Below are 57,671 nucleotides of genomic sequence, written 5' to 3'. Positions count from 1 at the left end.
AGGACTTCCGCGTCGACGTCATCGTCGGCAAGGGCCCCGGCGCCACCGCCATCCCGCTCGAACTGCCGCCCTTCACCCTCGTCGGCGCGACCACCCGGGCCGGGCTCCTGCCGCCCCCGCTGCGCGACCGCTTCGGCTTCACCGCCCACATGGAGTTCTACGACCCGTCCGAGCTCCAGCGCGTCATCCACCGCTCCGCCGGACTCCTCGACGTCGAGATCGACCCGGCCGGCGCCGCCGAGATCGCCGGACGCTCCCGCGGCACGCCCCGCATCGCCAACCGCCTGCTGCGCCGGGTCCGCGACTACGCCCAGGTCAAGGCGGACGGAGTGATCACCCGGGAGATCTCCGAGGCCGCCCTCAGCGTGTACGAGGTCGACAGCCGCGGCCTCGACCGGCTCGACCGCGCCGTCCTGGAGGCCCTCCTCAAGCTCTTCGGCGGCGGACCGGTCGGCCTGTCCACCCTCGCGGTCGCGGTCGGGGAGGAGCGCGAGACCGTCGAGGAGGTCGCCGAACCCTTCCTCGTGCGCGAGGGCCTGCTGGCCCGCACGCCCCGTGGTCGCGTCGCCACTCCCGCCGCCTGGACCCACCTCGGTCTGGTTCCGCCGCAGGCAGCGGGCCCGGGCGGCGCGGGGAGCGGCGCGGGAACGGGACAACAGGGGCTCTTCGGGGCGTGACGGTGCGGACACTCGCCCGGACCGGAACCGGGGTGCGATGCTGGACGTTGTTCCAGCGATGCGGACTCGCCTAGACTCCGCCGATGCCGCCCTTTCCGGTCGGCGCGCCCACCCCCGAAGATCAGGCCGCGGGTTCTCCGCGACCGTGCGAAGGAAACCCGTCCCGTGAGCATCGTGACCCTCCTCCCCTTCATCGTCCTCATCGGGGCCATGTTCCTGATGACCCGCTCTGCCAAGAAGAAGCAGCAGCAGGCGGCGCAGATGCGTGACGAGATGCAGCCCGGCACCGGCGTACGCACGATCGGGGGGATGTACGCCACCGTCAAGGAGATCTCCGACGAGACCGTTCTCCTCGAGGTCGCCCCGGGCGTGCACGCCGTCTACGCCAAGAACGCGATCGGCGCGGTCCTCCAGGACTCCGAGTACAACCGGATCGTCCACGGCGACGACGACAGCGACGAGGCCTCGGACTCCGGGGCTGTGGTCCCGGACGACGCCTCCTCGCTGACCGGCGCCACCGACGTCACGGCCGAGGACGCGCCCAAGGCCGACCTGACGAAGAAGTCGGACGCGGCCGAGGCCGCGACCGAGGGGGAGAAGGACGGCAAGACCGACGGCGAGACCGACGCGAAGTAATCGCGACCGGGGGACCGCGCGCACGCCCACCGGCGTGCGCGTCCCCCGAACGGTTCCACGTCTGCGGGGGATGGTCCCCACACATACTTCGTGGCCGTCGCGCGCACACCCGTCGCGCGGCGGTTGGACAGGGAGATACGACAGGTGGCAGCACCGAAGAAGGGCCGAAGGCCGGCGGGGGGACAGAGCCGGCCGGGCCGCGCCCTGGCACTCATCCTGATCGCCATGGTCGCGCTCACCGGCGGCATGTTCTGGTCGGGGCACACCACCCCGCGCCTCGGCATCGACCTCGCCGGCGGCACGTCGATCACGCTCAAGGCCAAGGCCGATCCCGGCCAGGAGTCGGCGGTCAACGAGACCAACATGAACACGGCGGTCGGCATCATCGAGCGCCGCGTCAACGGTCTGGGTGTCTCCGAGGCCGAGGTCCAGACGCAGGGCCGCGAGAACATCATCGTGAACATCCCCCGCGGGACGAACGAGAAGCAGGCCCGGGAGCAGGTCGGCACCACGGCCCAGCTCTACTTCCGGCCCGTCCTCGCGGTGACGAACGGCGCGCCCCAGGCGGCGCCGAGCGCCACCCCCTCGGGCTCGGCCTCGCCGAAGCCGTCGGCCACCCCCTCCGCCCCGACCGCGGGCGAGAAGTCGTCGGCCACCCCGTCGGCCACCGCCTCCACCCAGGGCCGCGCGCTCACCGAGGCCCTCAAGGCCCCGAGCCCGACGCCCACCGGCAGCGCCTCGCCCTCGTCCTCCACGACGCCGAAGGCCACCGGAACCCCGCAGGCGACCCCCACGCCCGACCCCGCCACCGCGGCGCTCGAGCAGAAGTTCACCGCCCTGAACTGCCTCGACCCCAAGCAGCGCACCACCGCCGGTCAGGGCGTCAAGCCGGACCAGCCCACCGTGGCCTGCGGCGAGGACTCCCCGGGCCAGTGGTCCAAGTACATCCTCGGCCCGGCCGAGGTGGACGGCCGTGACGTCGACGACGCCAAGGGCGTCTTCGACCAGCAGCGCGGCATGTGGATCGTCACCATGGACTTCACGGACGGGGGATCGAAGAAGTTCCAGTCGATCACCGGCAAGCTGTCGCAGCAGACCGAGCCCCAGAACCGGTTCGCGATCGTCCTCGACGGCGAGGTCGTGTCGGCTCCCTCGGTGCGCCAGACGCTGAGCGCCAGCGCCGAGATCTCCGGCAGCTTCAACCAGCAGTCCGCCCAGGACCTCGGCAACATCCTGTCCTACGGCGCCCTGCCGCTCACCTTCCAGACCCAGAGCGTCGACACCGTCACCGCCGCGCTCGGCGGCGACCAGTTGGAGGCCGGTCTGATCGCCGGCGCCATCGGCCTCGCCCTCGTGATCATCTACCTGGTCGTCTACTACCGCGGCCTGTCGCTGATCGCCATCCTCAGCCTCGGCGTCTCCGCGCTCCTCACCTACGTGATCATGGCCCTGCTCGGCCCGGCCATCGGCTTCGCGCTGAACCTGCCGGCCGTCTGCGGCGCCATCGTCGCCATCGGCATCACCGCGGACTCGTTCATCGTCTACTTCGAGCGCATCCGCGACGAGCTCCGCGAGGGCCGCACGCTCCGCCCGGCCGTCGAGCGCGCCTGGCCGCGCGCCCGCCGCACCATCCTGGTCTCCGACTTCGTGTCGTTCCTGGCCGCGGCCGTGCTCTTCATCGTCACCGTCGGCAAGGTCCAGGGCTTCGCGTTCACGCTCGGCCTGACCACCCTGCTCGACATCGTCGTGGTATTCCTCTTCACCAAGCCGGTCATGACGCTGCTCGCGCGGACCACGTTCTTCGGCAACGGCCACCCGTGGTCCGGCCTGGACCCGAAGCGCCTCGGCGCCAAGCCGCCGCTGCGCCGCACCCGCCGCACCACCGCCCCCGCCGGCCCTGTCGACCCGAAGGAGGCGTGAGATGTCGAAGCTCGGAGATCTCGGCGCCCGACTCCACCGCGGTGAGGTCGGCTACGACTTCATCGGCAACCGCAAGATCTGGTACGGCCTGTCCGTCCTGATCACCATCACCGCCATCGTCGCCTTGGCCGTCCGCGGCCTCAACATGGGCATCGAGTTCCAGGGCGGCGCCGTCTTCACCACCCCGAAGTCGGACGTCTCCGTCAGCCAGGCCCAGGAGTACGCGGAGGAGGCCTCCGGCCACGACGCGATCGTCCAGCAGCTCGGCAACGGCTCGCTGCGCATCCAGGTCGGCGGCCTCGACACCGCGCAGTCCGACCAGGTCCGCGCGGAGCTCGCCAAGGACCTGAACGTCGCCGAGGACAAGATCGCGGCCGAGCTGGTCGGCCCCAGTTGGGGCGAGCAGATCGCCAACAAGGCCTGGACCGGCCTCGGGGTCTTCATGATCCTCGTGGTGATCTACCTGGCCATCGCCTTCGAGTGGAGAATGGCGGTCGCGGCGCTCATCGCCCTCATCCACGACCTCACCATCACCGTGGGCATCTACTCCCTGGTCGGCTTCGAGGTCACCGTCGGCACGGTCATCGGCCTCCTGACGATCCTCGGCTACTCGCTGTACGACACGGTGGTCGTCTTCGACTCGCTCAAGGAGCAGACGAAGGACATCACGAAGCAGACCCGCTTCACCTACAGCGAGATGGCCAACCGCTCGATCAACGGCACCCTGGTCCGGTCGATCAACACCACCGTCGTGGCGCTCCTTCCGGTCGCCGGCCTGCTCTTCATCGGCGGCGGCGTCCTCGGCGCCGGCATGCTCAACGACATCTCGCTGTCGCTGTTCGTCGGCCTCGCGGCCGGTGCGTACTCGTCGATCTTCATCGCCACCCCGCTCGTCGCCGACCTCAAGGAGCGCGAGCCGTCGATCAAGGCCCTCAGGAAGCGCATCCTGGCCAAGCGCGCCAACGCCGCGGCCAAGGGCGAGTCCCCGGACGGACCGGACGCGTTCGACGGCGGCGCCGAGGCCGCCGTCGTCGGCCCGCGGGCCGGCCGCCGGGGCCGCGCCCAGGAGCACCGAGGATGACCGCCGGGGCCCGGGACGTCACCGACCTCCTGCTCAGCCGCATCCGCGACGTACCGGACTACCCGAAGCCGGGCGTGCTGTTCAAGGACATCACGCCGCTGCTCGCGGACCCGGAGGCGTTCGGGGCCCTCACCGACACCCTCGCCGGGCTGTGCTCCGCGCACGGCGCGACGAAGGTCGTCGGCCTGGAGGCCCGCGGCTTCATCCTGGCCGCCCCGGTGGCCGTCCGCGCGGGCCTGGGCTTCATCCCGGTCCGCAAGGCCGGCAAGCTCCCCGGGGCCACGCTCCGCCAGGCGTACGAGCTGGAGTACGGCACCGCCGAGATCGAGGTGCACGCCGAGGACCTGGTGGCGGGCGACCGCGTCATGGTCATCGACGACGTCCTCGCCACCGGCGGCACCGCCGAGGCCTCCATCGAACTCGTCCGCCGCGCGGGCGCCGAGGTCGCGGGCGTCGCCGTCCTCATGGAACTGGGCTTCCTACCGGGCCGCGCCCGCCTGGAACCGGCCCTGAAGGGCGCTCCGCTCACGGCGCTGATCACCGTCTGACGTCGGGCTCCGACCCGTAAGGGGGCGCCCCGGGGAATCCCCGGGGCGCCCCCGTCGTTTTCCGGAGTGCCCCGGTCCGGTCGTTCGGGGGCGAGGAGCGTCCGTGGCCGGATCCGTTCACTCCCCGGGCGCGTGAGCAGTGCGGGTCCGGGGTCGATACCATGGCCGTTCCGGGCCTGACCGGGGGACCCGGAACCTTCCCCGGAGTCCGTCCGGGGGGACCCCCAGAGGAGCGCTCTTGCCAGACGAGGCCCAGCCACTCTCCGCCGCGCAGCCCGACCCGAAGGCCGAGAAGGCCGCGCCGGGGACCGGCACGCCCCAGAACGAGTCCGCGGAGACCGCGCCCGCCGCACCGGCCCCGGCGCCCGCCCCCGCCTCGTCCGCACGCCCCGCACCGGCCGCGCCCGCCCGCTCGGGCGGCTCGTCCAACCGCGTCCGCGCCCGCCTCGCCCGCCTCGGCGTGCAGCGCTCCTCCCCGTACAACCCGGTCCTCGAACCGCTCCTGCGGATCGTCCGATCCAACGACCCCAAGATCGAAACGGCCACTTTGCGCCAGATCGAGCGGGCCTACCAGGTCGCCGAGCGCTGGCACCGCGGTCAGAAGCGCAAGAGCGGCGACCCGTACATCACCCACCCGCTCGCCGTCACCACCATCCTCGCCGAGCTCGGCATGGACCCGGCGACCCTGATGGCCGGGCTCCTGCACGACACCGTCGAGGACACCGAGTACGGCCTCGACACCCTGCGCCGGGACTTCGGCGACCAGGTCGCGCTCCTCGTCGACGGCGTCACCAAGCTCGACAAGGTCAAGTTCGGCGAGGCCGCCCAGGCCGAGACCGTCCGCAAGATGGTCGTCGCCATGGCCAAGGACCCGCGCGTCCTGGTCATCAAGCTCGCCGACCGCCTGCACAACATGCGCACCATGCGCTACCTCAAGCGGGAGAAGCAGGAGAAGAAGGCCCGCGAGACCCTGGAGATCTACGCCCCGCTGGCCCACCGGCTGGGCATGAACACCATCAAGTGGGAGCTGGAGGACCTCGCCTTCGCGATCCTCTACCCCAAGATGTACGACGAGATCGTCCGGCTCGTCGCCGAGCGCGCCCCCAAGCGGGACGAGTACCTGGCCGTCGTCACCGACGAGGTCCAGGCCGACCTGCGCGCCGCCCGCATCAAGGCCACCGTCACCGGCCGCCCCAAGCACTACTACAGCGTCTACCAGAAGATGATCGTCCGCGGCCGTGACTTCGCGGAGATCTACGACCTGGTCGGCATCCGCGTCCTCGTGGACACCGTCCGCGACTGCTACGCGGCCCTCGGCACCGTCCACGCGCGATGGAACCCGGTCCCCGGCCGGTTCAAGGACTACATCGCGATGCCGAAGTTCAACATGTACCAGTCGCTGCACACGACGGTCATCGGACCCAACGGCAAGCCCGTCGAGCTCCAGATCCGCACCTTCGACATGCACCGGCGCGCCGAGTACGGCATCGCCGCGCACTGGAAGTACAAGCAGGAGGCCGTCGCCGGCGCCTCCAAGGTGCGCACCGACGTGCCGAAGAAGACCGGCAAGGACGACCACCTCAACGACATGGCGTGGCTGCGCCAGCTCCTCGACTGGCAGAAGGAGACCGAGGACCCCGGCGAGTTCCTGGAGTCCCTGCGCTTCGACCTCTCCCGCAACGAGGTCTTCGTCTTCACGCCCAAGGGCGACGTCATCGCCCTGCCCGCCGGTGCCACCCCCGTCGACTTCTCCTACGCGGTCCACACCGAGGTCGGCCACCGCACGATAGGGGCCCGGGTCAACGGGCGGCTCGTCCCGCTCGAATCGACCCTCGACAACGGCGACCTGGTCGAGGTCTTCACCTCCAAGGCCGCCGGCGCCGGCCCCTCCCGCGACTGGCTCGGCTTCGTCAAGTCCCCGCGCGCCCGCAACAAGATCCGCGCCTGGTTCTCCAAGGAGCGCCGGGACGAGGCCATCGAGCAGGGCAAGGACGCCATCGCGCGGGCCATGCGCAAGCAGAACCTGCCGATCCAGCGGATCCTCACCGGCGACTCCCTCGTCACCCTCGCCCACGAGATGCGCTACAGCGACATCTCCTCGCTGTACGCGGCGATCGGCGAGGGCCACGTCACCGCCCAGTCCATCGTGCAGAAGCTGGTCCAGGCGCTCGGCGGCGAGGAGGCCGCCACCGACGACATCGACGAGTCCGCGCCGCCGACCCGCGGCCGCTCCAAGCGGCGCTCCAACGCCGACCCCGGCGTCGTCGTCAAGGGCGTCGAGGACGTCTGGGTGAAGCTGGCCCGCTGCTGCACCCCCGTCCCCGGCGACCCGATCATCGGCTTCGTCACCCGGGGCAGCGGGGTGTCGGTCCACCGCAGCGACTGCGTCAACGTGGAGTCGCTGTCCCGGGAGCCGGAACGGATCCTGGAGGTCGAGTGGGCCCCGACCCAGTCCTCGGTCTTCCTCGTCGCCATCCAGGTCGAGGCCCTGGACCGCTCCCGGCTGCTCTCCGACGTCACCCGGGTCCTCTCGGACCAGCACGTCAACATCCTGTCGGCCGCCGTCCAGACCTCCCGCGACCGGGTGGCCACCTCCCGCTTCACCTTCGAGATGGGCGACCCGAAGCACCTGGGCCACGTCCTGAAGGCCGTGCGGGGCGTGGAGGGCGTCTACGACGTGTACCGCGTTACCTCGGCCCGCCGACCGTAACGACCGGCCGCAACGACCGGCCGCAACGAGGGCGTACGAGGAGGGCGGCCCCGGTACCTGCGTACCGGGGCCGCCCTCCTCGTGTCCGTACGACGGGATCAGCCGCCGAACTCCTCCAGACCCTTCAGGGCCTGGTCGAGCAGGGCCTGGCGGCCCTCCAGCTCGCGCGAGAGCTTGTCGGCCTTGGCGTCGTTGCCGGCGGCGCGGGCCGCGTCGATCTGCTTGCGCAGCTTCTCGACCGCGTCCTGGAGCTGGCCGGTCAGACCCGCGGCACGCGCGCGCGCCTCCGGGTTCGTCCGGCGCCACTCGGCCTCCTCGGCCTCCTGGATCGCCCGCTCCACCGCGTGCATCCGGCCCTCGACCTTGGGACGGGCGTCCCGCGGGACGTGGCCGACGGCCTCCCAGCGCTCGTTGAGGGAGCGGAAGGCCGCGCGGGCCGCCTTCAGGTCCGACACCGGGACGAGCTTCTCGGCCTCGGCCGCCAGCTCCTCCTTCACCTTGAGGTTCTCGCCCTGCTCCGCGTCCCGCTCGGCGAAGACCTCGCCGCGCGCCGCGAAGAAGACGTCCTGGGCGCCGCGGAAGCGGTTCCACAGGTCGTCCTCGTGCTCGCGCTGGGCGCGGCCGGCCGCCTTCCAGTCCGCCATCAGCTCGCGGTAGCGGGCCGCCGTGGCCCCCCAGTCGGTGGAGTTCGAAAGGGACTCCGCCTCCGCGACCAGGCGCTCCTTCACCTTGCGGGCGTCCTCGCGCTGCGCGTCCAGGGACGCGAAGTGGGCCTTGCGGCGCTTGGAGAACGCCGAGCGGGCGTGCGAGAAGCGGTGCCACAGCTCGTCGTCGGACTTGCGGTCGAGCCGGGGAAGGCCCTTCCAGGTGTCCACGAGCGCCCGCAGCCGCTCGCCCGCCGAACGCCACTGCTCGCTCTGGGCCAGCTCCTCGGCCTCCGTGACGAGCTTCTCCTTGGCGGCGCGCGCCTCGTCGGCCTGCTTCGCCTTCTGGGCCCGGCGCTCCTCGCGGCGCGATTCCACCGTCTCGACGAGCTTGTCCAGCCGGGCGGAGAGCGCCGCCAGGTCGCCGACGACGTGGTGCTCGTCGACCTGGTGCCGGATGTGCTCGATCGCCGCGGTGGCGTCCTTCGCCGAGAGGTCGGTGGTCCTCACCCGCTTCTCGAGGAGGCCGATCTCGACCACCAGGCCCTCGTACTTGCGCTCGAAGTAGGCCAGGGCCTCCTCCGGGGTGCCGGCCTGCCACGATCCGACGACCTGCTCACCCTCGGCCGTCCGCACGTACACGGTGCCCGTCTCGTCGACGCGGCCCCACGGGTCGCTGCTCACAGCGCCTCCTCACCATGATGCCGTCGCGGGGTCGTACCCCCCGGGCATCGTCCACAGTTTCCCGGCGGGCCTCGCCCGCCTTCCGCAGCGCGGCCGACGGCCCACGCTGCACACCGCCAATCTAGGCGAACGGCGGCCCGGCTGTCCGCACTCAGCACGACCGAGATTCGACGGCCGGCCCGCCGGTGCGGACGCGCGGGCTCACTTCTTCGTGACGGCGGCCTTCTCGATGGTCACGGCCTTCTTCGGGGCGCCGTCCGTGGCGCCGCCCGCGACACCGGCCGCGCCGACCTCCTGGACCGTCTCGAGGCCGGCCGCGTCGATCTTCCCGAAGGGGGTGTAGGTCGGCGGCAGCTTGGTGTCCTTGTAGACGAGGAAGAACTGCGAACCGCCGGTGCCCGGCTGCCCGGTGTTGGCCATGGCCACGGTGCCGGCCGGGAAGGTCACCTTGCCGTCCGCGCCGGCCTTGCCGAGGGCACCCAGGTTCTCGTCCGGGATGGTGTAGCCGGGACCGCCCGAGCCGGTGCCCTGGGGGTCGCCGCACTGGAGCACGAAGATGCCCTGCGTGGTGAGCCGGTGGCACTTCGTCCCGTCGAAGTACTTCTTGTCCGCGAGGTGCTTGAAGGAGTTCACCGTGTGCGGGGTCTTCGCCGCGTCCATGGTGATCGTGATGTCGCCCAGGTTCGTCTCGAGCGCCATCGCGTACGTGGCCTTCCGGTCCACGGTGAGCTTCGGCTCCGGGTTCTCGGACTCCTTCCCGGAGGGCGAGGGGGCCGGGGTGGTGGGCGCGTCGCCCGCCGCGTTGTCCGAGCCCTTCTTCGCGCCGTCGTCCGACAGCGCCACCGAGGCGTACACGGCGCCGCCCGAGGCCAGCACCACCGCGAGGACGGACGCGAGGACGGTGTTGCGGCGCCTGTCCTTGCGGCGCTTCTCCTCCCGCCGCTGCTGCTGCCGTACGTACTTCTCCCTGGCAAGCTGCCGCCGCCGCTGATCGCTGCTGACCACCGGTCCGCTCCTTGTCGCTCGTCTGTTCCTGTCCTGGCCGGATGTGCCCGTACCGTATACGGGTTGGCTGTGGAACCGGCACCGCCGGTAGGCTCTGATCTGCTGAATCCCGTCATTCCCGTGATTTCCGCGCCCCGAGCCGGACGACATCCAAGGACGAACGTGCTGATTGCCGGCTTTCCCGCCGGGGCCTGGGGGACCAACTGCTACCTGGTCGCCCCCGCCGCGGGCGAGGAGTGCGTGATCATCGACCCCGGCCACCAGGCCGCGCAGGGTGTCGAGGAGACGTTGAAGAAGCACCGTCTCAAGCCCGTCGCCGTCGTCCTCACCCACGGACACATCGACCACGTCGCCTCCGTCGTGCCGGTGTGCGGCGCCCATGACGTCCCCGCGTGGATCCACCCGTCCGACCGCTACATGATGAGCGACCCGGAGAAGGCCCTCGGCCGCTCCATCGGGATGCCCCTCATGGGCGAGCTGACCGTGGGAGAACCCGACGACGTGCGCGAGCTCGCCGACGGCTCCGCGCTGCGGCTCGCCGGTCTGGAGTTCTCCGTCGCCCACGCGCCCGGCCATACCAAGGGGTCGGTGACCTTCCGGATGCCCGAGACCGCGGAGGTCCCCTCCGTGTTCTTCTCCGGGGATCTGCTGTTCGCCGGCTCCGTCGGACGCACCGACCTCCCCGGCGGTGACATGGACGAGATGCTCGGATCGCTGGCCCGCGTGTGCCTGCCCCTCGACAACTCGACCGTGGTGCTGTCGGGGCACGGTCCCCAGACGACCATCGGCCAGGAGCGCGCCACCAACCCCTACCTCAGGCAGGTGGCCTCCGGCCTCGGGAGCCCCGACGCTCCCCGACGAGGAATGTGACGACTCACGTGAGCACCTTCAAGGCCCCCAAGGGCACGTACGACCTCATCCCGCCGGTCTCGGCGACCTACCTCGCGGTCCGCGAGGCCATCGCGGCCCCCCTGCGCCGCTCCGGCTACGGCTACGTCGAGACCCCCGGCTTCGAGGACGTGAACCTCTTCGCCCGCGGCGTCGGCGAGTCCACCGACATCGTGACCAAGGAGATGTACGCCTTCGAGACCAAGGGCGGCGACCGCCTCGCCCTGCGTCCCGAGGGCACCGCCTCCGTGCTCCGCGCCGCCCTGGAGGCCAACCTCCACAAGCAGGGCAACCTGCCGGTCAAGCTCTGGTACTCCGGCTCGTACTACCGCTACGAGCGCCCGCAGAAGGGCCGCTACCGCCACTTCTCGCAGGTCGGCGCCGAGGCCATCGGCTCCGAGGACCCGGCGCTCGACGCCGAGCTGATCATCCTGGCCGACGAGGCCTACCGCTCCCTCGGCCTGCGGAACTTCCGCATCCTGCTGAACTCGCTCGGCGACAAGGAGTGCCGCCCCGTCTACCGGGAGGCCCTCCAGGACTTCCTGCGCGGGCTCGACCTCGACGAGGACACCCTGCGCCGCGCCGAGATCAACCCGCTGCGCGTCCTCGACGACAAGCGCGAGGCCGTGCAGAAGCAGCTCGTCGGCGCCCCGCTCCTGCGCGACCACCTGTGCGACGCGTGCAAGGCGTACCACGAGGAGGTGCGCGCCCTGATCACCGCGGCGGGCGTGGTCTTCGAGGACGACCCCAAGCTGGTGCGCGGCCTCGACTACTACACCCGCACCACCTTCGAGTTCGTCCACGACGGCCTCGGCTCGCAGTCGGCGGTCGGCGGCGGCGGCCGCTACGACGGCCTCTCCGAGATGATCGGCGGCCCCGCGCTGCCGTCCGTCGGCTGGGCGCTCGGCGTGGACCGCACGGTCCTGGCCCTGGAGGCCGAGGGCGTCGCGCTCGACCTGCCCTCCGCCACCAGCGTCTTCGCCGTCGCCCTCGGCGAGGAGGCCCGCCGGATCCTCTTCGGCAAGGTCACCGAGCTGCGCAGGGCCGGCGTCGCCGCGGACTTCTCCTTCGGCGGCAAGGGCCTCAAGGGCTCCATGAAGGACGCCAACCGCTCGGGCGCCCGCCTCGCCGTCGTCGCCGGCGAGCGCGACCTCGCCGAAGGCGTCGTCCAGCTCAAGGACATGGAGACCGGTGAGCAGCGGGCGGTCGCCCTGGACGGCCTCCTGGACGCGGTACGGGCCGAGCTGGCCTGACGCCCGGTCGTACGGAAGGAGGGGGCCCGGCGCCCGCGCGCCGGGCCCCCTCCTTATCTCCGGCGAACGGTGGGCACGGGCCTCCGTACGGCAGAATGTCCGTGACCGGCAGCCCGCGAGCGATGGATCGGAAACATGACGAGAGCAGCGGTGGACGACCCGGCACCCGGCACGATCGGAGCGAGCCGCGCCTTCTCCTGGCTCCTGGTGATCACCGGCGCGGCCGGACTGCTCGCCGCCTGGGTCATCACGATCGACAAGTTCAAGCTCCTGGAGGACCCCGGCTTCACCCCCGGGTGCAGCCTCAACCCGGTCGTCTCCTGCGGCAACATCATGAAGAGCGAGCAGGCCTCGGTCTTCGGCTTCCCCAACCCGATGCTCGGCCTCGTCGCGTACGGCATGGTGATCGCGATCGGCATCGGACTGCTCGCCGGGGCCCGCTACCGCCGCTGGTACTGGCTCGGACTCAACGCCGGCACCCTCTTCGGCGTCGGCTTCTGCGCCTGGCTCACCTACCAGTCGCTGTACGAGATCAACGCCCTCTGCCTGTGGTGCTGCCTGGCCTGGGTCGGGACCATCGTCATGTTCTGGTACGTGACCTCGCACAACGTGCGCCACGGCGTGCTCCCCGCCCCCGCGTGGCTGAGGACCTTCTTCGGCGAGTTCACCTGGGTCCTGCCCGCCCTGCACATCGGGATCATCGGGATGCTGATCCTGACCCGCTGGTGGGACTTCTGGACGAGCTGACCCCGGCGGCGCCGGACGGGCCGGCCCCGGCCGGCGTTGTCGGCGGCGTGACCTAGGCTTCATGAACGTGGAGCCCGACCTCTTTACCGCAGCCGCCGAAGACCGCCAGGAGAAGGACCCGTCCAGCAGCCCGCTGGCCGTCCGGATGCGCCCCCGCATCCTCGACGAGGTGGTGGGGCAGCAGCACCTGCTCAAGCCCGGGTCGCCGCTGCGCCGGCTCGTGGGGGACGGCGACGGCGGGCCCGCCGGTGCCTCCTCCGTGATCCTCTGGGGCCCGCCGGGCATCGGGAAGACCACCCTGGCGTACGTCGTCTCGAAGGCCACGAACAAGCGGTTCGTGGAGCTGTCCGCGATCACCGCGGGCGTCAAGGAGGTCCGGGCCGTCATCGACGGGGCCCGGCGCGCGGTCGGCGGCTACGGCAAGGAGACCGTCCTCTTCCTCGACGAGATCCACCGCTTCTCCAAGGCCCAGCAGGACTCCCTCCTGCCGGCCGTCGAGAACCGCTGGGTGACGCTGATCGCCGCCACCACCGAGAACCCGTACTTCTCGGTGATCTCCCCGCTCCTCTCCCGCTCGCTGCTCCTCACCCTGGAGCTCCTGACCGACGAGGACCTCAAGGGCCTGCTCGCCCGGGCGCTCACGGACGAGCGGGGGCTCGGCGGGGCCGTGACCCTGCCGGAGGACGCCGAGGCCCACCTCCTGCGGGTCGCGGGCGGCGACGCCCGCCGCGCCCTGACCGCCCTGGAGGCCGCCGCCGGCGCGGCGATCGCCAAGGGGGAGGCGGAGATCACCCTCCAGACGGTCGAGGAGACCGTCGACCGGGCCGCCGTGAAGTACGACCGGGACGGCGACCAGCACTACGACGTGGCCAGTGCCCTCATCAAGGCGATCCGCGGCTCGGACGTGGACGCGGCCCTGCACTACCTGGCGCGGATGATCGAGGCGGGGGAGGACCCGCGCTTCATCGCGCGGCGCCTGATGATCTCCGCGAGCGAGGACATCGGCCTCGCCGACCCGAACGCCCTGCCGATCGCCGTGGCCGCCGCCCAGGCCGTCGCCATGATCGGCTTCCCCGAGGCGGCGCTGACCCTGAGCCACGCCACCATCGCCCTCGCCCTGGCCCCGAAGTCGAACGCGGCGACGACCGCGATCGGCGCCGCCCTCGCGGACGTGCGGGGCGGCCTCGCGGGCCCGGTCCCGGCGCACCTGCGCGACGGCCACTACAAGGGCGCGGCCAAGCTCGGCCACGCGCAGGGCTACGTCTACCCGCACGACGTGCCGGGCGGCATCGCGGCCCAGCAGTACGCCCCGGACACGATCCACGGCCGCCGGTACTACGAGCCCACCCGCCACGGCGGGGAGGCGAGGTACGCGGACGTGGTCGAGTGGGCGCGGGGGCGCCTGAAGGGCGACGAGCGGCAGTAGGCGCGCTCAGGCGCGGGCGGCCTCGAAGAGCCGGTGCATCTCGCGGCGCAGCTCCGAGACCTCCCGCACCGGCTCGGGGAAGTCGAAGCGGGCGTCGAAGCAGTCCCCGGGGCCCGCGCTGAAGCGGACCCGCAGGCCGAAGCGGTCGAGGGCGAGCGGGGCCACGTCCCGGGTGGGGACGAGGGCGGCCGAGCGCTCGCCGAGCAGCGAGGTCAGCTCCCGCAGCCGGTCGCCGTGGGCCGCCGCCAGGTGCTGGAGCAGCTCCGTCTCGTGGGCGTGCAGCGGGTCGGGCGCGGCGGCGGCGAACTCCTCCGCGTCGATCCCGGCGGTGCCCCACAGGTCGTCCACGCGCGCCTCCCCGACCTCCAGGCGCAGCATCATGAGGCCCTTCTCGGCGACGCCGGGCAGGCAGGTGAGCCAGCCGGAGACCCAGGCGCGGCCCCGGATGCGGTGGGGGACGGAGACGGGGGCCACGTCCGTGAGCTCCAGGACGACCGGCAGCTCGTCGTCCTGGGCGTGCGTGGCGGCCCGTACGGGCGGGGCGTCGGCGGCGTAGAGCAGGAAGATCTCACCGTCGGGCCCCACGGCCCGCGCCTCGGGCGCGAGCTGCTCGGGCCGGTGCCCCTCGGCCCCCGGAATCAGCAGGACGCCGGAGCATGTACTCTGTACGAGAGTTCGTGTGCGCTCGGCTGCTGACGGCATCCGTGCGATTTCAAGTCCGCTGGGACGCGGCTGACCATGAGCTGATCGGACCTCCGTCGTATCGATGCCATCCAGGGCTTCATTCATGGATGGGGCATCGTTCTTTGTGTTGCCGTCCGTGATGCGTGTGGTGTTCCCCGGGCGAGACATGCGATCTCCTTGAGTAAGGTGAGCCTAACCTAACCTACAACGGAGGTCTGGAGAACGTGCCTAACCAGTCGCGTCCCAAGGTCAAGAAGTCCCGTGCGCTCGGTATCGCGCTGACGCCGAAGGCCGTCAAGTACTTCGAGGCCCGCCCGTACCCGCCGGGCGAGCACGGCCGTGGTCGCAAGCAGAACTCGGACTACAAGGTCCGTCTGCTCGAGAAGCAGCGTCTGCGCGCGCAGTACGACATCAGCGAGCGCCAGATGGCCCGCGCCTACGACCGCGCCAAGAAGGCCGAGGGCAAGACGGGCGAGGCGCTGGTCGTCGAGCTCGAGCGTCGCCTCGACGCCCTGGTCCTGCGTTCGGGCATCGCCCGCACCATCTACCAGGCCCGCCAGATGGTCGTCCACGGCCACATCCAGGTCAACGGCCAGAAGGTCGACAAGCCGTCCTTCCGCGTCCGTCCGGACGACGTCGTCATGGTCCGCGAGCGCAGCCGCACCAAGCCGCTGTTCGAGGTCGCCCGTGAGGGTGGCTTCGCCGCCGACGGCGAGACCCCCCGCTACCTCCAGGTCAACCTGAAGGCGCTGGCGTTCCGCCTCGACCGCGACCCGAACCGCAAGGAGATCCCGGTCATCTGCGACGAGCAGCTCGTCGTCGAGTACTACGCCCGCTGACGCAGGCGCAGTACCACCCGCGCGGTGTTCAGCCCGCCGCCTCCCCGCCCTTTCCGGTGGGGGAGCCGGCGGGCTTCCGCGTTCCCGGGACCTCCGCCGACCGGTCCGTACGGAACGGGCGCGGCGCCGCGGGACCGCCCGCGGCCGGATCCCGGCGCCCGGCGAGCGCACGCTCCACCACCGCGTCCGGCGAGAGCCCCCGGCCCTCCCGGAACGCCTCCTCGTACGCCCGCGCGCCCAGTGCCTCGCGCGCCCGCCCCTCGCACAGCTCCCTCGGGCCGCCGAACGACTCCGAGCCGAAGAGCCGGACGCCCACCGTGTCCCACATCGGCACCGCCGCCCCCTGGAGCACCGCCGCCTCCACCGGATCCCCCTCGCTCGCCGTCACGAGCGCGAGCAGCTCGACCGCCAGGACCAGCCCCACCAGGTCGTGGAAGGCGTGGTTGATCGAGACGCACGAGGTCAGCAGCTCCCGCGCCTCCCCGTACGCGCCCCGGGTCCACGCCGCGTACGCCAGGACGTAGAGCGCGTACGCCCGCGTCCACAGCTCCCCGCGCTCCTCGCAGACCTCCCGGACCTCCCGGCAGAGGGCGACCGCCCCCTCCAGATCGCCCCGGAAGGCCCGCGCCATCGCCACCTCGACCTGGCCCATCAGCACGTTGCTGTTCAGCTCGCCCAGCTCCCGGTAGGAGTCGAGCGCCCGCCCGATCAGCTCCTCCGCCCGCGCCGTGTCGTCCGTGAGCAGCGCCAGACAGCCCATCCGGTGCGTCGCGTACGCCTCCGCCAGCGCGTTCCCCGAGGACCTGGCCCGCTCCCCGCACTCGTGGAGCGCCGCCACCGCCGCCGTGCCGTCCCCCTGGAGGACCGCCACGTACCCGAGCACCCACAGCGCCTTCAACCGCGCCTCCTGGTGTCCGGATGCGAGCGCGAGCGCCCGGTCCAGCCAGTACCGGCCCTCCGAGAGGCGCCCGCAGCCCGCCCAGGCGAACCAGAGCGTGCCCGCCAGGTGCTGGGCGAGGTGCGCGTCCTCCGGCAGCTCCAGGCACAGCTCCAGGGCGGCCCGCAGATTGGGCAGCGCCCCGTCCGTGCGCGCCGCCACCTCCGCCTGGCGCGGACTGAACCACTCCAGCTCGCACCAGGTGGCCAGGCCCATGTACCAGTCGCGGTGCCGGCGCCGCATCCGCTCCGTGTCGCCGAGCGCCGCCAGCCACTCCGCCCCGTACGCGGCGACCGTGCCCAGCATCCGGTAGGCGGGGCCCGCCGGCGTGTCCTCCCGCGAGACGAGCGACTGCGCGAGCAGTCCGCCCAGCAGGTCCAGGATCCGCTCCGACGGCAGCTCGCGGCCCCCGCACACGTACTCCACCGCCTCCAGGTCGAAGGGCCCGGCGAACACCGAGAGCCGCGCCCACAGCAGCCGCTCCCTCGGCGTGCACAGCTCGTGGCTCCAGCCGATCGCCGTCCGCAGCGCCCGGTGGCGGGGGAGCGCCCCGCGCTCGCCGTCCGCGAGCAGCCGGAAGCGGTCGTCGAGCCGGTGCAGCATCTGCTCGGGGGAGAGCAGGGGCAGCCGCCCGGCGGCCAGTTCGAGGGCGAGCGGAATCCCGTCGAGCCGCCGGCACAACTCCCGTACGACTTCGGGCACTTCGGTCGCCTTGGTTGCCTCGGTCGCCGGGGGTGCCGCGGGCGCTTCAGGGACCGCGAGTGCCTCGGCGACCGCGGGTGCTCCGGGAGCCGCGGGTGCTTCGGGGAGCGCGGGGCCGGAGCCCGTGACCGCGCCCGCGCCGCCCGCGTACGTCGGCGCGCCCTCCGGGAGTGCCGCGCCCGCCTCCGCCGCCCGTTCCGCGAGGAGCGCCACCGCGTCCGCCTCGCCCATCGGCGCCAGCGGGAACACCGTCTCGCCCGCCACCCGCAGGGGCCTGCGCCCGGCCGCGAGGACGGTGAGCCCGGGCGCGTGCGCGAGCAGCTCCCGCACCAGCGGGGCACAGCTCTCCACCAGGTGCTCGAAGCCGTCGAGCACCAGCAGGACGTGCCGCTCCGCGAGGTGCTCCACCAGGGCCTCGCGCGGCGGCCTCGGCGTGTGGTCCGTGAGGCCGAGCGCCTCGGCCAGGGCGTGCGCCACCAGGTCCGGATCGCGCAGCGGCGCCAGATCGGCCAGCCGCACCCCGTCGCCGTAGCGTTTCTGCGCCCCCGCGGCCGTTCGCAGCGCGAGCCGCGTCTTGCCGACCCCGCCCACACCCACGACCGTGACCAGGCGGGACGTCCCGAGGAGCGCCGCCAGTGCGGCCTGCTCGGCGGCCCGTCCGACGAACCGGTTCAGCTCCGCCGGGAGATTGCTCCGTCGCATGGGACACGGAGCGTACTCACCCGCGCGCACCGCGTACAACCGGATCTTGTGACAGGGGCCTCGCGCACGGTAATGCGGTACGGCGCGACGGCCCGGGCGCGATAGGGTCGGGGGACGACTTTTCACAAGGCCCAACGACAGCAGAGAGCGGTGCAGCGTGACCGGTGGAGAGGTTGCCGGGATCCTGGTGGCCGTCTTCTGGGCGATCCTCGTCTCCTTCCTCGCCGTGGCGCTGGCGAGACTGGCGCAGACGCTCAGGGCGACCACCAAGCTCGTGGCGGACGTGACGGAGCAGGCCGTTCCCCTGCTCGCCGAGGCCTCCGCGACCGTGCGCTCGGCGCAGACCCAGCTCGACCGGGTCGACGCCATCGCCTCGGACGTCCAGGAGGTCACCTCCAACGCCTCCGCGCTCTCCACCACCGTCGCCTCCACCTTCGGCGGCCCGCTCGTCAAGGTGGCCGCCTTCGGCTACGGCGTGCGCCGGGCGCTCGGCCGGAGCCGGGACGGGGAGGAGGCGCCGCGCGCCTCCGGGCGCCGCACTGTGATCGTCGGCCGTACCGTGCCGTCCGCGCGACGGCGGAAGCAGAAGGGCTGAGCCGCGATGTTCCGCCGCACGTTCTGGTTCACGGCCGGCGCAGCCGCCGGCGTGTGGGCCACCAGCAAGGTCAACCGGAAGCTGAAGCAGTTGACCCCCGAGAGCCTCGCGGCCCAGGCCGCGAACAAGGCCGTCGAAGCCGGCCACCGGCTCAAGGACTTCGCCCTCGACGTGAGGGCGGGCATGGTCCAGCGGGAGGCCGAACTGGGGGAGGCGCTCGGACTCGACGCCCCCGCCGACCCGGCCGCCGCACAGGGCCGGGAGCTTCCGGAGCCCCGCCGCAGGACCGAGCTCGGTCCCGCCACACCTTCCTACGTCACCCCGCCTACGCGTTCGTACAACCGGAATGAGGACCACTGATGGAGTCGGCTGAAATCCGCCGCCGCTGGCTGAGCTTCTTCGAGGAGCGCGGGCACACCGTCGTCCCTTCGGCGTCGCTCATCGCGGACGACCCGACTCTGCTCCTCGTCCCCGCCGGCATGGTGCCCTTCAAGCCCTACTTCCTGGGCGAGGTCAAGCCGCCCTTCTCGCGCGCCTCCAGCGTGCAGAAGTGCGTGCGCACCCCCGACATCGAAGAGGTCGGCAAGACCACCCGCCACGGCACGTTCTTCCAGATGTGCGGCAACTTCTCCTTCGGCGACTACTTCAAGGAAGGCGCCATCAAGCTCGCCTGGGAGCTGCTGACCACCCCGGTGGAGCACGGCGGCTACGGGCTTGAGCCGGAGAAGCTCTGGATCACCGTCTACGAGCAGGACGACGAGGCCGAGCGCATCTGGCGCGACGTCGTCGGCGTCCCCGCCGAGCGCATCCAGCGCCTCGGCATGGGCCCCAACTTCTGGTCCATGGGCGTGCCCGGCCCCTGCGGCCCCTGTTCCGAGATCAACTACGACCGCGGCCCCGAGTTCGGCGTCGAGGGCGGCCCGGCCGTCAACGACGAGCGGTACGTGGAGATCTGGAACCTCGTCTTCATGCAGTACGAGCGCGGCGAGGGCTCCGGCAAGGACGACTTCCCGATCCTCGGCGACCTGCCCGCCAAGAACATCGACACGGGCCTCGGCCTGGAGCGCCTGGCGATGATCCTCCAGGGCGTCCAGAACATGTACGAGACGGACACCCTCAAGGTCGTCATCGACAAGGCCACCGAGCTGACCGGCGTCCAGTACGGCAGCAGCCACGAGAGCGACGTCTCGCTCCGCGTGGTCGCCGACCACATGCGCACCTCCGTCATGCTCATCGGCGACGGCGTCACCCCCGGCAACGAGGGCCGCGGCTACGTGCTGCGCCGCATCATGCGCCGCGCCGTCCGCAACATGCGCCTGCTCGGCGCCACCGGCCCGGTCGTCCAGGACCTCGTCGACACCGTGATCGAGACGATGGGCGAGCAGTACCCCGAGCTGGTCACCGACCGCAAGCGCATCGAGACCGTCGCCCTCGCCGAAGAGGCCGCCTTCCTGAAGGCCCTCAAGGGCGGCACCAACATCCTCGACACCGCCGTCACCGAGACCAAGGCCTCCGGCGGCACGGTCCTCTCCGGCGACAAGGCGTTCCTGCTCCACGACACCTGGGGCTTCCCGATCGACCTCACCCTGGAGATGGCCGCCGAGCAGGGCCTCTCCGTGGACGAGAACGGCTTCCGCCGCCTGATGAAGGAACAGCGGGACCGGGCCAAGGCCGACGCCAAGGCCAAGAAGACCGGCCACGCCGACATGACCGCGTACCGGGAGATCGCCGACACCAGCGGCGCCACCCGGTTCACCGGGTACACCAACACCGAGGGCGAGACCACGGTCGTCGGCCTCCTCGTCAACGGCGTCCCCTCGCCGGCCGCCACCGAGGGCGACGAGGTCGAGGTCGTCCTCGACCGCACCCCGTTCTACGCCGAGGGCGGCGGCCAGATCGCCGACCAGGGCCGCATCAAGCTGCACAGCGGCGCCGTCATCGACATCCGCGACGTGCAGCAGCCGGTGCCCGGCGTCTCGGTGCACAAGGGCTCCGTGCAGGTCGGCGAGGTGACCGTGGGCGCCACCGCCTACGCCGCCATCGACGTGCGCCGCCGCCGGGCCATCGCCCGCGCCCACTCGGCCACCCACCTCACCCACCAGGCCCTGCGCGACGCCCTCGGCCCGACGGCCGCCCAGGCCGGTTCCGAGAACCAGCCCGGCCGCTTCCGCTTCGACTTCGGCTCGCCGAACGCCGTTCCCGGCGCCGTCCTCACCGACGTCGAGCAGAAGATCAACGAGGTCCTCTCGCGCGAGCTGGAGGTGCACGCCGAGGTCATGCCGATCGACGAGGCCAAGCGCCAGGGCGCCATCGCCGAGTTCGGCGAGAAGTACGGCGAGCAGGTCCGCGTCGTCACCATCGGCGACTTCTCCAAGGAGCTGTGCGGCGGCACCCACGTCCACAACACCGCCCAGCTCGGCCTGGTGAAGCTGCTCGGCGAGTCCTCCATCGGCTCCGGCGTGCGCCGCATCGAGGCCCTCGTCGGCGTCGACGCGTACAACTTCCTCGCCAAGGAGCACACGGTCGTCGCCCAGCTCCAGGAGCTGGTCAAGGGCCGCCCCGAGGAGCTGCCGGAGAAGATCTCCGCCATGCTCGGCAAGCTGAAGGACGCCGAGAAGGAGATCGAGAAGTTCCGCGCGGAGAAGGTCCTCCAGGCCGCCGCCGGCCTCGTCGACTCCGCCCGCGACGTCCGCGGCGTCGCCCTGGTCACCGGCCAGGTCCCGGACGGCACCACCGCCGACGACCTGCGCAAGCTGGTCCTCGACGTGCGCGGCCGCATCTCCGGCGGCCGCCCGGCCGTCGTCGCCCTGTTCACCACGGTCAACGGCAAGCCGCTGACGGTCATCGCCACCAACGAGGCCGCCCGCGAGCGCGGCCTCAAGGCCGGCGAGCTGGTCCGCACCGCCGCCAAGACCCTCGGCGGCGGTGGCGGCGGCAAGCCGGACGTCGCCCAGGGCGGCGGCCAGAACCCGGAGGCCGTAGGCGAGGCCATCGCCGCCGTCGAGCGCCTCGTGGTGGAGACGGCGTGACGATGCGCCGCGGCCGCCGCGTCGCGGTGGACGTCGGGGACGCCCGGATCGGGGTCGCCTCGTGCGACCCCGACGGGGTCCTCGCCACGCCGGTGGAGACCGTGCCGGGACGCGACGTCCCGGCCGCCCACCGGCGCCTCCGCCAGATCGTCGAGGAGTACGAGCCGATCGAGGTCGTCGTGGGCCTGCCCCGCTCGCTCAGCGGGCGGGAGGGCCCGGCCGCGACCAAGGTCCGCGCCTTCGCCCGGGAGATGGCCAAGGGCATCGCCCCCGTGCCGGTCCGGCTGGTCGACGAGCGGATGACGACGGTCACCGCCACCCAGGGCCTGCGGGCCTCCGGGGTGAAGTCGAAGAAGGGCCGGTCGGTCATCGACCAGGCCGCCGCCGTGATCATCCTCCAGAACGCCCTTGAGTCCGAACGGGTATCGGGCAATCCTCCCGGTGAGGGCGTCGAAGTGGTCATCTGATCGCGATACGGTAACGTTCCGCGCGATGCGGCGGTGTTCGAACAGCCGCCGCACTACGTAGAGGCGGATCGTCCGGAAGCCTCGCGGCTGTTTGGGGATCGATGACTGAGTATGGCCGGGGCCCTGGCTCCGAACCGTGGCACCCCGAGGACCCGCTCTACGGGGACCAGGGGTGGGAGGGCCGGCAGCAGTATCCGCATCCGCAGCAGGCGAGCCAGTACGAGCAGGGCGGCCACCAGGCCCCGTACGGGCAGGGCGGCCAGGGATACGGGGGCGACCCGTACCAGCAGCACCAGCCGCAGGCCTACGCCGATCCGCAGTACCAGCAGCAGCACTACCAGCCGCAGTACCAGCAGCAACAGCCGTACGACCAGCACCAGCAGTACCGGCAGCAGTACGGGACGGAGCAGCAGGGCGGTTACGACACGCCCGGGCACCTCGGACAGCAGTACGACGGAAGCTGGGAGTCCGGCCAGGCGGCGATGGCGTACAACACGCCCCCGGCCGACCCGTACGGCGGCCAGAACCCGGATCTGTACGGCACGCCCGAGGCCTACCCGCCGCCCCGGCCCCCCGGCCACCGGCAGGACCCGCCGGAGCCGGTGACCGACTGGGCGCCGGAGGAGGAACCGCGCCGGGGGCCCGAGCCGGAGCCCGGTCCGGGACCGGAGGAGGAGAACCACCCCTTCTTCACCGGCGGGGACGACCGCGGCGCCGGGCGCGGCCGAAGAGACGGCCGCGACGACGGCCGTGACGACGACTATGACAACGAGTACGGCGAGGAGCCGGCGCGCGGCCGGGGCTCCCGCGGCGACGACCGCGACCGCCGCGGCAAGGACAAGAAGCGCAAGGGCAAGAACGGCGTGGCCTGCCTGGTCGTCGCCGTCGTCCTGATCGGCGGCGTCGGCGGCGTCGGCTACTTCGGCTACCAGTTCTGGCAGGGCCGCTTCGCCGAGGTGCCGGACTACGCGGGAAGCGGCAGCGGCGAGGTCCAGGTCGAGATCCCGAAGGGGTCGTACGGCTCCGACATCGGCAACATCCTCAAGAAGGCCGGCGTCGTCAAGAGCGTCGACGCCTTCACCTCGGCGCAGCTCAAGAACCCCAAGGGCAATTCGATCCAGGCCGGCGTCTACACGCTGAAGAAGGAGATGTCGGCGGAGAGCGCCGTCACCCTGATGCTCGACCCGGCGAGCCAGGCCAACCTCGTCATCCCCGAGGGCAAGCGGAACGTCTGGGTGTACGAGACGCTCGACCAGCGCCTGGACCTCAAGCCCGGCACCACCAAGGAGGTCGCGCTCGCGAAGGCGGACTCCCTGGGCCTGCCCGACTGGGCCAAGCAGCACCCCGACATCAAGGACCCGCTGGAAGGATTCCTCTTCCCGGCGAGCTATCCGGTCGCGAAGGGCAGCAAGCCCGAGGACGCCCTGCGCAAGATGGTGGCCCGCGCGAACCAGGAGTACGGGAAGCTGGGCCTGGACGGGAAGGCGAAGGCGGTCGGCCTGAAGGGGCCCTGGGAACTGCTGACGGTGGCGAGCCTCGTGCAGGTCGAGGGCAAGTACAAGCACGACTTCGACAAGGTCGCGCGGGTGGTCTACAACCGGCTCAAGCCCGGCAACATGGAGACCGTGGGCCGCCTGGAGTTCGACTCGACGGTGAACTACCTCAAGGGACAGAGCACCCTCGACGTCGGCACGGTCGAGGACATGCGCAAGATCGACGACCCGTACAACACGTACAAGGTGACCGGACTCGTCCCCGGGCCCATCAGCAACCCCGGCATGGAGGCGCTCCAGTCCGCGATCAGCCCCGCGGCCGGCCCGTGGTACTACTTCGTCTCGATCAACGAGGACAAGACCGTCTTCTCCGTGACGAACGAGGAGCACAACCGGAACGTCGCGGAGTACGAGAAGCAACGGAAGCAGGGACAGTGAGCAAGCAGCGCCGCGCGGCGGTCCTGGGATCGCCCGTCGCCCACTCCCTCTCCCCGGTCCTGCACCGCGCCGCGTACGCCGAACTCGGCCTCCACGACTGGTCGTACGAGCGCTTCGAGGTCGACGAGGCGGCCCTTCCGGGGTTCGTGGACGGGCTGGACGGCAGTTGGGCCGGGCTCTCGCTGACCATGCCGCTCAAACGGGTGGTCATCCCGCTGCTCGACGAGGTCGGCGACACGGCCGCGTCCGTGGAGGCCGTCAACACCGTCGTCCTCCACGAGGACGGGCGGCGGGTCGGCGACAACACCGACGTCCCCGGCATGATCGCCGCCCTGCGCGAGCGGGGCGTCGAGAAGGTGGAGGCCGCCGCCGTCCTCGGCGCCGGCGCCACCGCCTCCTCCGCCCTCGCCGCCCTCGCCCGCATCTGCGCCGGTCCCGTCACCGCGTACGTACGGAGCGAGGCGCGGGCCGGGGAGATGCGCGGCTGGGGCGAGCGGCTCGGCGTGGACGTGCGCACCGCCGACTGGGAGCGCGCGGCGGAGGCCTTCGAGACCCCCCTGGTGATCGCGACCACCCCCGCAGGCACGACGAACGCGCTGGCCACCGCCGTCCCGGACGCCGTCGGCACCCTCTTCGACGTCCTCTACGACCCCTGGCCGACCCCGCTGGCCGCCGCCTGGTCCGACCGCGGCGGCAAGGTCGTCGGCGGCCTCGACCTCCTCGTCCACCAGGCCGTCCTCCAGGTCGAGCTGATGACGGGCCGCACGCCCGCCCCGCTCGCGGCCATGAGGGCGGCGGGGGAGCGGGCGCTGGCCGCCCGGTAGGCTCCCGTCGGCGCCGGAGACCGACCGGCGCCCCAGGGGGACACGGGGGGACATGAACGGGGACACGCTGCTGGCGTCCAAGTGGGACGCGGCCTTCGACCTGGCACGCTTTCTGTACGTGGGGTTCTTCAGCGACCTGCCCGCGTGGGCGCGGTACGCCGTCCTCGGGCTCGGCGGCTCGGCGACCGTGTACGGCCTCCTCTCCTGGCTGCGGAACCGGTCCGCGGGTCCGGACGCCGGAGAAACCGTCCCGGAGTCCGAGACTCCCGTCCGATAGCTGGACGGGGGTCCGAGGGGGCGCTCCGGACGTGGGAGGATCGGGGGTGGCGGGCCAGGGCCGCGCACCCGGGCGCGCCGTCGCAGTGCCAGGCGCGAGCATGAGGAGCATCGTTGAGCAGGTTGCGTTGGCTGACGGCCGGCGAATCCCACGGACCCGCGCTGGTCGCGACCCTTGAGGGTCTGCCCGCCGGTGTCCCGGTCACCACGGAGCTGGTGGCGGACCACCTCGCGCGGCGGCGCCTCGGCTACGGACGCGGCGCCCGCATGAAGTTCGAGCAGGACGAGATCACCTTCCTCGGCGGCGTCCGGCACGGACTCTCCCTCGGCTCCCCGATCGCCGTCATGGTCGGCAACACCGAGTGGCCCAAGTGGGAGAAGGTCATGTCGGCCGACCCGGTCGACCCCTCGGAGCTCAAGGAGACGGGCCGCAACGCGCCCCTGACCCGGCCCCGCCCCGGCCACGCCGACCTCGCCGGCATGCAGAAGTACGGCTTCGACGAGGCCCGGCCGATCCTGGAGCGCGCCAGCGCCCGCGAGACCGCCGCCCGCGTCGCCCTCGGCGCCGTCGCCCGCTCCTTCCTCAAGGAGGCCGCCGGCATCGAGATCGTCTCCCACGTGGTCGAACTCGCCGCCGCCAAGGCCCCGTACGGCGTCTACCCGACCCCCGCCGACGTCGAGAAGCTCGACGCCGACCCGGTCCGCTGCCTCGACGCCGACGCGTCGAAGGCGATGGTCGCCGAGATCGACCAGGCCCACAAGGACGGCGACACCCTCGGCGGCGTCGTCGAGGTCCTCGCCCACGGCGTGCCCGTCGGCCTCGGCTCGCACGTCCACTGGGACCGGCGCCTCGACGCCCGGCTCGCCGCCGCCCTCATGGGCATCCAGGCCATCAAGGGCGTCGAGGTCGGCGACGGCTTCGAGCTCGCCCGCGTGCCCGGCTCCAAGGCCCACGACGAGATCGTCAGGACCGACGAGGGCATCAGGCGCTCCTCCGGCCGCTCCGGCGGCACCGAGGGCGGCCTCACCACCGGCGAGCTGCTGCGCGTCCGCGCCGCGATGAAGCCGATCGCGACCGTCCCGCGCGCCCTCGCCACCGTCGACGTCGCCACCGGCGAGGTGGCCGCCGCCCACCACCAGCGCTCCGACGTCTGCGCCGTCCCCGCCGCCGGCATCGTCGCCGAGGCCATGGTCGCGCTCGTCCTCGCGGACGCCGTCCTGGAGAAGTTCGGCGGCGACAGCGTCCCCGAGACCCGGCGCAACGTGCGCTCGTACCTCGACAACCTGCACATCCGGTGACCGCCGGACCCCTGGTCGTCCTCGTCGGACCGATGGGCTCCGGCAAGTCCACGGTGGGCGCGCTCCTGGCCGAACGCCTCGGCGCGCCCTACCGGGACACCGACGCCGACATCGTCGCCGCCGAGGGACGCGAGATCTCCGACATCTTCGTCGAGGACGGCGAGGAGCACTTCCGCGCCCTGGAGCGGGCCGCCGTCGCCCGGGCCGTCGCCGAGCACGAGGGCGTCCTCGCCCTCGGCGGCGGCGCGGTCCTCGACGTCGGCACCCGCGGACTGCTCGCCGGACTGCCCGTCGCGTACCTCTCCATGGACGTCGAGGAGGCGGTCCGCCGCGTCGGCCTCAACACCGCGCGACCGCTGCTCGCCGTCAACCCGCGCCGCCAGTGGCGCGAGCTGATGGAGGCGCGCCGCCACCTCTACAACGAAGTCGCCCGGGCCGTCGTCGCCACCGACGACCGCACCCCCGAAGAGGTCGCGGACGCGGTCCTCTCGGCACTGGAAATCGAGAAGGACGCATGACGACGGACCAGGACGTGACCCGCATCCACGTGGCCGGCAGCGCGGGCACGGATCCGTACGAGGTGCTCGTCGGCCGGCAGCTCCTCGGCGAGCTCCCCGCCCTGATCGGCGACCGGGCCAAGCGGGTGGCCGTGATCCACCCCGAGGCGCTCGCCGACACCGGCGAGGCGCTGCGCGCCGACCTCGCGGACCAGGGCTACGAGGCGGTCGCCATCCAGGTGCCGAACGCCGAGGAGGCCAAGACCGCCGAGGTCGCCGCCTACTGCTGGAAGGCCCTGGGGCAGACCGGCTTCACCCGCACCGACGTCGTCGTCGGCGTCGGCGGCGGCGCCACCACCGACCTGGCCGGCTTCGTCGCCGCGACCTGGCTGCGGGGCGTGCGCTGGATCGCCGTGCCGACCACCGTCCTCGCGATGGTCGACGCGGCCGTCGGCGGCAAGACGGGCATCAACACCGCCGAGGGCAAGAACCTCGTCGGCGCCTTCCACCCGCCCGCCGGGGTCCTCTGCGACCTCGCGGCCCTCGACTCGCTCCCGGTCCACGACTACGTCAGCGGCCTCGCGGAGATCATCAAGGCCGGCTTCATCGTCGACCCGGTGATCCTCGACCTCATCGAGGAGGACCCGCAGGCCGCCCGCACCCCGGCCGGACCGCACACCGCCGAGCTGCTCGTCCGCTCGATCAGGGTCAAGGCCGAGGTCGTCTCCGGCGACCTCAAGGAGTCCGGCCGCCGCGAGATCCTCAACTACGGCCACACCCTCGCCCACGCCATCGAGAAGAACGAGCGCTACAAGTGGCGCCACGGCGCCGCCGTCTCCGTCGGCATGGTCTTCGCCGCCGAACTCGGCCGCCTCGCCGGGCGCCTCGACGACGCCACCGCCGACCGGCACCGCGCGATCCTGGAGTCCGTCGGCCTGCCGCTCAGCTACCGCGGAGACCAGTGGCCCAAGCTCCTGGAGACCATGAAGGTCGACAAGAAGTCCCGCGGCGACCTGCTGCGGTTCATCGTGCTCGACGGACTCGCCAAGCCCACCGTCCTGGAGGGCCCCGACCCGGCCGTCCTGATCGCGGCGTACGGCGAGGTGTCGGCGTGAGCGGGCCGCGTCCGGTACTGGTGCTCAACGGCCCCAACCTGGGCCGCCTCGGCTCCCGCGAGCCCGACATCTACGGCGCCACCTCCTACAAGGGGCTCGTCGAGTCCTGCCGCGCCCTGGGCGCGGAGCTCGGCTTCGACGTCGAGGTGCGGGAGACCAACGACGAGGGCGAGATGATCCGCTGGCTCCACGAGGCGGCCGACGGCTCGGTCCCGGTGGTCATCAACCCCGGGGCGTTCACGCACTACTCGTACGGGATGAGGGACGCCGCCGCCCAGCGGACCGCGCCGCTCGTCGAGGTGCACATCTCGAACCCGTACGCCCGCGAGGAGTTCCGGCACACCTCGGTGATCGCGGCCGTGGCCACCGGAACGGTCGCCGGGTTCGGCATCGGCTCCTACCGGCTGGCGCTGCGGGCGCTCGCCGAGGAACTGTCCGACTGACGGGGCACCGGGAAGCGTCCCCGGCCGTTCCCCCTGTGGGGGCCGGGGGCGGTAACGTTCCGCCGTCCGGGTACACGACCGGTCCCGGACGACAACAGGCGTACGAGACGGAGTGGCACCGGATGCAGCACGCAGTGGGGGGTCCGCTGCCACCGCACGAGCGGCCGGGCGGGACGCCCGGCCCCGTTCCCGGGGCGGGAGACGGCGGCCGGCCGCCCGGACCGGCGGACACCTCCTACCCGGCACCGGGGGCGGGACCGGGCGCCGGTGCCCGCCTCGGCGTCCATCCGGCCGTCCCGCACGGGACGGCCGCGCCCCGGCACCCGGGCCCGCCACCGCCCCCTCCGCACCCGCAGGCCCCGTCGTCTTCCGCGGGGCAGGGAGCACAGGGCTGGGGTGTGAGCGCCCCCGGCGGCCCACCCGGCCACCAGGGCTCGGGGCACGCCCCGGCGCCCCAGCCCCTCGCGGCCCCCCAGTACCCCGTCGCCCCGCCGCCCCACCGCGCCGAGCCCACCGGGCACGTCCCGCTGCCGCCCGTGGGCGCGCCCCTCGCGCCGCCCGTGGAGCACGGGGCCGGGACCGGCGGCGCGACCCTGGCCGTGCTGCTCATCGGCCCCGCCGGGGCCGGCAAGACGACCGTCGCCCGGCACTGGGCGCAGCGCCGCCGCGTGCCCACCGCGCACATCAGCCTCGACGACGTCCGCGAATGGGTCTGCTCCGGCTTCGCCGACCCGCAGTCCGGATGGAACGAGCACTCCGAGGCGCAGTACCGGCTCGCCCGCCGCACCTGCGGCTTCGCCGCGCGCAACTTCCTCGCCAACGGCATCTCCTGCGTCGTCGACGACGCCGTCTTCCCGGACCGGCCCGTCGTCGGCCTCGGCGGCTGGAAGCGCCACGTCGGCCCCGGTCTGCTGCCCGTCGTCCTCCTGCCCGGCCTGGAGGTCGTCCTGGAGCGCAACGCCCAGCGCAGCGGCAACCGGCGCCTCTCGGACGAGGAGGTCGCCGCCATCCACGGCCGGATGGCCGGCTGGTACGGCTCGGGCCTGCCGATCATCGACAACTCCACGTACGACGTCGAGACCACCGCCCGCGTCCTGGACGACGTCCTCGCCCGCGCGATCGCGAGCCCGCCCAGTTGGTGAGCCCGCGCCCGTCGCGGGCTCCGGGGCGCCCGGTCGGCCGTTCCGAACAGGCCGTCGCGGTCCGCTCCTCGTAGGCTCGGAGCATGTCAGAGGTGTATGCGGACCGCCGTGTACGGCTGCGCGACCGGTGCGCGGCCGCGGGCAGCCCGGCGGCCCTGGTCTCCCGCCCCGCCAACGTCCGCTATCTCGCGGGCGGCTCCCCGCCGGGCGCCGTCCTGCTCGTCGGTCCCGAACCGGAGGCGGACGTCCTGCTCCGCCCCGTCGCGCCCGGGGACGAACCGGCCGACGGGCGGCTCGACGAACTGCTCCGGCAGCAGGTCCTGCCCACCGGGGGAGGGGATCCGGCCGTCGCCGCCGTCGGCCTCGCCCGCCGCACGGGCGCCGACGCGCTCGCCGTCGAGGAGCACCACCTGACGGTGGCCCGGCACCGGGCCATGGGGGCCGTCGCCTCCGGACCCCGCCTCACCGACCTCGACTGCGCCGTGGAGCAGCTCAGGATCGTCAAGGACGAGGACGAGATCGCCTGCCTCCGGATCGCCGCCGAGATCGCCGACCAGGCCCTCGGCGAGCTCCTCGAATCCATCCTGGTGGGGCGGACCGAACGCCACCTCGCCCTGGAGCTGGAGCGCCGGCTCGTCGACCACGGCGCCGACGGGGCCGCCTTCCCCACCTCGGTGGCGACCGGGCCGCACTCCGGCCGCCGGGGCCACCGGCCCACCGACCGCCGGGTCGAGGAGGGCGATTTCCTCTCCGTCTGCCTCGGCGCCGACTACCGCGGCTACCGCTGCGAGATCGGCCGCACGTTCGTCATCGGCACCACCCCCGCCGCGTGGCAGATCGAGCTGTACGAGCTCGTCTTCGCCGCTCAGCGGGCCGGACGGGAGTCCCTCGTGCCCGGCGCCGAGTACCGGGACGTGGACCGGGCGGCCCGCCGGATCCTGAAGGCGGCGGGGCACGCGGAGGCCGCCGTCCCCCTCACCGGGCACGGCGTGGGGCTCGAAATCGACGAGGACCCGCAGTTGTCACCCTCGGCCATGGGTAAACTGGACGCTTGTGTGCCGGTCACCGTCGAACCGGGGGTCCACCTCCCGGGCCGGGGCGGGGTCCGGATCGATGACACGCTCGTCGTGCGCCAGGAGGCGGACGGCGGACCCGAGCTACTCACCATCACGACCAAGGAGCTGCTCGCGCTGTAGGGCGCGCACGCCTCCCCGGTCCCACGTCAGTCCAGAGTCCAGGAGATTCCGCAACCGTGGCTTCCACGAACGACCTCAAGAACGGCATGGTGCTCAAGCTCGAAGGCGGCCAGCTCTGGTCCGTCGTCGAGTTCCAGCACGTCAAGCCCGGCAAGGGCCCGGCCTTCGTGCGCACCAAGCTCAAGAACGTGCTGTCCGGCAAGGTCGTCGACAAGACCTTCAACGCGGGCGTCAAGGTCGAGACGGCCACCATCGACCGTCGTGACATGCAGTTCTCCTACATGGACGGCGACTACTTCGTCTTCATGGACATGGAGACGTACGACCAGTTGATGGTCGAGCGCAAGGCCGTCGGCGACGCCGCGAACTTCCTGGTCGAGGGCTTCACCGCCTCCGTCGCCCAGCACGAGGGCTCGGTGCTCTACGTCGAGCTCCCCGCCGCCGTCGTCCTGTCGATCCAGCACACCGACCCGGGCGTCCAGGGCGACCGCTCCACCGGCGGCACCAAGCCCGCCACGCTGGAGACCGGCCACGAGATCCAGGTCCCGCTCTTCGTCACCACCGGTGAGAAGGTCAAGGTCGACACGCGCACCAGCGACTACCTCGGCCGGGTGAACGACTAACCGTGGCCGCTCGGAGCAAGGCCCGCAAGCGCGCCTTCCAGATCCTCTTCGAGGCCGACCAGCGCGACGCCTCCGTGCAGGAGGTCCTCGCGGACCAGGTCCGGTACGCGCGCTCGGACGACCGGCAGCCGCCGGTCAACGAGTTCACCATGCAACTGGTGGAGGGGTACGCGTCCCACGTGGCGCGGATCGACGAGCTCATCGCGACCTACGCGGTGGACTGGGACCTCGACCGGATGCCCGTCGCCGACCGGAACATCGTGCGCCTCGGCGCGTACGAGCTGATCTGGGAGGACGGCACGCCGGACGCGGTCGTCATCGACGAGGCGGTGCAGCTCGCCAAGGAGTTCTCCACCGACGAGTCGCCGGCCTTCGTCAACGGCCTCCTGGCGCGCTTCAAGGACCTGAAGCCGCGCCTGCGCAGGGACGCGGACGTCTGAGTCCCACCCGTACCCGGTGGTCGAAGGGGCCCGCGGCACCGTTCGGTGCCGCGGGCCCCTTCGGTCGGTCCCGGGCTCTCCGGGGCTATTCGAGGACCCGGAAGCCTCCGCGGGCCCGGGAGCGTCCCGTACGGGCCCGGAAAGCACGAGATCCGTGGACGTCGGCGACGTCCACGGATCCGGCGGTACGTTTCTGCTCAACCCTCCGAAGGGGTCAGCCCTCCTCGTGGGCGACCGCGCGGCGCGCGTCCGCGTCCAGCACGCCCCAACTGATGAGCTGCTCGGTGAGGACCGAGGGGGACTGGTCGTAGATGACGGCGAGGGTGCGCAGGTCGTCCTGGCGGATCGACAGCACCTTGCCGTTGTAGTCGCCGCGCTGCGACTGGATCGTCGCGGCGTAGCGCTGGAGCGGGCCGGCCTTCTCCTGGGGGACGTGGGCCAGGCGCTCCAGGTCCAGGACCAGCTTCGGCGGCGGCTCGGCGGCCCCGCCCGGCGTCGTGCCCGGCAGGAGCTCCTGCACCGGCACGCCGTAGAAGTCCGCCAGCTCGGCAAGCCGCTGCACGGTCACGGCGCGGTCGCCCCGCTCGTACGAGCCGACCACCACGGCCTTCCAGCGGCCCTGGGACTTCTCCTCCACCCCGTGGAGCGAGAGACCCTGCTGGGTACGGATGGCGCGGAGTTTGGCCCCGAGCTGCTTTGCGTATTCGCTGGACATAACGCTCCCGGACGCTGTGACGACATGCGGCTGCGCCGCGCGGCTGGTAACTCACTGTGAGGTTACGCAGCGTTACACCTACCCGTCAAGCCGAAAGGTCCGTACCGCCCCCCTCCGGGGGACGGCGCCCGGAGGGGCGCCGGGGGTGTGCGGAGGGCGCCGCGCCACCCCTGGTAGGGTGGGGGCGCAAGTACGACGTCCTTTAAGAGCCGTCCCGTGAGGCGGAGAAGGAGGTCCGTTTTCCATGGACACCCGGCTGGACACCCAGCAGCAGTACGGCGACGACGCGCGGCCCGTTCTCGAAGGCCCCGACATCGCGCGGGTCCTCACCCGCATCGCCCACGAGATCGTCGAGCGCGCCAAGGGCGCGGACGACGTGGTCCTCCTCGGCATTCCCACCCGCGGCGTCTTCCTCGCCCGCCGGCTCGCCGAGAAGCTCGCCTCCATCACCGGCACCAAGGTCCCGGTCGGTTCCCTCGACATCACCATGTACCGGGACGACCTGCGGATGAAGCCGGCCCGCGCCATCGGCCGCACCGAGATCCCCGCCGACGGCATCGACGGGCGCCTCGTCGTCCTCGTCGACGACGTCCTCTTCTCCGGCCGCACCATCCGCGCCGCCCTCGACGCCCTCGGCGACATCGGCCGCCCCCGCGCCGTCCAGCTCGCCGTCCTCGTCGACCGCGGCCACCGCGAGCTGCCCATCCGCGCCGACTACGTCGGCAAGAACCTCCCCACGTCGCTGCGGGAGACGGTCAAGGTCCTGCTCGCCGAGGAAGACGGTCGCGACACCGTCCTGCTCGGCTCCAAGCCCGCCTCCTAGCCGGACCGGCTTCCCGCCGGGGCCGGGGCACCCCCCTGCCCCCGCACGCCCGCACGCCTCCCCACCACGGAGAGAAACCCCGATGATGCGTCACCTCATCTCGGCCGCCGACCTCACCCGCGACGACGCCGTACTGATCCTCGACACCGCCGAGGAGATGGCCCGGGTGGCCGACCGGCCCATCAAGAAGCTGCCGACCCTGCGCGGCCGCACCATCTGCAACCTCTTCTTCGAGGACTCCACCCGGACCCGGATCTCCTTCGAGGCCGCCGAGAAGCGCCTCTCCGCCGACGTCATCAACTTCGCGGCCAAGGGCTCCAGCGTCTCCAAGGGCGAGTCCCTCAAGGACACCGCCCAGACCCTGGAGGCCATGGGCGTCGACGCGGTCGTCATCCGGCACGGCGCCTCCGGCGCCCCGTACCGCCTCGCCACCTCCGGCTGGATCGACGCCCCCGTCGTCAACGCCGGCGACGGCACACACCAGCACCCCACCCAGGCCCTCCTGGACGCCTTCACCATGCGCCGCCGCCTCGTCGGCCGCGACACCGGACTCGGCCAGGACCTCGCCGGCAAGCGGATCACCCTCGTCGGCGACGTCCTGCACAGCCGGGTCGCCCGCTCCAACGTCGACCTGCTGCACACCCTCGGCGCCGAGGTCACCCTGGTGGCCCCGCCCACCCTGGTCCCCGTCGGCGTCGAGACCTGGCCCTGCGAGGTCTCCTACGACCTCGACGCCGTGCTGCCGAAGTCCGACGCGGTGATGATGCTGCGCGTGCAGCGCGAGCGGATGAACGCCGCCTTCTTCCCCACCGAGCGCGAGTACTCGCGCCGCTACGGCCTCGACGGCGAGCGGATGGCGAGGATGCCCGAGCACGCCATCGTGATGCACCCCGGTCCCATGGTCCGCGGCATGGAGATCACCGCCGAGGTCGCCGACTCCGACCGCTGCACGGTCGTCGAGCAGGTCGCCAACGGCGTCTCCGTCCGCATGGCCGTGCTCTACCTGCTCCTGGGCGGCTCCGAGCCCGCCGTCACCACCACCCCCGCCGCGCGCACCGAGGAGACCAAGTAACCATGAGCAAGATCCTGATCCGCGGGGCGAAGGTACTGGGCGGCGAGCCGCAGGACGTCCTGATCGACGGCGAGACCGTCGCGGAGGTCGGCACCGGCCTCTCCGCCGAGGGCGCGACCGTGATCGAGGCCGGCGGGCAGGTCCTCCTGCCGGGTCTGGTCGACCTCCACACCCACCTGCGCGAGCCCGGCCGCGAGGACTCCGAGACCGTCCTCACCGGCACCCGCGCCGCCGCCGTCGGCGGCTACACCTCCGTCTTCGCCATGGCCAACACCCACCCGGTCGCCGACACCGCCGGCGTCGTCGAGCAGGTCTACCGGCTCGGCCAGGAGCACGGCTACTGCGACGTGCAGCCCATCGGCGCCGTCACCGTCGGCCTGGAGGGCAAGAAGCTCGCCGAGCTCGGCGCCATGCACGACTCCGCCGCCGGCGTCACCGTCTTCTCCGACGACGGCAAGTGCGTCGACGACGCCGTGATCATGCGCCGCGCCCTGGAGTACGTGAAGGCCTTCGGCGGCGTCGTCGCCCAGCACGCCCAGGAGCCCCGCCTCACCGAGGGCGCCCAGATGAACGAGGGCGTCGTCTCCGCCGAGCTCGGCCTCGGCGGCTGGCCCGCCGTCGCCGAGGAGTCGATCATCGCCCGCGACGTCCTCCTCGCCGAGCACGTCGGCTCCCGCGTCCACATCTGCCACCTCTCCACCGCCGGCTCCGTCGAGATCGTCCGCTGGGCCAAGTCCCGCGGCATCGACGTCACCGCCGAGGTCACCCCGCACCACCTCCTCCTCACGGACGAGCTGGTCCGCTCGTACAACCCGGTCTACAAGGTCAACCCGCCGCTGCGCACCGAGAAGGACGTCCTCGCGCTCCGCGAGGCGCTGGCCGACGGCACGATCGACATCGTCGCCACCGACCACGCCCCGCACCCGCACGAGGACAAGGACTGCGAGTGGGCCGCGGCCGCCATGGGCATGGTCGGCCTGGAGACCGCCCTCTCCGTCGTCCAGCAGACGATGGTCGAGACCGGACTGCTCGACTGGGCCGGCGTCGCCGACCGCATGTCCTTCGCCCCCGCCCGCATCGGCCGGGCCAAGGGCCACGGACGCCCCGTCTCGGCTGGTGAGCCCGCGAACCTGACCCTGGTCGATCCGGCTTACCGTGGAGTCGTGGACCCCGCGGACTTCGCCTCCCGCAGCCGCAACACCCCGTACGAGGGCCGCGAGCTGCCGGGACGCGTCACCCACACCTTCCTGCGGGGCCGGGCAACGGTCGTGGACGGGAAGCTGGCGTGACACCACTCATCGCAATCGCCGCAGAGGCAGCCGAACAGAAGTCGGCGGAGGTGACCGACTGGGCCGGAAGGATCGGCTGGGTCGCCGGACTGCTGCTCTTCGTCGCCTTCGTGTACTGGCTCATGCGCCAGGGATGGAAGTGGCGCGGCAGCCTCCAGTCCGGCCTCCCCGCACTGCCCACCGCGCCGGAGACGGCCGGTGCGGCGAAACTGACCCTCAGCGGGCGTTACCACGGGTCCACGACCGCCGGGCAGTGGCTCGACCGGATCGTCGCCCACGGCCTCGGCACCCGCAGCCGCGTCGAGCTCACGCTCACCGACGCCGGGATCGCGGTCGTGCGCCCCGGGGCGAACGACTTCTTCGTCCCGGCCGACGCCCTGCGCGAGGCACGCCTCGACAAGGGCATCGCCGGCAAGGTCCTCGCCGAGGGCGGGCTCCTGATCGTCACCTGGGAGCACGGCGGCACCCTCCTCGACTCCGGCTTCAGGTCCGACCGGGCGGCGGAACACACCGCCTGGGTCGAGACCGTCAACTCCATGATCAGCGCAACGGAAGGCATCGCACGATGACGACCTCCACCCAGGGAGGCGCCTCGCAGAGGCAGAAGGCGGCCCCCGCCGTACTCGTCCTGGAGGACGGCCGCATCTTCCGCGGCCGCGCCTACGGGGCCGTGGGGGAGACCTTCGGCGAGGCCGTGTTCTCCACCGGCATGACCGGCTACCAGGAGACCCTGACCGACCCGTCGTACCACCGCCAGGTCGTGGTCATGACGGCCCCGCACGTCGGCAACACCGGCGTCAACGACGAGGACCCCGAGTCCGGTCGCATCTGGGTCTCCGGCTACGTCGTCCGCGACCCCGCCCGCGTCTCCTCCAACTGGCGCGCGCGCCGCTCGCTCGACGAGGAGCTGGCGCGCCAGGGCGTCGTCGGGATCTCCGGCGTCGACACCCGCGCCCTCACCCGCCACCTGCGCGAGCGCGGCGCCATGCGCGTCGGCATCTTCTCCGGCGACGCCTGGACGGGCGTCCGCGACGAGGCCCTGCTCGCCAAGGTCAGGACGCAGCCCGAGATGAAGGGCGCGAACCTCTCCGCCGAGGTCGCCACCAAGGAGACGTACGTCGTCCCCGCGGTCGGCGAGAAGAAGTTCACGGTCGCCGCCGTCGACCTCGGCATCAAGGGCATGACCCCGCACCGGATGGCCGAGCGCGGCATCGAGGTCCACGTCCTGCCCGCCACCGCCACCGCCGAGGACGTCTACGCGGTCCGGCCCGACGGGGTGTTCTTCTCCAACGGCCCCGGCGACCCGGCCACCGCCGACGGTCCCGTCGCCCTCATGCAGTCCGTCCTGGAGCGCAAGACGCCGCTCTTCGGCATCTGCTTCGGCAACCAGATCCTGGGCCGCGCCCTCGGCTTCGGCACGTACAAGCTGAAGTACGGCCACCGGGGCATCAACCAGCCGGTCCAGGACCGCACCACCGGCAAGGTCGAGGTCACCGCGCACAACCACGGCTTCGCCGTGGACGCGCCCCTCGACAAGGTCTCCGACACCCCCTTCGGGCGCGCCGAGGTCTCCCACGTCTGTCTCAACGACAACGTCGTGGAGGGTCTCCAGTTGCTCGACCGGCCGGCCTTCTCGGTGCAGTACCACCCCGAGGCGGCAGCGGGCCCGCACGACGCCGCGTACCTCTTCGACCGCTTCGTATCCCTGATGGAGGCCGAGCGTGCCTAAGCGCACCGATATCCAGTCCGTCCTGGTCATCGGCTCCGGCCCGATCGTGATCGGGCAGGCCGCGGAGTTCGACTACTCCGGCACCCAGGCGTGCCGCATCCTCAAGGCCGAGGGCCTGCGGGTGATCCTGGTCAACTCCAACCCGGCCACGATCATGACCGACCCGGAGATCGCCGACGCCACGTACGTCGAGCCGATCACTCCGGAGTTCGTCGAGAAGATCATCGCCAAGGAGCGCCCCGACGCCCTCCTGCCCACCCTCGGCGGCCAGACCGCGCTGAACACCGCGATCTCCATGCACGAGCAGGGTGTGCTGGAGAAGTACGGCGTGGAGCTGATCGGCGCGAACGTCGAGGCGATCCACAAGGGTGAGGACCGCGACCTGTTCAAGGGCGTCGTCGAGGCCGTCAAGGCCAAGATCGGGCACGGCGAGTCGGCCCGTTCGGTGATCTGCCACTCGATGGACGACGTGATCAGGGGCGTCGACACCCTCGGCGGCTACCCGGTCGTGGTCCGCCCCTCCTTCACGATGGGCGGCGCCGGCTCGGGCTTCGCGCACGACGAGGAGGAGCTGCGCCGGATCGCCGGGCAGGGCCTGACGCTCTCGCCGACCACCGAGGTGCTCCTGGAGGAGTCCATCCTCGGGTGGAAGGAGTACGAGCTGGAGCTGATGCGCGACAAGAACGACAACGTCGTGGTCGTCTGCTCCATCGAGAACTTCGACCCGATGGGCGTGCACACCGGCGACTCGATCACGGTGGCGCCGTCGATGACGCTGACCGACCGCGAGTACCAGCGGCTGCGCGACATCGGCATCGCGATCATCCGCGAGGTCGGGGTGGACACCGGCGGCTGCAACATCCAGTTCGCGGTCAATCCGGACGACGGCCGGATCATCGTGATCGAGATGAATCCGCGTGTCTCCCGGTCGAGTGCGCTGGCGTCGAAGGCGACGGGTTTCCCGATCGCCAAGATCGCGGCGCGTCTGGCGGTGGGTTACACGCTGGACGAGATCCCGAACGACATCACGGAGAAGACTCCGGCCTCCTTCGAGCCCACCCTCGACTACGTCGTCGTCAAGGCCCCCCGCTTCGCGTTCGAGAAGTTCCCGGCCGCCGACTCCACGCTGACCACGACGATGAAGTCGGTGGGTGAGGCGATGGCGATCGGCCGCAACTTCACCGAGGCGCTCCAGAAGGCGCTGCGGTCGCTGGAGAAGAAGGGTTCGCAGTTCACCTTCACCGGCGAGCCGGGTGACAAGGACGAGCTGCTGCGCGAGTCCGTCCGTCCCACCGACGGCCGGATCAACACGGTCATGCAGGCGATCCGTGCCGGTGCCACCCCGGAGGAGGTCTTCGACGCGACGAAGATCGACCCGTGGTTCGTCGACCAGCTCTTCCTGATCAAGGAGATCGCCGACGAGCTGGCCGCCGCCGAGAAGCTCGACCCGGAGATCCTGGCCGAGGCCAAGCGCCACGGCTTCTCCGACGCCCAGATCGCCGAGATCCGCGGCCTGCGCGAGGACGTCGTCCGCGAGGTCCGCCACGCGCTCGGCGTCCGCCCGGTCTACAAGACGGTCGACACCTGCGCGGCGGAGTTCGCGGCGAAGACGCCGTACTTCTACTCCTCCTACGACGAGGAGTCCGAGGTCGCGCCGCGCGAGAAGCCGGCCGTCATCATCCTCGGCTCCGGTCCGAACCGGATCGGGCAGGGCATCGAGTTCGACTACTCCTGTGTCCACGCCTCCTTCGCGCTGAGCGAGGCGGGTTACGAGACGGTGATGGTCAACTGCAACCCCGAGACCGTCTCCACCGACTACGACACCTCCGACCGCCTGTACTTCGAGCCGCTCACCCTCGAAGACGTCCTGGAGATCGTCCACGCCGAGACCCTCGCCGGCCCGGTCGCCGGCGTCGTGGTCCAGCTCGGCGGCCAGACCCCGCTGGGTCTGTCCCAGGCGCTGAAGGACAACGGCGTGCCGGTCGTCGGCACCTCCCCGGAGGCGATCCACGCCGCCGAGGACCGCGGCGCCTTCGGCCAGGTCCTGGCCGAGGCCGGGCTCCCGGCCCCCAAGCACGGCACCGCGACCACCTTCGCCGGCGCCAAGGCCATCGCGGACGAGATCGGCTACCCCGTCCTGGTCCGCCCGTCGTACGTGCTGGGCGGGCGCGGCATGGAGATCGTGTACGACGAGTCCCGCCTGGAGTCGTACATCGCCGAGTCCACCGAGATCAGCCCCACCCGGCCGGTCCTGGTCGACCGGTTCCTGGACGACGCGATCGAGATCGACGTGGACGCGCTCTACGACGGTGAGGAGCTCTACCTCGGTGGTGTGATGGAGCACATCGAGGAGGCCGGTATCCACTCCGGCGACTCGGCCTGTGCGCTGCCGCCGATCACGCTTGGCGGGCACGACATCAAGCGGCTGCGGACCTCCACGGAGGCCATCGCCAGGGGCGTCGGCGTGCGCGGGCTGATCAACATTCAGTTCGCGATGGCCGGGGACATCCTCTACGTCCTGGAGGCCAACCCGCGCGCCTCGCGCACGGTGCCCTTCACCTCCAAGGCCACCGCCGTGCCGCTGGCGAAGGCCGCGGCCCGGATCTCGCTGGGCACCACCATCGCCGAGCTGCGCGCCGAGGGCCTGCTGCCGAGGAACGGTGACGGCGGGACGCTGCCGTTCGACGCGCCGATCTCCGTCAAGGAGGCCGTCATGCCCTGGTCGCGGTTCCGTGACATCCACGGCCGCGGCGTCGACACCGTGCTGGGGCCGGAGATGCGTTCCACGGGTGAGGTGATGGGCATCGACTCGGTCTTCGGCACCGCCTACGCCAAGTCCCAGGCCGGCGCCTACGGGCCCCTGCCCACCAAGGGCCGGGCGTTCATCTCGGTGGCCAACCGCGACAAGCGCTCGATGATCTTCCCGGCGCGTGAGCTGGTCGCCCACGGCTTCGAGCTCCTGGCCACCTCGGGCACGGCCGAGGTCCTCAAGCGCAACGGCATCAACGCCACCGTGGTGCGCAAGCTCAGCGAGGGCGAGGGCGCGCACGGGGAGAAGACGATCGTGCAGCTCATCCACGACGGGGAGGTCGACCTCATCGTCAACACCCCCTACGGCACCGGCGGCCGCCTCGACGGCTACGAGATCCGCACCGCCGCCGTCTCCCGCGGCGTCCCGTGCCTGACCACCGTCCAGGCCCTCGCCGCAGCCGTCCAGGGCATCGACGCGCTCAACCACGGCGGCGTCGGCGTCCGCTCCCTCCAGGAGCACGCCGAGCACCTCGTCGCGGCCCGCGACTAGCAGCCCGTACGGAGAAGGGGGACACCGGCCACAGCGCGGTGTCCCCCTCTTCATGACCGAACAAGGGATATTTCGGACGATGTACAAGCTGTTCTTCCACCTGGTCTTCAAGCGGATGGACCCCGAGCAGGCCCACTACCTGGCCTTCCGCTGGATCCGCCTGGCCGCCCGCGTCCCGGTGCTCCGCACCTTCGCCGCCGCCGCCCTCGCCCCCCGGTACGAGGAGCTGCGCACCGAGGCCCTCGGCCTGCGCATGCACGGCCCCTTCGGCCTCGCCGCAGGCTTCGACAAGAACGCCGTCGCCATCGACGGCATGGCCATGCTCGGCTTCGACCACGTCGAGATCGGCACCGTCACCGGCGAGGCCCAGCCGGGCAACCCCAAGAAGCGCCTCTTCCGGCTCGTCCCGGACCGCGCCCTGATCAACCGCATGGGCTTCAACAACGAGGGCTCCGCCGCCGTCGCCGCCCGCCTCCGCGCGCGCGTACCGGTCTTCAGGACGGTCGTGGGCGTCAACATCGGCAAGACCAAGGTCGTCCCCGAGGCCGAGGCCGCCGCCGACTACGTGAAGTCCACCGAGCGCCTCGCCGCGCACGCCGACTACCTCGTCGTCAACGTCTCCTCCCCGAACACCCCCGGTCTGCGCAACCTCCAGGCCACCGAGTCCCTGCGCCCCCTCCTGACGGCCGTGCGCGAGGCGGCCGACCGCACGGTCACCGACCGCCGGGTCCCGCTCCTGGTCAAGATCGCCCCCGACCTGGCCGACGAGGACGTGGACGCGGTCGCCGACCTCGCCCTGGAGCTGGGCCTCGACGGCATCATCGCCACCAACACCACCATCGCCCGCGAGGGCCTCGGCCTGACGTCCGCGCCCGAGCTGATCGAGGAGACCGGCGGGCTGTCCGGCCGCCCGGTCAAGCAGCGCTCCCTGGAGGTCCTGCGCCGCCTCCACGCGCGCGTGGGCGACCGCCTGGTCCTCGTCGGCGTCGGCGGCATCGAGAACGCCGAGGACGCCTGGCAGCGCATCCTCGCCGGCGCCACCCTCGTCCAGGGCTACAGCGCCTTCGTCTACGAGGGCCCGTTCTACGCCCGCGCGATCCACAAGGGCCTCGCCGCGCGCCTCGCGGCCTCCCCGTACGCCACCCTCGCCGAGGCCGTCGGCGCCGACAACCGAAAGGCCGCCCAGTGACGCTCTCCTTCGGATCCCGCCTGCGCTCCGCCATGGACGAGCGCGGTCCGCTCTGCGTCGGCATCGACCCGCACGCCGCCCTGCTCGACTCCTGGGGCCTCACCGACGACATCGCCGGTCTGGAGCGCTTCACCTTCACCGTCGTCGAGGCCCTCGCCGGCACCGTGGCCGTCTTCAAGCCCCAGGCCGCCTTCTTCGAGCGCTTCGGCTCGCGCGGCGTCGCCGTCCTGGAGCGCGCCGTCTCCGACCTGCGCGCGGCGGGCGGCCTGGTCGTCATGGACGCCAAGCGCGGGGACATCGGCTCCACCATGGCCGCCTACGCCGAGGCCTTCCTGCGCAAGGAGTCCCCGCTCTTCTCCGACGCGCTCACGGTCTCCCCGTACCTCGGCTACGGCTCCCTGCGGCCGGCCGTCGACCTGGCCCGCGAGTCCGGCGCCGGCCTCTTCGTCCTCGCGCTGACCTCCAACCCGGAGGGGAGCGAGGTCCAGCGGGCCGTCCGCGAGGACGGGCGGACGATCGGCGCGACGATGCTCGCCCACCTGGCCGAGGAGAACGCGGGGGAGACCCCCATGGGCTCCTTCGGCGCGGTCGTCGGCGCCACCCTCGGCGACCTGTCCTCCTTCGACCTGGACATCAACGGCCCCCTCCTGGCCCCCGGCATCGGCGCCCAGGGCGCGACCCCCGCCGACCTCCCCGCCGTCTTCGGCGCGGCGGTCCGCAACGTCGTCCCGAACGTCAGCCGCGGGGTCCTGCGGCACGGTCCGGACGCCACCGCCCTGCGGGACTCGGCGCTCCGGTACGCGGACGAGATCCGCGCGGCCGTCGGCGCCTGATCCCCGGCGGGACCAATCCGCAGGTCGGAGCGGATCGGGCCGGTTCCCGGGCCCGCTCCGGCCGGTCGTCCCGCCACTTGACGAAATCTTGGCCCAAAACCCGGTCGTTATGCCGGGAAAGTCCTGGTCGGTCGATGCTGACCAGGACTTTTCCGCTGTTCTCGCTGACTGGAGCGGCCTCGGCCGCTAGTCTCCGGGGCAGAGCAGGCGTTCAGCGGCCACTGCGCTGACCGTTGCTCCACTGGTGCGGGGCGACTAGGTTCCTCACCGGTCCGTATCCGACAGATCGACATCCGAGGTGACGTAGGCGTGGCTCTTCCGCCCCTTACCCCTGAACAGCGCGCAGCCGCGCTCGAGAAGGCCGCCGCGGCTCGCCGGGAGCGGGCCGAGGTCAAGAATCGACTCAAGCACTCCGGTGCATCCCTCCACGACGTCATCAAGACGGGCCAGGAGAACGACGTCATCGGCAAGATGAAGGTCTCCGCGCTCCTGGAGTCCCTGCCGGGCGTGGGCAAGGTCCGCGCCAAGCAGATCATGGAGCGGCTCGGCATCTCCGAGAGCCGCCGGGTGCGCGGTCTCGGCTCCAACCAGATCGCCTCCCTGGAGCGGGAGTTCGGCTCCACCGGCGCCTGACCTTTCGGGACATTCCCGGCATGAGGCGTCCTCCCTGCGCAAGCAGGGGTGAACCACTGGAATAATCGCTGCATGGCAGCAGAGGTACGTCCGCGGCTGACCGTGCTCTCCGGCCCCTCCGGGGTCGGCAAGAGCACGGTCGTCGCGCATATGCGCAAGGTCCACCCCGAGGTCTGGCTCTCGGTGTCGGCGACGACACGGAAGCCCCGCCCCGGCGAGAAGCACGGCGTCCACTACTTCTTCGTGACGGACGACGAGTTCGACAAGCTGATCGCCAACGGTGAGCTCCTCGAATGGGCCGAGTTCGCGGGCAACCGCTACGGCACCCCGCGCGGCGCGGTCCTCGACCGCCTCGACTCCGGCGAGCCCGTCCTCCTGGAGATCGACCTCCAGGGCGCCCGCCAGGTGAAGGACTCCATGCCGGAGTCCCAGCTCGTCTTCCTGGCCCCGCCGAGCTGGGACGAACTGGTCCGCCGCCTCACCGGCCGCGGCACCGAGTCCCCCGAGGTCATCCAGCGCCGCCTGGACGCCGCGAAGGTCGAGCTGGCCGCCGAGGCCGAGTTCGACACCACCCTCGTCAACACCTCCGTCGAGGACGTGGCGCGCGAGCTGCTAACGTTGATGAACGTTGTCTGATCTTTTCTCCATCTTCGGAAGGTAGAGCGTGTCCTCTTCCATCACCGCGCCCGAGGGCATCATCAACCCGCCGATCGACGAGCTGCTCGAGGCCACCGACTCGAAGTACAGCCTCGTGATCTACGCGGCCAAGCGCGCGCGTCAGATCAACGCGTACTACTCCCAGCTCGGCGAGGGCCTGCTGGAGTACGTGGGTCCGCTCGTCGACACCCACGTCCACGAGAAGCCGCTCTCGATCGCCCTGCGCGAGATCAACGCGGGTCTGCTGACGTCCGAGGCCATCGAGGGCCCGGCGCAGTAAGCGCGCAGCGCTTGTAACGCTTGTCACCACAGGCCCGGCGGACCATCCGCCGGGCCTGTGGTGTCTCATGGAGTCGTACGCATCCGAGTGCGCGTCCGAGTGCGGGGAGTCGTGGAAGTCGTGGCAAAGCCGAAGGTCGTTCTGGGCGTCACCGGCGGCATCGCCGCCTACAAGGCGTGCGAGCTGCTCCGCCGGCTCACCGAGTCGGGCCACGACGTCCGGGTCGTGCCCACCGACTCCGCGCTGCACTTCGTCGGCGCGGCCACCTGGTCCGCGCTCTCCGGGAACCCCGTCTCGACCGAGGTCTGGGAGTCCGTCCACGAGGTGCCGCACGTACGGATCGGCCAGGGCGCCGACCTCGTCGTGGTCGCCCCCGCCACCGCCGACATGCTCGCCAAGGCCGCCCACGGCCTCGCCGACGACCTCCTCACCAACACGCTGCTCACCGCGCGCTGTCCCGTCGTCTTCGCCCCCGCCATGCACACCGAGATGTGGGAGCACCCGGCGACCCAGGAGAACGTGGCGACCCTGCGCCGCCGCGGCGCCGTCGTCGTCGAGCCCGCCGTCGGCCGCCTCACCGGTGCCGACACCGGCAAGGGGCGGCTGCCCGACCCGGGCGAGATCTTCGAGGTCTGCCGCCGTGTCCTCGCCCGGGGCGCCACCGTCCCCGACCTCGCCGGCCGTCACGTCGTCGTCAGCGCGGGCGGCACCCGCGAGCCCCTCGACCCCGTCCGCTACCTGGGCAACCGCTCCTCCGGCAAGCAGGGCTACGCCCTCGCCCGGGCCGCCGCCGCCCGGGGGGCCCGGGTCACCCTCGTCGAGGCCAACACCGGCCTGCCCGACCCGGCCGGCGTCGACGTCGTCCGCGTCGGCACCGCCGTCCAGCTCCGCGAGGCCGTCCTCAAGGCCGCCGCCGACGCCGACGCGGTGGTCATGGCGGCCGCCGTCGCCGACTTCCGCCCCGCCGTCTACGCCCCCGGCAAGATCAAGAAGAAGGGCGACGACGGCGCCCCCGTCGTCGAACTCGTCCGCAACCCCGACGTTCTCGCCGAGCTCTCCGCCGACCGGGCCCTGCCCGGTCAGGTGGTCGTCGGCTTCGCCGCCGAGACCGACGACGTCCTCGCCAACGGACGCGAGAAGCTCGCCCGCAAGGGCTGCGACCTCCTCGTCGTCAACGAGGTGGGGGAGCGCAAGACCTTCGGCTCCGAGGAGAACGAGGCCGTGGTGCTCGCCGCGGACGGCACCGAGACCCCCGTGCCGTACGGACCGAAGGAAGCGCTCGCCGAGACGGTCTGGGACCTGGTCCTGCCCCGGTTGCGTCCCACCGGCTGAGACGGCCGGGATGTCCGGGTCCGGTCAGTCCCGGTGCGCCGCCGTTCGGGCGCCGTCACCCGGGCGGAGGAGCGAAACACCCGCCCCGCGAGTGATTCGCGTCCCACCGGAGCGGCCGCCCCGCCCTTGCGGGCGGCCGGTTCCGGCCGCCGCGGGGCATTCGCCAGGCGAGACACCTGGTCCATTGTCCGACCACGACCGATAGACTGTTCGTGGAACGTCGCGGGGCGCAGCCCCCTGCCGGTCCGCGCCACGAGTAGCCAGCAGCCGCTGCAACCCCAGGGAGCGTTGTGTCCCGTCGTCTGTTCACCTCGGAGTCCGTCACCGAGGGGCACCCCGACAAGATCGCTGACCAGATCAGCGACACCATCCTCGACGCACTGCTGCGCGAGGACCCCACCTCGCGCGTCGCCGTCGAGACGCTGATCACCACCGGCCTGGTGCACGTCGCCGGTGAGGTGACCACCAAGGCGTGGGCGGACATCCCCACCCTCGTCCGGAGCAAGATCCTGGAGATCGGTTACGACTCCTCGAAGAAGGGCTTCGACGGCGCCTCCTGCGGCGTGTCGGTGTCCATCGGATCGCAGTCCCCGGACATCGCCCAGGGTGTCGACACGGCGTACGAGAAGCGCGTCGAGGGTGCCTCCCAGGGGGACGGGGGCGACGAGCTGGACAAGCAGGGCGCCGGCGACCAGGGCCTGATGTTCGGCTACGCGTCGGACGAGACCCCCGAGCTGATGCCGCTGCCGATCCACCTGGCGCACCGGCTCTCGCGCCGCCTGACCGAGGTCCGCAAGAACGGCACCATCCCGTACCTGCGTCCCGACGGCAAGACCCAGGTCACCATCGAGTACGACGGCGACAAGGCCGTCCGTCTCGACACCGTCGTCGTCTCCTCGCAGCACGCGAGCGACATCGACCTGGAGTCGCTGCTCGCGCCCGACATCCGCGAGTTCGTCGTCGAGCACGTGCTCAAGCAGCTCGTCGAGGACGGCATCAAGCTCGACACCGACGGCTACCGCCTCCTGGTGAACCCGACCGGCCGCTTCGAGATCGGCGGCCCGATGGGTGACGCCGGCCTGACCGGCCGCAAGATCATCATCGACACGTACGGCGGCATGGCCCGCCACGGCGGCGGCGCCTTCTCCGGCAAGGACCCGTCGAAGGTCGACCGCTCGGCCGCCTACGCCATGCGCTGGGTCGCCAAGAACGTCGTGGCCGCCGGTCTGGCCGCGCGCTGCGAGGTCCAGGTCGCCTACGCGATCGGCAAGGCCGAGCCGGTGGGTCTGTTCGTGGAGACCTTCGGGACCAACGCGGTCGAGACCGAGAAGATCGAGAACGCCATCGCGGAGGTCTTCGACCTGCGACCGGCCGCGATCATCCGCGACCTCGACCTGCTGCGCCCGATCTACTCCCAGACCGCCGCCTACGGCCACTTCGGCCGCGAGCTGCCCGACTTCACCTGGGAGCGCACCGACCGCGTCGACGCCCTCAAGAAGGCCGCCGGGCTGTAGGCCCCGCAAGCGCACGACCGGAGCCCGGCACCCCGTGGGGGCGCCGGGCTCCGGTCCGTCCGGGCTGTCGGTGGCGTCTGGTAGGTATGGGGCCGTGAGCAGCGAGAACGAGAAGCCCTCCGAGGAACCCGAGCAGCTCGCGCTCATTCGGGAGACCGTGCGGAAGGCGAAGGTGCCGAAGGCCAAGCCGCGGACCTGGCGGGGGGCCGCCCTCGCCAAGGAGCTGCCCGTGGCCCGGGTCGTGGTGAACAAGGGAGTGCTCCACCTCGACCAGTTCTTCGACTACGCGGTCCCCGAGGAGCTGGACGAGGCCGCCCGGCCCGGAGTGCGCGTCCGCGTGCGGTTCGGGGCCGGGGCGCACCAGGTCAAGAACGGGCGCCGGGAGGGCGGCCGGCTCATCGACGGCTTCCTCGTCGAGCGCCGGGCCGCATCCGACTACTCCGGGCCGCTGGCCGCCCTCGCCGACGTCGTCTCCCCGGAACCGGTCCTCGGACCCGAGCTGCTCGGCCTCGCCCGCGCCGTCGCCGACCGGTACGCCGGCAGCCTCGCCGACGTCCTCCAGCTCGCCGTGCCGCCGCGCAGCGCCGCCGCCGAGCGCCGCCCCTCCCCGGAGCCGCTGCCGCCGCCGAGCGCCCCGGAGCCGGGAAGCTGGACGCGGTACGAGCAGGGGCCCGCGTTCCTGGACTCCCTCGCGCACGGCGGGGCGCCCCGCGCCGTGTGGAACGCGCTGCCGGGTCCGTACTGGGCCGAGGAGATCGCCCGGGCCGTCGCCGCGACCCTCGCCTCCGGGCGCGGCGCCCTCGTCGTCGTCCCCGACGGACGGGCCGCCGACCGGGTCGACGCGGCCCTGACCGGCGTCCTGGGGGAGGGGCGGCACGCGCTGCTCACCGCCGAGGCGGGCCCCGAGAAGCGGTACGCGCGCTGGCTCGCCGTGCGGCGCGGGGCCGTACGGGCCGTCGTCGGCACCCGGGCCGCGATGTTCGCCCCCGTACGGGACCTCGGGCTCGTCGTCGTCTGGGACGACGGCGACGGCAGCCACAGCGAGCCGCACGCCCCGCAGCCCCACGCGCGCGAGGTGCTCCTGCTGCGCGCCGCCCACGACCGGTGCGCCTTCCTCCTGGGCAGCACGAGCTGCACCGTCGAGGCCGCCCAGCTCGTCGAGACCGGCTGGGCCCGGGCGCTGACCGCCGGACGCGAGCGGGTCCGCGCGGCCGCCCCCCTGATCCGTACCGTCGGCGACGGCGAACTCGCCCGGGACGAGGCCGCGCGCGCCGCCCGGCTCCCCTCGCTCGCCTGGCAGACCGTGCGGGAGGGCCTCAAGACCGGCCCGGTGCTCGTGCAGGTGCCCCGCCGGGGGTACGTGCCGAGGCTGGCCTGCGAGCGCTGCCGGACGCCCGCCCGCTGCCGGCACTGCGCCGGGCCTCTGGAGGCCCCCGAGCAGCGGGAGCTGTGCTGCGGCTGGTGCGGGCGCGGCGCCCCCGACTGGCACTGCGTGGAGTGCGGCTCGACCCGACTGCGCGCCCAGGTGGTCGGCGCGCGGCGGACCGCCGAGGAACTCGGCCGGGCCTTCCCGGCCGTGCCGGTCCGCACCTCGGGCCGTGACCACGTCCTGGACAGCGTGCCCGGGCGCCCGGCACTCGTCGTCTCCACCCCCGGCGCCGAGCCCGTCGCCGAGGGCGGCTACGCGGCCGCCCTGCTCCTCGACGGCTGGGCCATGCTCGGCCGGCCCGACCTGCGCGCGGGCGAGGAGGCGCTGCGCCGCTGGATCGACGCGGCCTCCCTCGTGCGGGGGCAGGCCGAGGGCGGCACGGTCGTCGTGGTGGCCGAGCCGACGCTGCGGCCGGTGCAGGCGCTCGTCCGCTGGGACCCGGTCGGGCACGCCCGGCGCGAGCTGGCCGAGCGTGCCGAGCTGGGCTTCCCGCCGGTCTCCCGGATGGCCGCGGTGACCGGTCCGCCGGAGGCCGTCGAGGGCTTCCTGGCGGCGGCCGTGCTGCCCCCCGACGCCGAGGTCCTCGGCCCCGTGCCGCTGCCCGTGGTGCGCCCCGGCGGCGCCCGCAGGCCCGGCGACCCGCCGCCGGGCGAGCAGTGGGAGCGGGCCCTGGTCCGGGTCCCGCCGGGCAGCGGTGCGGCCCTGGCGGCGGCCCTCAAACAGACTCGGGCGTCCCGCCTCGCCCGCGGCGGCGGGGACCCGGTGCGGGTCCGCGTCGACCCGCCGGACATCGGCTGACACGGGGGACGCTCCCGTACGGACGGATGGGCGGCCGAGGACACGAGGCGGCCGCCCGGGCCTCTCCGTACGGACGGGAGGCGGCCGTGGAACGCCTGCTCGGGCTCCGTGCGGCCGCGGGACGCCCGCTCGGGCTCGTCCCCCGGACGGGAGACGGCCGCGGAGCGCCCGCCCGGCCCCGTGCGGACGCGAGACGGCCGCCCGTCCCACGAGGGGCGGGCGGCCGTGGCGTCTCGTGGGTCAGACGTTGCGGGGTGCGGGGAAGGCAGGCGGGCGGGGGTCCTCGCGGAGGGCGGCGCCGCCCGCCGAGGGCTGCGGCGGCATCGAACGGGCGGCGGGGACCGACGGGACGGGGCGGATCCCGCCCGGCTCCACCCCGTGCTCCTGCTCCGCGGCGGCGCTCTGCTGGGACGCCCGGCGGGCGCCGTAGCGGCGGTGGACGGCCTGCTTGGTGACCCCGAGCGCGGAACCCACCGCGTCCCACGAGAAACCGAGCGAGCGGTCGAAGTCGACCGCCGCGGTCACCAGGGTCTCGATGCTGTCCCGCAGCTCCTGGGCCAGCCGTACGGTCGGGGCGGGCGCGCGCCCGTACACGACGAAGCCCGTCGACGGGCCGGAGCGGCGAGGGCGGTAGACGTTGCCCAGTTGGGCCGTGAGCGTGCGCAGTGCGTCCACCTGCCGCCGGACCCGCTCGATGTCCCGCACGAGCAGGTGCAGACTCGCCCGGGCTTGGGCGTCGTGGGTTGCGTGGTCGGCCATGTGAAAGCCTCTCGAACCGGCGTGTAAGGGGGCGGGTCGCGAGGGAGCGGCGCGACCCGGTTGGGTCAATCTCTCTTGACCAACGCGCCACCGGGAGTTGGGTCACGCTGCGGGGGCGTACACGCATATGCGCGGAGCGCCCGTCCCCGCGTACGCCCCCTTCCGCCCCGGGCGCCGCGCGCCGGGCGGGACCCGCCGGGCACCGCCTAGACTGGTGCGCTGCCCCAACGCACCCGGAGAGACAGGCAGTCGCCACCCATGAAGCTCGTCTTCGCAGGCACCCCCGAGGTCGCCGTTCCCGCCCTGGACGCCCTGATCGCTTCCGGGCGGCACGAGGTGGCCGCCGTGGTCACCCGGCCCGACGCCCCGGCGGGACGCGGCCGGCGGCTCGTCGCGAGCCCGGTGGCCCAGCGGGCGGAGGAGGCGGGGATCGAGGTCCTCAAGCCGGCCAGGCCCCGGGACGAGGACTTCCTCGCCCGGCTGCGGGAGATCGCGCCGGACTGCTGCCCGGTCGTCGCGTACGGCGCCCTGCTGCCCAAGGCCGCCCTCGACGTCCCGGCCCGCGGCTGGGTCAACCTGCACTTCTCGCTGCTGCCCGCGTGGCGCGGCGCGGCGCCCGTGCAGCACGCGCTGATGGCGGGCGACCAGGTGACCGGTGCCTCCACCTTCCTGATCGAGGAGGGCCTCGACTCGGGGCCGGTCTACGGCGTCGTCACCGAGGACGTCCGCCCGACCGACACCAGCGGCGACCTGCTGACCCGGCTCGCCTTCGCGGGTGCCGGGCTGCTCGCCGCGACCATGGACGGCATCGAGGACGGCACGCTCCAGGCCGTCCCGCAGCCCGTCGAGGGCGTCACCCTCGCCCCGAAGATCCGGGTCGAGGACGCCCACGTGGACTTCGCGGCCCCCGCGCTCCGGGTGGACCGGGTGGTGCGCGGCTGCACCCCGGCCCCCGGCGCCTGGACCGTCTTCCGCGGCGAGCGCCTCAAGCTGATCCAGGTCACGCCCCTCCCGGACCGCACCGACCTGGCCCCCGGCGAGCTCGTGGTCGGCAAGAACAACGTGTACGCGGGCACCGGCTCGTACGCCGTCGAACTCCTCTGGGTCCAGCCCCAGGGCAAGAAGCCGATGAAGGCCGCCGACTGGGCCCGCGGGGTGCGGATCGCCCCGGGGGAGCACCTGGGCGCGTGACCCCGGCCGGGGCCGGGGAGGCGTCTCCCCGCCGGTCGTCGGCGCAGGGACCGGGGCGGGTCACCGGTGGCACCGGGCCCGGGGCGGTCCCGGTCGGGCGCGGCGGCGACCGGGCGGCGCCGTAGCCGTCGTCCGGACCGGGCGGACGGCCGGGCCCGCCCCCGCGGAGGGACTACGCTGGGAGCGTTCGACCTCGTCATTTCGTCACGCGGAGCACCTTTGAGCGAGCAGGCACGTCGCCGTCCCCCCAAGCCCTACCGGAAGCCCAGGAAGGACCCCGTCCGGATGCTCGCCTTCGAGGCGCTGCGGGCGGTCGACGAGCGGGACGCCTACGCGAACCTGGTGCTGCCCCCGCTGCTGAAGAAGGCCCGCGAGGGCGGGGACTTCGACGGGCGGGACGCGGCCCTCGCGACCGAGCTGGTGTACGGGACGCTGCGCCGCCAGGGCACGTACGACGCGATCATCGCCGCCTGCATCGACCGCCCGCTGCGCGAGGTCGACCCGCCCGTGCTCGACGTGCTGGCGCTCGGCGCGCACCAACTGCTCGGGACCCGGATCCCCACCCACGCCGCCGTCTCCGCCAGCGTCGAGCTGGCGCGGGTGGTGCTCGGCGACGGGCGGGCCAAGTTCGTGAACGCCGTGCTGCGGAAGATCGCGCGGCAGGACCTGGACGCCTGGGTGGCGCAGGTCGCCCCGCCGTACGACGAGGACCCCGAGGACCACCTCGCCGTCGTCCACTCCCACCCCCGCTGGGTCGTCTCGGCCCTGTGGGACTCGCTCGGCGGCGGCCGCGCCGGGATCGAGGACCTCCTGGAGGCGGACAACGAGCGCCCCGAGGTCACCCTCGTCGCCCGCCCCGGCCGCTCCACCACCGAGGAGCTCGCCGCGGCCACCGAGACCCTGCCGGGCCGCTGGTCGCCGTACGCCGTGCGGATGGCGGAGGGCGGCGAGCCCGGCGCCATCGAGGCGGTGAAGGAGGGCCGGGCCGGCGTCCAGGACGAGGGCAGCCAGCTCGTCGCCCTCGCCCTCGCGAACGCCCCCCTCGAAGGACCCGACGCCCGCTGGCTCGACGGCTGCGCGGGCCCCGGCGGCAAGGCCGCGCTCCTCGCCGCCCTCGCCTCCGGACGGGGCGCCGCGCTCCTCGCCTCCGAGAAGCAGCCGCACCGCGCCCGCCTGGTCGAGCGCGCCCTCGCCGGCAACCCCGGCCCGTACCAGGTGATCGCCGCCGACGGCACCCGCCCGCCGTGGGCCCCCGGCTCCTTCGACCGGGTCCTGATGGACGTGCCCTGCTCGGGCCTCGGCGCCCTGCGCCGCCGCCCCGAGGCCCGCTGGCGCCGCCGCCCCGACGACCTGGACGGCTTCGCCCCGCTCCAGCGCGCGCTGCTCACCGAGGCGCTGCGCGCGGTCCGCGTCGGCGGCGTCGTCGGGTACGCGACCTGCTCGCCGCACCTGGCCGAGACCCGGGTCGTCGTCGACGACGTCCTCAAGAAGACCGGCGGCGCCGAGCTGATCGACGCCCGTCCGCTACTGCCCGGCGTCCCCGCGCTCGGCGACGGCCCCGACGTCCAGCTCTGGCCGCATCTGCACGGTACGGACGCCATGTACCTGGCGCTGCTGCGCCGGACCGCCTGACCCCCGGACCGCCCTACCCTTCGATCACCTGACCGCAATATCCCGGTCCGTCCTGGTCCCGGGCTCGTCGTTTCGTACCGAACCTGGTCCGGACCTGAATCGAAACCGCCCAGCGGCAAAGAAGTGCCCAAGAACGTGGGAGGCTTGGCGCATGGCGCAGATCAACCCCAGCATCCTGTCCGCGGACTTCGCCCGGCTCGCCGAGGAGGCGAAGGCGGTCGAGGGAGCCGACTGGCTGCACGTCGACGTGATGGACAACCACTTCGTCCCCAACCTGACGCTGGGCGTGCCGATCGTGGAGTCCCTCGCACGGGCGACGGACACGCCGCTCGACTGCCACCTGATGATCGAGGACCCGGACCGCTGGGCCCCGCAGTACGTGGAGGCCGGCGCCGGTTCGGTGACCTTCCACGCCGAGGCGGCCGCCGCCCCCGTGCGGCTCGCGCGGGAGATCCGGGCCAAGGGCGCCCGCGCCTCGATGGCGCTCAAGCCGGCCACGCCCATCGAGCCGTACGAGGACCTGCTCCCCGAGCTCGACATGCTGCTGATCATGACCGTCGAGCCCGGCTTCGGCGGCCAGGCCTTCCTCGACATCATGCTGCCCAAGATCCGCCGCACCCGTGAGCTGATCTCCAAGCACGGTCTCGAACTGTGGCTCCAGGTCGACGGCGGGGTCGCGGAGTCCACGATCGAGCGGTGCGCCGAGGCCGGTGCCGACGTCTTCGTCGCGGGCTCGGCGGTGTACGGGGCGGCCGATCCGGCCGCCGCCGTCGCCTCGCTGCGGGCCCGCGCCGAGACCGCGACGGCCTCCGCCGCGTGGGCGTGTGGCCACTGAGCCTCCGGCGGATGAACGCGGTCCGTCGGGCCGCCGACAGGACTGATCAAGGCCCGTCGTTTCTGACAGGATGAACGACGAGCAGGAGTGTGAACGACCTCGGCACGTGAACGGCGTGACGTGAGCAAGCGGTACGTGAACGGCAGTGAGGAGAGCGCGGTGGCGGGTATGTCGGCGGGACGCTCAGCCCTGCGGATGGGCCCCGCGGAGCTGGTGCAGGCGGCGGCCATGGCCCGCCGCTTCTACCTGGAGGGCAAGTCCAAGATCCAGATCGCCGAGGAGTTCGGCGTGAGCCGCTTCAAGGTGGCCAGGGTCCTGGAGACCGCCCTGGAGCGCGACCTCGTACGGATCGAGATCCGCGTACCGGCCGAGCTGGACGCCGAGCGCTCCGACGCGCTCCGCGCCCGCTACGGGCTCCGCCACGCCGTCGTCGTCGAGTCCCCGGCGGAGGGCGAGGACGAGTCGCCCGACCCGGAGAACCTCGGCGAGGTCGCCGCCGACCTGCTCGGCGAGCTGGTCACCGAGGGCGACGTCCTCGGCCTGGCCTGGGGCCGCTCCACCATCCACATGGCGGCCGCGCTCGACCGGCTGCCGCCCTGCACGGTCGTCCAGCTCACCGGCGTGTACGACGCCGGGACCGCCGAGCGCGGCTCCGTCGAGGCCGTGCGCCGGGCCGCCCAGGTCTCCGGCGGCGAGGCCCACCCGATCTACGCCCCCATGCTGCTGCCCGACCCGGCGACGGCCGCCGCGCTGCGCAGCCAGACCGGCATCGCGCGGGCCTTCGAGTACTTCGACAAGGTGACCGTCGCCTGCGTGTCCATCGGCTCCTGGGAGCCGGGCATCTCCACCGTCCACGACATGCTCTCCGACGAGGAGCGCGCCCACTACGCCTCCCTCGGCGTCGCCGCCGAGATGTCCGCGCACCTCTTCGACGCCGAGGGGCGGCGGGTCGGCCGCGACCTGGGCGAGCGCTGCATCACCGTCGAGGCGGACCGGCTGCGCCGGATCCCCGAGGTCGTGGCCATCGCCGGCGGCCAGCGCAAGGCGGCGGCGATCGGCGCGGTGCTCCGCTCCGGGCTCGTCACCAGCCTGGTGACCGACCGCGCCGCGGCGGACTACCTGCTCACCGAGTCGAGGCCGGGCACCCACCCGGCGCTCGACCGCACGGACCCCGACAGCGGCTGAACCAGGCGCGCCCCCCGGGGTCGGAGCCGTCCCGCACCGGTATGTTCGGGACATGCTGCTCCGGCCCCCGCGCGTACTCCTCGCGCTCGTCCTCGCCGTCCTCCTGGGCGGCTTCCTGGCCGGGTGCTCCCCGGGCGACGGAGGCACGGGAACCGCCGCCCCGACCCGTACGACCGCGGCCGTCGCGCCCACCGGCACTTCGGGACTGCCCACCGTGCGGGCCGCCGACCTGCCGCCCGAGGCGCGCCGGACGCTCGACCTGATCGCGCGCGGCGGGCCCTACCCGTACGCCAAGGACGGCACCGTCTTCTCCAACTTCGAGAAGGCCCTGCCCCGCCGGGAGCGCGGCTACTACCACGAGTACACCGTGAGGACCCCCGGCGAACGCGACCGGGGGGGCGCGCCGCCTCGTCACCGGCCGCGGCGGCGAGACGTACTACACCGACGACTACTACGAGACCTTCCGGGAGGTGGCCACGGATGGGCCTTGACGACCCCGTCGTCCTCGACCTGACCGGCGTCGAGGACAAGGCCGCCCTCATGGACCGGTGCGCCGACGCGCTCGCGCTGCCCGACTGGTTCGGCCGCAACTGGGACGCCCTCGCCGACTGCCTCACCGACCTGCCCCGGCCGGTCGTCCTCGTCGTCACCCACTGGCAGGGGTACGCCGAGGCCCGGCCGCGCGAGTGGCGGACCGCCCGGGAGGTCTTCGCCGCGGCGGCCGACGAGAGTCCCGCCCGCCTCTCCGTCCTCCTCTCCCTGGGCGGGGACTTCGGAGGATCCTCCTAACCTCCTGCCGCAAGCCTCGGAGGATCGGCCCGGGACTGGTATGCGTACACCCGTGGGACAATGAACTACGTGCTTTTTCCCCTGGCTGAAATGCCTAGGGGCCGATCCGAACGACTGGGATGTCAGCACGTGCGTTTCCTCAATGACGTCAAGCCGCCCTACGACCTGACGTACGACGATGTGTTCATGGTGCCGAGCCGCTCGGCCGTCGGCTCCCGCCAGGCCGTGGACCTCTCCTCGCCCGACGGCACCGGGACGACGATCCCGCTCGTCGTGGCCAACATGACCGCCATCGCCGGCCGCCGGATGGCCGAGACCGTCGCCCGCCGCGGCGGACTGGTCGTCATCCCGCAGGACATCCCGATCGAGGTCGTCACCGACGTGATCTCGTGGGTGAAGAGCCGTCACCACGTCCTCGACACCCCGATCGTCCTGGAGCCGCACCAGACCGTCGCCGACGCCCTCGCGCTGCTGCCCAAGCGCGCCCACGACGCCGGCGTCGTCGTCGACGAGGACCGGCGCCCGGTGGGCGTCGTCACCGACGCCGACCTCTCCGGCGTGGACCGCTTCACCCAGCTCTCCGAGGTCATGTCCAAGGACCTGCTCCTCCTGGACGCGGACATCGACCCGCGCGAGGCCTTCCACACCCTCGACGCCGCCAACCGCCGCTACGCCCCCGCCGTCGACGCGGAGGGCAGGCTGGCCGGCATCCTGACCCGCAAGGGCGCCCTGCGCGCGACCCTCTACAGCCCGGCCGTCGACGCGAACGGCCGGCTGCGCATCGCCGCCGCCGTCGGCATCAACGGCGACGTGGCGGGCAAGGCCAAGCTGCTCCTCGACGCGGGCGTCGACACGCTCGTCATCGACACCGCGCACGGCCACCAGGAGTCGATGATCTCCGCCATCCGGACCGTCCGGGCGCTCGACCCGCAGGTCCCGATCGTCGCGGGCAACATCGTCGCCGCCGAGGGCGTCAAGGACCTCATCGAGGCGGGCGCGGACATCATCAAGGTCGGCGTCGGCCCCGGCGCCATGTGCACCACCCGCATGATGACCGGCGTCGGCCGCCCGCAGTTCTCGGCCGTCCTGGAGTGCGCCGCCGAGGCGAAGAAGTACGGCAAGCACGTCTGGGCCGACGGTGGCGTCCGGCACCCGCGCGACGTCGCCATGGCGCTCGCCGCCGGCGCCTCCAACGTGATGATCGGCTCCTGGTTCGCCGGCACGTACGAGTCGCCGGGCGACCTCCACCAGGACGCCAAGGGGCGCTTCTACAAGGAGTCCTTCGGCATGGCCTCGGCCCGCGCCGTCAAGAACCGCACCTCCGACGAGTCCTCCTACGACCGCGCCCGCAAGGCGCTGTTCGAGGAGGGCATCTCCACCTCCCGCATGTTCCTCGACCCGCAGCGTCCGGGCGTCGAGGACCTGATCGACTCGATCATCGCGGGCGTCCGCTCCTCCTGCACCTACGCCGGTGCCGGCTCGCTCGCCGAGTTCGAGGAGAAGGCCGTGGTCGGCATCCAGTCCGCCGCCGGCTACGCCGAGGGCAAGCCGCTGCACGCCAGTTGGAGCTAGCCCCTCCGCACGCACGAAGCACGCACGACGGCCGTGGGGCCCCCGGCGGACCCCGCCCCGGGGGCCCCCGCCGGCCCCGACGGGGCCGGCCCCGCGCGGACGGGGGTCAGACCCACCCCCGCCGCGGGCGGCCCCCCGCGCGGCCCGCCCCCGC

At 72.6% G+C, this 57,671-nt stretch carries 52 protein-coding genes and 1 pseudogene (1 of these 53 only partly in view); 47 read left to right on the top strand and 6 right to left on the bottom strand.

Annotated elements, in window-relative coordinates:
• The 6 genes from ruvB to ACFYNX_RS22430 all read left to right on the top strand — a co-directional run.
• Positions 1 to 677, top strand: partial view of a Holliday junction branch migration DNA helicase RuvB gene (gene ruvB, locus ACFYNX_RS22455; RefSeq protein WP_388663581.1) — the 3' portion only. The gene continues 424 nt to the left of window position 1, outside the view; the window shows 677 of its 1,101 coding nt (coding positions 425-1,101); the start codon falls outside the window, past its left edge; it ends in the stop codon at positions 675 to 677.
• Positions 678 to 842: 165 nt separating this feature from the next.
• Entirely contained in the window at positions 843 to 1,313 is a 471-nt protein-coding gene (yajC, locus tag ACFYNX_RS22450) for a preprotein translocase subunit YajC (protein ID WP_365539907.1), read from the top strand.
• A gap of 144 nt (positions 1,314 to 1,457) precedes the next feature.
• A complete protein-coding gene (gene secD, locus ACFYNX_RS22445; protein ID WP_388663579.1) occupies positions 1,458 to 3,233 on the top strand; it encodes a protein translocase subunit SecD in 1,776 nt (591 codons plus the stop codon).
• A gap of 1 nt (position 3,234) precedes the next feature.
• Positions 3,235 to 4,314, top strand: a complete 1,080-nt coding sequence (gene secF / locus ACFYNX_RS22440; RefSeq protein WP_125659631.1) for a protein translocase subunit SecF — start codon at positions 3,235 to 3,237, stop codon at positions 4,312 to 4,314.
• Complete coding sequence (locus ACFYNX_RS22435) at positions 4,311 to 4,862, top strand: adenine phosphoribosyltransferase (RefSeq protein WP_365539905.1); 552 nt, start codon at positions 4,311 to 4,313, stop codon at positions 4,860 to 4,862. The genes secF and ACFYNX_RS22435 overlap by 4 nt, the downstream gene beginning before the upstream one ends.
• A 238-nt stretch (positions 4,863 to 5,100) precedes the next feature.
• Positions 5,101 to 7,572: a bifunctional (p)ppGpp synthetase/guanosine-3',5'-bis(diphosphate) 3'-pyrophosphohydrolase gene (locus tag ACFYNX_RS22430; RefSeq protein ID WP_125659640.1), complete on the top strand. Its 2,472-nt coding sequence runs from the start codon at positions 5,101 to 5,103 to the stop codon at positions 7,570 to 7,572.
• A gap of 98 nt (positions 7,573 to 7,670) precedes the next feature.
• Here the strand turns inward: ACFYNX_RS22430 and ACFYNX_RS22425 are convergent, their stop codons facing one another.
• Together ACFYNX_RS22425 and ACFYNX_RS22420 are read right to left on the bottom strand one after the other, a co-directional pair.
• Positions 7,671 to 8,900 (bottom strand): DUF349 domain-containing protein, encoded by a 1,230-nt coding sequence (locus ACFYNX_RS22425; protein WP_365539904.1) that lies wholly within the window; start codon positions 8,898 to 8,900, stop codon positions 7,671 to 7,673.
• Positions 8,901 to 9,101: 201 nt separating this feature from the next.
• A complete protein-coding gene (locus tag ACFYNX_RS22420) occupies positions 9,102 to 9,905 on the bottom strand; it encodes a peptidylprolyl isomerase (protein WP_388663576.1) in 804 nt (267 codons plus the stop codon).
• Between the two features lie 162 nt (positions 9,906 to 10,067).
• Between ACFYNX_RS22420 and ACFYNX_RS22415 the strand changes: the two genes are divergently transcribed.
• The 4 genes from ACFYNX_RS22415 to ACFYNX_RS22400 all read left to right on the top strand — a co-directional run bounded on the left by ACFYNX_RS22415 (position 10,068) and on the right by ACFYNX_RS22400 (position 14,219).
• Entirely contained in the window at positions 10,068 to 10,775 is a 708-nt protein-coding gene (locus ACFYNX_RS22415; RefSeq protein WP_365539902.1) for an MBL fold metallo-hydrolase, read from the top strand.
• Between the two features lie 8 nt (positions 10,776 to 10,783).
• Positions 10,784 to 12,046 carry a histidine--tRNA ligase gene (gene hisS / locus ACFYNX_RS22410; RefSeq protein ID WP_365539901.1) on the top strand — a complete coding sequence of 421 codons (1,263 nt, stop codon included), beginning with the start codon at positions 10,784 to 10,786 and terminating at the stop codon, positions 12,044 to 12,046.
• Positions 12,047 to 12,181: 135 nt separating this feature from the next.
• Positions 12,182 to 12,793 carry a vitamin K epoxide reductase family protein gene (locus ACFYNX_RS22405; protein WP_388663573.1) on the top strand — a complete coding sequence of 204 codons (612 nt, stop codon included), beginning with the start codon at positions 12,182 to 12,184 and terminating at the stop codon, positions 12,791 to 12,793.
• A 67-nt stretch (positions 12,794 to 12,860) separates the two neighbouring features.
• Positions 12,861 to 14,219 (top strand): replication-associated recombination protein A, encoded by a 1,359-nt coding sequence (locus ACFYNX_RS22400; RefSeq protein ID WP_388663924.1) that lies wholly within the window; start codon positions 12,861 to 12,863, stop codon positions 14,217 to 14,219.
• Positions 14,220 to 14,225: 6 nt separating this feature from the next.
• On the opposite strand, the gene ACFYNX_RS22395 is transcribed toward ACFYNX_RS22400, so the two are convergent.
• The gene (locus tag ACFYNX_RS22395; protein WP_365539899.1) at positions 14,226 to 14,921 is read right to left on the bottom strand and encodes a DUF2470 domain-containing protein; all 696 of its coding nucleotides are present in this window, start codon (positions 14,919 to 14,921) and stop codon (positions 14,226 to 14,228) included.
• Between the two features lie 206 nt (positions 14,922 to 15,127).
• Here ACFYNX_RS22395 and rpsD point away from each other — a divergent pair, with 206 nt between their 5' ends.
• The gene (rpsD, locus tag ACFYNX_RS22390) at positions 15,128 to 15,742 is read left to right on the top strand and encodes a 30S ribosomal protein S4 (RefSeq protein WP_030214918.1); all 615 of its coding nucleotides are present in this window, start codon (positions 15,128 to 15,130) and stop codon (positions 15,740 to 15,742) included.
• 28 nt (positions 15,743 to 15,770) lie between these two features.
• Here the strand turns inward: rpsD and ACFYNX_RS22385 are convergent, their stop codons facing one another.
• On the bottom strand, positions 15,771 to 18,083 hold the full coding sequence (locus ACFYNX_RS22385; protein ID WP_388663570.1) for an ATP-binding protein: 2,313 nt from the start codon (positions 18,081 to 18,083) through the stop codon (positions 15,771 to 15,773).
• Between the two features lie 157 nt (positions 18,084 to 18,240).
• On the opposite strand from ACFYNX_RS22385, the gene ACFYNX_RS22380 reads away from it, so the two are divergent.
• The 15 genes from ACFYNX_RS22380 to nusB all read left to right on the top strand — a co-directional run bounded on the left by ACFYNX_RS22380 (position 18,241) and on the right by nusB (position 31,960).
• Positions 18,241 to 18,678: a DUF948 domain-containing protein gene (locus ACFYNX_RS22380; RefSeq protein WP_365539897.1), complete on the top strand. Its 438-nt coding sequence runs from the start codon at positions 18,241 to 18,243 to the stop codon at positions 18,676 to 18,678.
• Positions 18,679 to 18,684: 6 nt separating this feature from the next.
• Positions 18,685 to 19,038: a hypothetical protein gene (locus tag ACFYNX_RS22375; protein ID WP_125659669.1), complete on the top strand. Its 354-nt coding sequence runs from the start codon at positions 18,685 to 18,687 to the stop codon at positions 19,036 to 19,038.
• Entirely contained in the window at positions 19,038 to 21,707 is a 2,670-nt protein-coding gene (gene alaS / locus ACFYNX_RS22370) for an alanine--tRNA ligase (RefSeq protein WP_365539896.1), read from the top strand. Before ACFYNX_RS22375 ends, alaS begins: the two co-directional genes overlap by 1 nt.
• Before the next feature lie 2 nt (positions 21,708 to 21,709).
• Positions 21,710 to 22,174, top strand: coding sequence for a Holliday junction resolvase RuvX (gene ruvX, locus ACFYNX_RS22365; protein WP_356549011.1), 465 nt, complete (start codon positions 21,710 to 21,712; stop codon positions 22,172 to 22,174).
• 101 nt (positions 22,175 to 22,275) lie between these two features.
• A complete protein-coding gene (gene mltG / locus ACFYNX_RS22360; RefSeq protein WP_388663567.1) occupies positions 22,276 to 24,105 on the top strand; it encodes an endolytic transglycosylase MltG in 1,830 nt (609 codons plus the stop codon).
• A complete protein-coding gene (locus ACFYNX_RS22355; RefSeq protein WP_388663565.1) occupies positions 24,102 to 24,929 on the top strand; it encodes a shikimate dehydrogenase in 828 nt (275 codons plus the stop codon). Before mltG ends, ACFYNX_RS22355 begins: the two co-directional genes overlap by 4 nt.
• Before the next feature lie 52 nt (positions 24,930 to 24,981).
• Positions 24,982 to 25,206, top strand: coding sequence for a hypothetical protein (locus ACFYNX_RS22350; RefSeq protein ID WP_388663563.1), 225 nt, complete (start codon positions 24,982 to 24,984; stop codon positions 25,204 to 25,206).
• Positions 25,207 to 25,319: 113 nt separating this feature from the next.
• On the top strand, positions 25,320 to 26,504 hold the full coding sequence (gene aroC / locus ACFYNX_RS22345) for a chorismate synthase (protein WP_388663560.1): 1,185 nt from the start codon (positions 25,320 to 25,322) through the stop codon (positions 26,502 to 26,504).
• Complete coding sequence (locus ACFYNX_RS22340; RefSeq protein ID WP_388663558.1) at positions 26,501 to 27,022, top strand: shikimate kinase; 522 nt, start codon at positions 26,501 to 26,503, stop codon at positions 27,020 to 27,022. The genes aroC and ACFYNX_RS22340 overlap by 4 nt, the downstream gene beginning before the upstream one ends.
• The gene (aroB, locus tag ACFYNX_RS22335; RefSeq protein WP_125659690.1) at positions 27,019 to 28,116 is read left to right on the top strand and encodes a 3-dehydroquinate synthase; all 1,098 of its coding nucleotides are present in this window, start codon (positions 27,019 to 27,021) and stop codon (positions 28,114 to 28,116) included. The genes ACFYNX_RS22340 and aroB overlap by 4 nt, the downstream gene beginning before the upstream one ends.
• The gene (gene aroQ / locus ACFYNX_RS22330; RefSeq protein WP_125659694.1) at positions 28,113 to 28,559 is read left to right on the top strand and encodes a type II 3-dehydroquinate dehydratase; all 447 of its coding nucleotides are present in this window, start codon (positions 28,113 to 28,115) and stop codon (positions 28,557 to 28,559) included. Before aroB ends, aroQ begins: the two co-directional genes overlap by 4 nt.
• Positions 28,560 to 28,681: 122 nt before the next feature.
• Entirely contained in the window at positions 28,682 to 29,701 is a 1,020-nt protein-coding gene (locus tag ACFYNX_RS22325) for an AAA family ATPase (protein WP_388663555.1), read from the top strand.
• 83 nt (positions 29,702 to 29,784) lie between these two features.
• Positions 29,785 to 30,897, top strand: coding sequence for an aminopeptidase P family protein (locus tag ACFYNX_RS22320; RefSeq protein WP_365539889.1), 1,113 nt, complete (start codon positions 29,785 to 29,787; stop codon positions 30,895 to 30,897).
• Positions 30,898 to 30,953: 56 nt separating this feature from the next.
• The gene (gene efp, locus ACFYNX_RS22315; protein WP_125667160.1) at positions 30,954 to 31,520 is read left to right on the top strand and encodes an elongation factor P; all 567 of its coding nucleotides are present in this window, start codon (positions 30,954 to 30,956) and stop codon (positions 31,518 to 31,520) included.
• Positions 31,521 to 31,522: 2 nt separating this feature from the next.
• Positions 31,523 to 31,960: a transcription antitermination factor NusB gene (gene nusB, locus ACFYNX_RS22310; protein ID WP_365539888.1), complete on the top strand. Its 438-nt coding sequence runs from the start codon at positions 31,523 to 31,525 to the stop codon at positions 31,958 to 31,960.
• Positions 31,961 to 32,174: 214 nt separating this feature from the next.
• On the opposite strand, the gene bldD is transcribed toward nusB, so the two are convergent.
• On the bottom strand, positions 32,175 to 32,675 hold the full coding sequence (gene bldD, locus ACFYNX_RS22305; RefSeq protein WP_030355502.1) for a transcriptional regulator BldD: 501 nt from the start codon (positions 32,673 to 32,675) through the stop codon (positions 32,175 to 32,177).
• A 244-nt stretch (positions 32,676 to 32,919) separates the two neighbouring features.
• Between bldD and pyrR the strand changes: the two genes are divergently transcribed.
• The 14 genes from pyrR (at position 32,920) to ACFYNX_RS22235 (ending at position 49,554) form a co-directional block, all read left to right on the top strand.
• A complete protein-coding gene (pyrR, locus tag ACFYNX_RS22300) occupies positions 32,920 to 33,498 on the top strand; it encodes a bifunctional pyr operon transcriptional regulator/uracil phosphoribosyltransferase PyrR (RefSeq protein ID WP_125667162.1) in 579 nt (192 codons plus the stop codon).
• 82 nt (positions 33,499 to 33,580) lie between these two features.
• A complete protein-coding gene (locus ACFYNX_RS22295) occupies positions 33,581 to 34,570 on the top strand; it encodes an aspartate carbamoyltransferase catalytic subunit (protein ID WP_388663552.1) in 990 nt (329 codons plus the stop codon).
• A 2-nt stretch (positions 34,571 to 34,572) separates the two neighbouring features.
• Positions 34,573 to 35,859, top strand: coding sequence for a dihydroorotase (locus tag ACFYNX_RS22290; protein ID WP_388663550.1), 1,287 nt, complete (start codon positions 34,573 to 34,575; stop codon positions 35,857 to 35,859).
• Positions 35,856 to 36,428 carry a hypothetical protein gene (locus ACFYNX_RS22285; protein ID WP_365539886.1) on the top strand — a complete coding sequence of 191 codons (573 nt, stop codon included), beginning with the start codon at positions 35,856 to 35,858 and terminating at the stop codon, positions 36,426 to 36,428. The genes ACFYNX_RS22290 and ACFYNX_RS22285 overlap by 4 nt, the downstream gene beginning before the upstream one ends.
• The gene (gene carA, locus ACFYNX_RS22280) at positions 36,425 to 37,588 is read left to right on the top strand and encodes a glutamine-hydrolyzing carbamoyl-phosphate synthase small subunit (protein WP_388663548.1); all 1,164 of its coding nucleotides are present in this window, start codon (positions 36,425 to 36,427) and stop codon (positions 37,586 to 37,588) included. The genes ACFYNX_RS22285 and carA overlap by 4 nt, the downstream gene beginning before the upstream one ends.
• Positions 37,581 to 40,889 (top strand): carbamoyl-phosphate synthase large subunit, encoded by a 3,309-nt coding sequence (gene carB / locus ACFYNX_RS22275; protein WP_388663546.1) that lies wholly within the window; start codon positions 37,581 to 37,583, stop codon positions 40,887 to 40,889. Before carA ends, carB begins: the two co-directional genes overlap by 8 nt.
• Before the next feature lie 79 nt (positions 40,890 to 40,968).
• Positions 40,969 to 42,078: a quinone-dependent dihydroorotate dehydrogenase gene (locus ACFYNX_RS22270; protein ID WP_365539883.1), complete on the top strand. Its 1,110-nt coding sequence runs from the start codon at positions 40,969 to 40,971 to the stop codon at positions 42,076 to 42,078.
• Positions 42,075 to 42,911 carry an orotidine-5'-phosphate decarboxylase gene (pyrF, locus tag ACFYNX_RS22265; RefSeq protein WP_365539882.1) on the top strand — a complete coding sequence of 279 codons (837 nt, stop codon included), beginning with the start codon at positions 42,075 to 42,077 and terminating at the stop codon, positions 42,909 to 42,911. The genes ACFYNX_RS22270 and pyrF overlap by 4 nt, the downstream gene beginning before the upstream one ends.
• A gap of 309 nt (positions 42,912 to 43,220) precedes the next feature.
• On the top strand, positions 43,221 to 43,544 hold the full coding sequence (locus ACFYNX_RS22260; RefSeq protein ID WP_121828861.1) for an integration host factor: 324 nt from the start codon (positions 43,221 to 43,223) through the stop codon (positions 43,542 to 43,544).
• Between the two features lie 72 nt (positions 43,545 to 43,616).
• On the top strand, positions 43,617 to 44,180 hold the full coding sequence (gene gmk, locus ACFYNX_RS22255) for a guanylate kinase (protein ID WP_388663543.1): 564 nt from the start codon (positions 43,617 to 43,619) through the stop codon (positions 44,178 to 44,180).
• A 28-nt stretch (positions 44,181 to 44,208) separates the two neighbouring features.
• Positions 44,209 to 44,481 (top strand): DNA-directed RNA polymerase subunit omega, encoded by a 273-nt coding sequence (gene rpoZ, locus ACFYNX_RS22250; RefSeq protein WP_005319902.1) that lies wholly within the window; start codon positions 44,209 to 44,211, stop codon positions 44,479 to 44,481.
• Positions 44,482 to 44,601: 120 nt separating this feature from the next.
• Positions 44,602 to 45,813 (top strand): bifunctional phosphopantothenoylcysteine decarboxylase/phosphopantothenate--cysteine ligase CoaBC, encoded by a 1,212-nt coding sequence (gene coaBC / locus ACFYNX_RS22245; RefSeq protein WP_388663541.1) that lies wholly within the window; start codon positions 44,602 to 44,604, stop codon positions 45,811 to 45,813.
• Between the two features lie 290 nt (positions 45,814 to 46,103).
• Entirely contained in the window at positions 46,104 to 47,327 is a 1,224-nt protein-coding gene (metK, locus tag ACFYNX_RS22240) for a methionine adenosyltransferase (RefSeq protein ID WP_388663539.1), read from the top strand.
• 94 nt (positions 47,328 to 47,421) lie between these two features.
• Positions 47,422 to 49,554: a primosomal protein N' gene (locus ACFYNX_RS22235; protein ID WP_388663537.1), complete on the top strand. Its 2,133-nt coding sequence runs from the start codon at positions 47,422 to 47,424 to the stop codon at positions 49,552 to 49,554.
• A gap of 240 nt (positions 49,555 to 49,794) precedes the next feature.
• Here ACFYNX_RS22235 and ACFYNX_RS22230 read toward each other — a convergent pair whose 3' ends face one another.
• Positions 49,795 to 50,313 (bottom strand): hypothetical protein, encoded by a 519-nt coding sequence (locus ACFYNX_RS22230; protein WP_388663535.1) that lies wholly within the window; start codon positions 50,311 to 50,313, stop codon positions 49,795 to 49,797.
• Positions 50,314 to 50,571: 258 nt separating this feature from the next.
• Here ACFYNX_RS22230 and fmt point away from each other — a divergent pair, with 258 nt between their 5' ends.
• The 7 genes and pseudogenes from fmt (at position 50,572) to ACFYNX_RS22195 (ending at position 57,517) form a co-directional block, all read left to right on the top strand.
• The gene (gene fmt / locus ACFYNX_RS22225; RefSeq protein ID WP_365539876.1) at positions 50,572 to 51,504 is read left to right on the top strand and encodes a methionyl-tRNA formyltransferase; all 933 of its coding nucleotides are present in this window, start codon (positions 50,572 to 50,574) and stop codon (positions 51,502 to 51,504) included.
• Positions 51,505 to 51,723: 219 nt separating this feature from the next.
• Positions 51,724 to 53,136, top strand: coding sequence for a transcription antitermination factor NusB (locus ACFYNX_RS22220; RefSeq protein WP_365539875.1), 1,413 nt, complete (start codon positions 51,724 to 51,726; stop codon positions 53,134 to 53,136).
• Positions 53,137 to 53,287: 151 nt separating this feature from the next.
• Positions 53,288 to 53,971, top strand: a complete 684-nt coding sequence (gene rpe / locus ACFYNX_RS22215) for a ribulose-phosphate 3-epimerase (RefSeq protein ID WP_365539874.1) — start codon at positions 53,288 to 53,290, stop codon at positions 53,969 to 53,971.
• Between the two features lie 135 nt (positions 53,972 to 54,106).
• Positions 54,107 to 55,156 carry a sugar-binding transcriptional regulator gene (locus ACFYNX_RS22210; protein ID WP_185893270.1) on the top strand — a complete coding sequence of 350 codons (1,050 nt, stop codon included), beginning with the start codon at positions 54,107 to 54,109 and terminating at the stop codon, positions 55,154 to 55,156.
• 52 nt (positions 55,157 to 55,208) lie between these two features.
• Positions 55,209 to 55,647 (top strand): annotated as a pseudogene (locus ACFYNX_RS22205) (ribonuclease domain-containing protein).
• The gene (locus ACFYNX_RS22200; protein WP_365539872.1) at positions 55,637 to 55,945 is read left to right on the top strand and encodes a barstar family protein; all 309 of its coding nucleotides are present in this window, start codon (positions 55,637 to 55,639) and stop codon (positions 55,943 to 55,945) included. Before ACFYNX_RS22205 ends, ACFYNX_RS22200 begins: the two are co-directional and overlap by 11 nt.
• Before the next feature lie 129 nt (positions 55,946 to 56,074).
• Complete coding sequence (locus tag ACFYNX_RS22195; RefSeq protein WP_185893267.1) at positions 56,075 to 57,517, top strand: GuaB1 family IMP dehydrogenase-related protein; 1,443 nt, start codon at positions 56,075 to 56,077, stop codon at positions 57,515 to 57,517.
• Positions 57,518 to 57,671: the final 154 nt, after the last annotated feature.

It is taken from the genome of Streptomyces sp. NPDC007872 (assembly GCF_042868165.1).
Lineage (GTDB): Bacteria > Actinomycetota > Actinomycetes > Streptomycetales > Streptomycetaceae > Streptomyces.
This window is presented reverse-complemented; position numbering and strand designations above follow the sequence as displayed.

Bases quoted from the DNA above. Each gene is read 5' to 3' on its own strand.
- ACFYNX_RS22200 (WP_365539872.1), top strand. From the start codon at position 55,637: ATGGGCCTTGACGACCCCGTCGTCCTCGACCTGACCGGCGTCGAGGAC.
- ACFYNX_RS22320 (WP_365539889.1), top strand. From the start codon at position 29,785: ATGTCAGAGGTGTATGCGGACCGCCGTGTACGGCTGCGCGACCGGTGC.
- ACFYNX_RS22350 (WP_388663563.1), top strand. From the start codon at position 24,982: ATGAACGGGGACACGCTGCTGGCGTCCAAGTGGGACGCGGCCTTCGAC.
- rpe (WP_365539874.1), top strand. From the start codon at position 53,288: ATGGCGCAGATCAACCCCAGCATCCTGTCCGCGGACTTCGCCCGGCTC.
- mltG (WP_388663567.1), top strand. From the start codon at position 22,276: ATGACTGAGTATGGCCGGGGCCCTGGCTCCGAACCGTGGCACCCCGAG.
- carA (WP_388663548.1), top strand. From the start codon at position 36,425: ATGACGACCTCCACCCAGGGAGGCGCCTCGCAGAGGCAGAAGGCGGCC.
- ACFYNX_RS22395 (WP_365539899.1), bottom strand. From the start codon at position 14,921: ATGCCGTCAGCAGCCGAGCGCACACGAACTCTCGTACAGAGTACATGC.
- ACFYNX_RS22290 (WP_388663550.1), top strand. From the start codon at position 34,573: ATGAGCAAGATCCTGATCCGCGGGGCGAAGGTACTGGGCGGCGAGCCG.
- ACFYNX_RS22230 (WP_388663535.1), bottom strand. From the start codon at position 50,313: ATGGCCGACCACGCAACCCACGACGCCCAAGCCCGGGCGAGTCTGCAC.
- ACFYNX_RS22295 (WP_388663552.1), top strand. From the start codon at position 33,581: ATGATGCGTCACCTCATCTCGGCCGCCGACCTCACCCGCGACGACGCC.
- ACFYNX_RS22435 (WP_365539905.1), top strand. From the start codon at position 4,311: ATGACCGCCGGGGCCCGGGACGTCACCGACCTCCTGCTCAGCCGCATC.
- ACFYNX_RS22375 (WP_125659669.1), top strand. From the start codon at position 18,685: ATGTTCCGCCGCACGTTCTGGTTCACGGCCGGCGCAGCCGCCGGCGTG.
- pyrR (WP_125667162.1), top strand. From the start codon at position 32,920: ATGGACACCCGGCTGGACACCCAGCAGCAGTACGGCGACGACGCGCGG.
- ACFYNX_RS22405 (WP_388663573.1), top strand. From the start codon at position 12,182: ATGACGAGAGCAGCGGTGGACGACCCGGCACCCGGCACGATCGGAGCG.
- bldD (WP_030355502.1), bottom strand. From the start codon at position 32,675: ATGTCCAGCGAATACGCAAAGCAGCTCGGGGCCAAACTCCGCGCCATC.
- ACFYNX_RS22270 (WP_365539883.1), top strand. From the start codon at position 40,969: ATGTACAAGCTGTTCTTCCACCTGGTCTTCAAGCGGATGGACCCCGAG.
- ruvX (WP_356549011.1), top strand. From the start codon at position 21,710: ATGCGCCGCGGCCGCCGCGTCGCGGTGGACGTCGGGGACGCCCGGATC.
- fmt (WP_365539876.1), top strand. From the start codon at position 50,572: ATGAAGCTCGTCTTCGCAGGCACCCCCGAGGTCGCCGTTCCCGCCCTG.
- ACFYNX_RS22325 (WP_388663555.1), top strand. From the start codon at position 28,682: ATGCAGCACGCAGTGGGGGGTCCGCTGCCACCGCACGAGCGGCCGGGC.
- alaS (WP_365539896.1), top strand. From the start codon at position 19,038: ATGGAGTCGGCTGAAATCCGCCGCCGCTGGCTGAGCTTCTTCGAGGAG.
- aroB (WP_125659690.1), top strand. From the start codon at position 27,019: ATGACGACGGACCAGGACGTGACCCGCATCCACGTGGCCGGCAGCGCG.
- gmk (WP_388663543.1), top strand. From the start codon at position 43,617: ATGGCAGCAGAGGTACGTCCGCGGCTGACCGTGCTCTCCGGCCCCTCC.
- secF (WP_125659631.1), top strand. From the start codon at position 3,235: ATGTCGAAGCTCGGAGATCTCGGCGCCCGACTCCACCGCGGTGAGGTC.
- ACFYNX_RS22385 (WP_388663570.1), bottom strand. From the start codon at position 18,083: ATGCGACGGAGCAATCTCCCGGCGGAGCTGAACCGGTTCGTCGGACGG.